This window comes from Streptomyces sp. NBC_01474, from assembly GCF_035918215.1.
GTDB classification, from domain to species: domain Bacteria; phylum Actinomycetota; class Actinomycetes; order Streptomycetales; family Streptomycetaceae; genus Streptomyces; species Streptomyces aureus.
Genome location: NZ_CP109449.1, coordinates 7,205,537 through 7,261,431, shown reverse-complemented (window position 1 = coordinate 7,261,431; position 55,895 = coordinate 7,205,537). Strand labels below are relative to the sequence as shown.

At 72.4% G+C, this 55,895-nt stretch carries 54 protein-coding genes and 1 other RNA gene (1 of these 55 cut by a window edge); 29 read left to right on the top strand and 26 right to left on the bottom strand.

Annotated features, from left to right (window positions below; genetic code table 11):
- Positions 1-583, top strand: the 3' portion of a protein-coding gene (locus OG758_RS33110; RefSeq protein WP_326713277.1) for a hypothetical protein. The gene continues 404 nt to the left of window position 1, outside the view; 583 of the gene's 987 nt are visible here — the last part of the coding sequence; its start codon lies beyond the left edge, outside the window; it ends in the stop codon at positions 581-583.
- Positions 584-620: 37 nt separating this feature from the next.
- Here OG758_RS33110 and OG758_RS33105 read toward each other — a convergent pair whose 3' ends face one another.
- Entirely contained in the window at positions 621-1,346 is a 726-nt protein-coding gene (locus OG758_RS33105; RefSeq protein ID WP_326716116.1) for a bifunctional DNA primase/polymerase, read from the bottom strand.
- 180 nt (positions 1,347-1,526) lie between these two features.
- Here OG758_RS33105 and OG758_RS33100 point away from each other — a divergent pair, with 180 nt between their 5' ends.
- Entirely contained in the window at positions 1,527-2,372 is an 846-nt protein-coding gene (locus OG758_RS33100; protein WP_326713276.1) for a glycerophosphodiester phosphodiesterase, read from the top strand.
- Here OG758_RS33100 and OG758_RS33095 read toward each other — a convergent pair.
- Positions 2,359-2,985, bottom strand: coding sequence for a TetR/AcrR family transcriptional regulator (locus OG758_RS33095; RefSeq protein WP_266564886.1), 627 nt, complete (start codon positions 2,983-2,985; stop codon positions 2,359-2,361). The two genes, OG758_RS33100 and OG758_RS33095, sit on opposite strands and share 14 nt — an antisense overlap.
- Before the next feature lie 351 nt (positions 2,986-3,336).
- On the opposite strand from OG758_RS33095, the gene ddaH reads away from it, so the two are divergent.
- The gene (gene ddaH, locus OG758_RS33090; RefSeq protein WP_442810365.1) at positions 3,337-4,158 is read left to right on the top strand and encodes a dimethylargininase; all 822 of its coding nucleotides are present in this window, start codon (positions 3,337-3,339) and stop codon (positions 4,156-4,158) included.
- A 109-nt stretch (positions 4,159-4,267) separates the two neighbouring features.
- On the opposite strand, the gene OG758_RS33085 is transcribed toward ddaH, so the two are convergent.
- From OG758_RS33085 to OG758_RS33075, 3 genes are read right to left on the bottom strand one after another with little or no spacing between them, the layout of a single operon-like run.
- On the bottom strand, positions 4,268-5,284 hold the full coding sequence (locus tag OG758_RS33085; RefSeq protein ID WP_326713275.1) for a small ribosomal subunit Rsm22 family protein: 1,017 nt from the start codon (positions 5,282-5,284) through the stop codon (positions 4,268-4,270).
- 30 nt (positions 5,285-5,314) lie between these two features.
- Positions 5,315-6,505, bottom strand: a complete 1,191-nt coding sequence (locus OG758_RS33080; RefSeq protein WP_326713274.1) for a serine hydrolase domain-containing protein — start codon at positions 6,503-6,505, stop codon at positions 5,315-5,317.
- Positions 6,439-7,752: a multidrug effflux MFS transporter gene (locus OG758_RS33075; protein WP_326713273.1), complete on the bottom strand. Its 1,314-nt coding sequence runs from the start codon at positions 7,750-7,752 to the stop codon at positions 6,439-6,441. Before OG758_RS33075 ends, OG758_RS33080 begins: the two co-directional genes overlap by 67 nt.
- Before the next feature lie 73 nt (positions 7,753-7,825).
- On the opposite strand from OG758_RS33075, the gene OG758_RS33070 reads away from it, so the two are divergent.
- Positions 7,826-8,875 (top strand): Gfo/Idh/MocA family protein, encoded by a 1,050-nt coding sequence (locus OG758_RS33070; protein ID WP_442810364.1) that lies wholly within the window; start codon positions 7,826-7,828, stop codon positions 8,873-8,875.
- Positions 8,876-8,965: 90 nt separating this feature from the next.
- Here OG758_RS33070 and OG758_RS33065 read toward each other — a convergent pair whose 3' ends face one another.
- Positions 8,966-10,615, bottom strand: a complete 1,650-nt coding sequence (locus tag OG758_RS33065) for an alkaline phosphatase D family protein (RefSeq protein ID WP_326713271.1) — start codon at positions 10,613-10,615, stop codon at positions 8,966-8,968.
- 134 nt (positions 10,616-10,749) lie between these two features.
- Between OG758_RS33065 and OG758_RS33060 the strand changes: the two genes are divergently transcribed.
- From OG758_RS33060 to OG758_RS33050, 3 genes are all read left to right on the top strand, one after another.
- Positions 10,750-11,541 carry an SDR family oxidoreductase gene (locus tag OG758_RS33060; RefSeq protein ID WP_326713270.1) on the top strand — a complete coding sequence of 264 codons (792 nt, stop codon included), beginning with the start codon at positions 10,750-10,752 and terminating at the stop codon, positions 11,539-11,541.
- A gap of 105 nt (positions 11,542-11,646) precedes the next feature.
- Positions 11,647-12,108, top strand: coding sequence for a lamin tail domain-containing protein (locus OG758_RS33055; protein WP_326713269.1), 462 nt, complete (start codon positions 11,647-11,649; stop codon positions 12,106-12,108).
- A 119-nt stretch (positions 12,109-12,227) separates the two neighbouring features.
- Positions 12,228-13,094: a PhzF family phenazine biosynthesis protein gene (locus OG758_RS33050; RefSeq protein WP_326713268.1), complete on the top strand. Its 867-nt coding sequence runs from the start codon at positions 12,228-12,230 to the stop codon at positions 13,092-13,094.
- A gap of 21 nt (positions 13,095-13,115) precedes the next feature.
- Here OG758_RS33050 and OG758_RS33045 read toward each other — a convergent pair whose 3' ends face one another.
- Positions 13,116-13,439: a nuclear transport factor 2 family protein gene (locus OG758_RS33045; RefSeq protein WP_266564867.1), complete on the bottom strand. Its 324-nt coding sequence runs from the start codon at positions 13,437-13,439 to the stop codon at positions 13,116-13,118.
- 187 nt (positions 13,440-13,626) lie between these two features.
- On the opposite strand from OG758_RS33045, the gene OG758_RS33040 reads away from it, so the two are divergent.
- From OG758_RS33040 to OG758_RS33010, 7 genes are all read left to right on the top strand, one after another.
- Positions 13,627-14,199 carry a DoxX family protein gene (locus OG758_RS33040; RefSeq protein ID WP_326713267.1) on the top strand — a complete coding sequence of 191 codons (573 nt, stop codon included), beginning with the start codon at positions 13,627-13,629 and terminating at the stop codon, positions 14,197-14,199.
- A 23-nt stretch (positions 14,200-14,222) separates the two neighbouring features.
- On the top strand, positions 14,223-14,588 hold the full coding sequence (locus tag OG758_RS33035; protein WP_326713266.1) for a MazG-like family protein: 366 nt from the start codon (positions 14,223-14,225) through the stop codon (positions 14,586-14,588).
- Positions 14,585-14,758: a hypothetical protein gene (locus OG758_RS33030; RefSeq protein ID WP_326713265.1), complete on the top strand. Its 174-nt coding sequence runs from the start codon at positions 14,585-14,587 to the stop codon at positions 14,756-14,758. The genes OG758_RS33035 and OG758_RS33030 overlap by 4 nt, the downstream gene beginning before the upstream one ends.
- A 113-nt stretch (positions 14,759-14,871) precedes the next feature.
- The gene (locus tag OG758_RS33025; protein ID WP_326713264.1) at positions 14,872-15,429 is read left to right on the top strand and encodes an MOSC domain-containing protein; all 558 of its coding nucleotides are present in this window, start codon (positions 14,872-14,874) and stop codon (positions 15,427-15,429) included.
- Positions 15,429-16,019 carry a GrpB family protein gene (locus tag OG758_RS33020; protein WP_326713263.1) on the top strand — a complete coding sequence of 197 codons (591 nt, stop codon included), beginning with the start codon at positions 15,429-15,431 and terminating at the stop codon, positions 16,017-16,019. Before OG758_RS33025 ends, OG758_RS33020 begins: the two co-directional genes overlap by 1 nt.
- Before the next feature lie 132 nt (positions 16,020-16,151).
- Positions 16,152-17,006 carry a glycosyltransferase family 2 protein gene (locus OG758_RS33015; protein ID WP_372563511.1) on the top strand — a complete coding sequence of 285 codons (855 nt, stop codon included), beginning with the start codon at positions 16,152-16,154 and terminating at the stop codon, positions 17,004-17,006.
- A gap of 87 nt (positions 17,007-17,093) precedes the next feature.
- The gene (locus OG758_RS33010) at positions 17,094-17,369 is read left to right on the top strand and encodes a DUF1876 domain-containing protein (protein WP_326713261.1); all 276 of its coding nucleotides are present in this window, start codon (positions 17,094-17,096) and stop codon (positions 17,367-17,369) included.
- A gap of 31 nt (positions 17,370-17,400) precedes the next feature.
- Here the strand turns inward: OG758_RS33010 and rnpB are convergent.
- Together rnpB and OG758_RS33000 are read right to left on the bottom strand one after the other, a co-directional pair.
- Positions 17,401-17,820, bottom strand: an RNA gene (rnpB, locus tag OG758_RS33005) — RNase P RNA component class A.
- Positions 17,821-17,849: 29 nt separating this feature from the next.
- Complete coding sequence (locus OG758_RS33000) at positions 17,850-19,298, bottom strand: RNB domain-containing ribonuclease (protein ID WP_326713260.1); 1,449 nt, start codon at positions 19,296-19,298, stop codon at positions 17,850-17,852.
- 172 nt (positions 19,299-19,470) lie between these two features.
- Here OG758_RS33000 and yaaA point away from each other — a divergent pair, with 172 nt between their 5' ends.
- Both yaaA and eda read left to right on the top strand, forming a co-directional pair.
- Positions 19,471-20,277: a peroxide stress protein YaaA gene (yaaA, locus tag OG758_RS32995; protein WP_326713259.1), complete on the top strand. Its 807-nt coding sequence runs from the start codon at positions 19,471-19,473 to the stop codon at positions 20,275-20,277.
- Positions 20,278-20,351: 74 nt separating this feature from the next.
- Positions 20,352-20,972, top strand: a complete 621-nt coding sequence (gene eda, locus OG758_RS32990; protein ID WP_326713258.1) for a bifunctional 4-hydroxy-2-oxoglutarate aldolase/2-dehydro-3-deoxy-phosphogluconate aldolase — start codon at positions 20,352-20,354, stop codon at positions 20,970-20,972.
- Positions 20,973-21,021: 49 nt separating this feature from the next.
- Here the strand turns inward: eda and OG758_RS32985 are convergent, their stop codons facing one another.
- From OG758_RS32985 to OG758_RS32970, 4 genes are all read right to left on the bottom strand, one after another.
- Positions 21,022-22,263, bottom strand: a complete 1,242-nt coding sequence (locus tag OG758_RS32985; RefSeq protein WP_326713257.1) for a bifunctional RNase H/acid phosphatase — start codon at positions 22,261-22,263, stop codon at positions 21,022-21,024.
- An 8-nt stretch (positions 22,264-22,271) separates the two neighbouring features.
- Positions 22,272-23,015: a zinc ribbon domain-containing protein gene (locus OG758_RS32980; protein ID WP_326716114.1), complete on the bottom strand. Its 744-nt coding sequence runs from the start codon at positions 23,013-23,015 to the stop codon at positions 22,272-22,274.
- A complete protein-coding gene (locus tag OG758_RS32975) occupies positions 23,012-23,869 on the bottom strand; it encodes a Nif3-like dinuclear metal center hexameric protein (RefSeq protein WP_326713256.1) in 858 nt (285 codons plus the stop codon). The genes OG758_RS32980 and OG758_RS32975 overlap by 4 nt, the downstream gene beginning before the upstream one ends.
- 105 nt (positions 23,870-23,974) lie before the next feature.
- Positions 23,975-25,024 (bottom strand): ABC transporter substrate-binding protein, encoded by a 1,050-nt coding sequence (locus OG758_RS32970; RefSeq protein ID WP_326713255.1) that lies wholly within the window; start codon positions 25,022-25,024, stop codon positions 23,975-23,977.
- A gap of 632 nt (positions 25,025-25,656) precedes the next feature.
- Here OG758_RS32970 and OG758_RS32965 point away from each other — a divergent pair.
- On the top strand, positions 25,657-26,883 hold the full coding sequence (locus OG758_RS32965; RefSeq protein ID WP_382060583.1) for a hypothetical protein: 1,227 nt from the start codon (positions 25,657-25,659) through the stop codon (positions 26,881-26,883).
- Between the two features lie 44 nt (positions 26,884-26,927).
- A complete protein-coding gene (locus tag OG758_RS32960; protein WP_266564819.1) occupies positions 26,928-27,086 on the top strand; it encodes a hypothetical protein in 159 nt (52 codons plus the stop codon).
- A gap of 55 nt (positions 27,087-27,141) precedes the next feature.
- On the opposite strand, the gene OG758_RS32955 is transcribed toward OG758_RS32960, so the two are convergent.
- Genes OG758_RS32955 through OG758_RS32945 form a run of 3 tightly spaced genes read right to left on the bottom strand, consistent with a single transcriptional unit; the run spans position 27,142 to position 30,098 of the window.
- Complete coding sequence (locus tag OG758_RS32955) at positions 27,142-28,110, bottom strand: 3-oxoacyl-ACP reductase (protein ID WP_326713254.1); 969 nt, start codon at positions 28,108-28,110, stop codon at positions 27,142-27,144.
- Between the two features lie 19 nt (positions 28,111-28,129).
- Complete coding sequence (locus OG758_RS32950; RefSeq protein WP_326713253.1) at positions 28,130-29,206, bottom strand: Zn-dependent alcohol dehydrogenase; 1,077 nt, start codon at positions 29,204-29,206, stop codon at positions 28,130-28,132.
- 37 nt (positions 29,207-29,243) lie between these two features.
- Entirely contained in the window at positions 29,244-30,098 is an 855-nt protein-coding gene (locus OG758_RS32945) for a MaoC/PaaZ C-terminal domain-containing protein (RefSeq protein ID WP_326713252.1), read from the bottom strand.
- Positions 30,099-30,394: 296 nt separating this feature from the next.
- Here OG758_RS32945 and OG758_RS32940 point away from each other — a divergent pair, with 296 nt between their 5' ends.
- Genes OG758_RS32940 through OG758_RS32925 form a run of 4 tightly spaced genes read left to right on the top strand, consistent with a single transcriptional unit; the run spans position 30,395 to position 34,052 of the window.
- Complete coding sequence (locus OG758_RS32940) at positions 30,395-31,366, top strand: ABC transporter ATP-binding protein (RefSeq protein WP_326713251.1); 972 nt, start codon at positions 30,395-30,397, stop codon at positions 31,364-31,366.
- Complete coding sequence (locus OG758_RS32935) at positions 31,363-32,079, top strand: ABC transporter permease (protein ID WP_326713250.1); 717 nt, start codon at positions 31,363-31,365, stop codon at positions 32,077-32,079. Before OG758_RS32940 ends, OG758_RS32935 begins: the two co-directional genes overlap by 4 nt.
- An 18-nt stretch (positions 32,080-32,097) precedes the next feature.
- Positions 32,098-33,381 carry a sensor histidine kinase gene (locus OG758_RS32930; RefSeq protein ID WP_326713249.1) on the top strand — a complete coding sequence of 428 codons (1,284 nt, stop codon included), beginning with the start codon at positions 32,098-32,100 and terminating at the stop codon, positions 33,379-33,381.
- A 38-nt stretch (positions 33,382-33,419) separates the two neighbouring features.
- Complete coding sequence (locus tag OG758_RS32925) at positions 33,420-34,052, top strand: response regulator transcription factor (RefSeq protein ID WP_326716112.1); 633 nt, start codon at positions 33,420-33,422, stop codon at positions 34,050-34,052.
- 15 nt (positions 34,053-34,067) lie between these two features.
- On the opposite strand, the gene OG758_RS32920 is transcribed toward OG758_RS32925, so the two are convergent.
- From OG758_RS32920 to OG758_RS32885, 8 genes are all read right to left on the bottom strand, one after another.
- A complete protein-coding gene (locus OG758_RS32920) occupies positions 34,068-35,498 on the bottom strand; it encodes a DHA2 family efflux MFS transporter permease subunit (RefSeq protein ID WP_442810363.1) in 1,431 nt (476 codons plus the stop codon).
- 94 nt (positions 35,499-35,592) lie between these two features.
- On the bottom strand, positions 35,593-36,786 hold the full coding sequence (locus OG758_RS32915) for a lipid-transfer protein (protein ID WP_326713247.1): 1,194 nt from the start codon (positions 36,784-36,786) through the stop codon (positions 35,593-35,595).
- Positions 36,787-36,880: 94 nt separating this feature from the next.
- The gene (locus OG758_RS32910; protein WP_326713246.1) at positions 36,881-38,062 is read right to left on the bottom strand and encodes an acyl-CoA dehydrogenase family protein; all 1,182 of its coding nucleotides are present in this window, start codon (positions 38,060-38,062) and stop codon (positions 36,881-36,883) included.
- Positions 38,063-38,064: 2 nt separating this feature from the next.
- Positions 38,065-39,273 carry a CaiB/BaiF CoA transferase family protein gene (locus tag OG758_RS32905; protein ID WP_326713245.1) on the bottom strand — a complete coding sequence of 403 codons (1,209 nt, stop codon included), beginning with the start codon at positions 39,271-39,273 and terminating at the stop codon, positions 38,065-38,067.
- Positions 39,266-40,966, bottom strand: coding sequence for an acyl-CoA dehydrogenase family protein (locus tag OG758_RS32900; RefSeq protein WP_326713244.1), 1,701 nt, complete (start codon positions 40,964-40,966; stop codon positions 39,266-39,268). The genes OG758_RS32905 and OG758_RS32900 overlap by 8 nt, the downstream gene beginning before the upstream one ends.
- 17 nt (positions 40,967-40,983) lie before the next feature.
- A complete protein-coding gene (locus OG758_RS32895; protein WP_326713243.1) occupies positions 40,984-42,324 on the bottom strand; it encodes an MFS transporter in 1,341 nt (446 codons plus the stop codon).
- Between the two features lie 208 nt (positions 42,325-42,532).
- Positions 42,533-43,447, bottom strand: coding sequence for a LysR family transcriptional regulator (locus OG758_RS32890; protein WP_116502345.1), 915 nt, complete (start codon positions 43,445-43,447; stop codon positions 42,533-42,535).
- A 66-nt stretch (positions 43,448-43,513) separates the two neighbouring features.
- Positions 43,514-45,721, bottom strand: a complete 2,208-nt coding sequence (locus tag OG758_RS32885; RefSeq protein ID WP_326713242.1) for an acyl-CoA dehydrogenase — start codon at positions 45,719-45,721, stop codon at positions 43,514-43,516.
- A gap of 211 nt (positions 45,722-45,932) precedes the next feature.
- On the opposite strand from OG758_RS32885, the gene OG758_RS32880 reads away from it, so the two are divergent.
- Positions 45,933-47,690, top strand: coding sequence for an MFS transporter (locus OG758_RS32880; RefSeq protein WP_326713241.1), 1,758 nt, complete (start codon positions 45,933-45,935; stop codon positions 47,688-47,690).
- On the opposite strand, the gene pepE is transcribed toward OG758_RS32880, so the two are convergent.
- Complete coding sequence (gene pepE / locus OG758_RS32875; protein ID WP_326713240.1) at positions 47,653-48,381, bottom strand: dipeptidase PepE; 729 nt, start codon at positions 48,379-48,381, stop codon at positions 47,653-47,655. The genes OG758_RS32880 and pepE overlap by 38 nt on opposite strands.
- Positions 48,382-48,459: 78 nt before the next feature.
- Positions 48,460-49,281: an IclR family transcriptional regulator gene (locus OG758_RS32870; protein WP_326713239.1), complete on the bottom strand. Its 822-nt coding sequence runs from the start codon at positions 49,279-49,281 to the stop codon at positions 48,460-48,462.
- A 153-nt stretch (positions 49,282-49,434) separates the two neighbouring features.
- Here OG758_RS32870 and OG758_RS32865 point away from each other — a divergent pair, with 153 nt between their 5' ends.
- The 6 genes from OG758_RS32865 to OG758_RS32840 all read left to right on the top strand — a co-directional run bounded on the left by OG758_RS32865 (position 49,435) and on the right by OG758_RS32840 (position 55,893).
- Positions 49,435-50,400 (top strand): DUF1177 domain-containing protein, encoded by a 966-nt coding sequence (locus OG758_RS32865; RefSeq protein ID WP_326713238.1) that lies wholly within the window; start codon positions 49,435-49,437, stop codon positions 50,398-50,400.
- A complete protein-coding gene (locus tag OG758_RS32860) occupies positions 50,397-51,770 on the top strand; it encodes a cytosine permease (RefSeq protein WP_326713237.1) in 1,374 nt (457 codons plus the stop codon). Before OG758_RS32865 ends, OG758_RS32860 begins: the two co-directional genes overlap by 4 nt.
- Positions 51,767-53,092 (top strand): M20/M25/M40 family metallo-hydrolase, encoded by a 1,326-nt coding sequence (locus OG758_RS32855; RefSeq protein ID WP_326713236.1) that lies wholly within the window; start codon positions 51,767-51,769, stop codon positions 53,090-53,092. Before OG758_RS32860 ends, OG758_RS32855 begins: the two co-directional genes overlap by 4 nt.
- 122 nt (positions 53,093-53,214) lie before the next feature.
- Positions 53,215-53,865 (top strand): class I SAM-dependent methyltransferase, encoded by a 651-nt coding sequence (locus tag OG758_RS32850; protein ID WP_326713235.1) that lies wholly within the window; start codon positions 53,215-53,217, stop codon positions 53,863-53,865.
- Between the two features lie 24 nt (positions 53,866-53,889).
- Positions 53,890-54,909 (top strand): N-acetylmuramoyl-L-alanine amidase, encoded by a 1,020-nt coding sequence (locus OG758_RS32845; protein ID WP_326713234.1) that lies wholly within the window; start codon positions 53,890-53,892, stop codon positions 54,907-54,909.
- 144 nt (positions 54,910-55,053) lie between these two features.
- Entirely contained in the window at positions 55,054-55,893 is an 840-nt protein-coding gene (locus OG758_RS32840) for a hypothetical protein (RefSeq protein ID WP_326713233.1), read from the top strand.
- Positions 55,894-55,895 lie beyond the last annotated feature (2 nt).

The window sequence follows — 55,895 nt, the reverse complement described above, 5'->3', positions numbered from 1 at the left end:
CTTCCGGTGGATGCTGGTCTTCACCCGCAACGAGGTGAACCGGCCCTGGCAGGTGGCGTATCTGACGCTCATGTCGCCCGGTGACGTCCCCGAGTTCAAGAAGGACAAGGACGGCTGGGCGCAGCCCGCGACGGCGGACGCCGCGGGGCTCGCGGTGGCGCCGCAGGACATGAGCCGCAAGTACGCGACGTATCTGAAGGACGGCGGGGACGGTTTCGCGCCGGGCCGGCACACGTCGCAGTGGCGGACCACGCGGGAGAAGAACGCGAGCCGTCCGGGTCTCGCCCGGCAGTACGTCGACGAGCCGATGACGTCGGGCGACTACGCGCCGTTGGGTCTGCGGACCGCGGACGGCGGGGCCATGGTGTTCTTCGCGACGCACCACTACGAGAAGCAGACGGCGTCCAAGGGCCTGAGCATCACGGTCGACAACGAGAACGTGAAGGCCTTGATGACCGGCGACGTCAAGCAGTCGCTGACGCTGGAGCGCGTCTCGAACCAGGTGGCCGTCGACCCGGCCAAGGGCGGCGACGTCGAGATACTGACGCGGCTCGAGGGTCTGACGGGCGCGAAGGGCAGCTAGCCCTGGGGGCTCTCTGCGAGCTTCCGGCCCTCGCCCGTCAGCCGCGCGAGGGCCAGGCTGCTGTGAAGTCCTTCTCCTCGCCCACATAGCGTGCGCAGGCGTCGGTGAGGGCTTCGAGCAGGGTGAGCGGGTCCGGCAGCGGGTGTTCGAGGCCGCGCAGCCAGTCGACGGTCAGGTCACCGGGGAGCCGGGCCGGCGGCACGGGGACGTACGAGCCGCGGCAGTGCCAGCGCAGGCCGGGGTGCTCGTCCATCGTCTCGGGGTGGCAGTCCAGCTCGCAGGGCCACCACTCGTCCTCGTCCTCGGGGGTGCCGCGGGTGGCGGTGAAGAAAAGCATGCGGTCGCCGCCGGACTCGGCGACGGGGCCGACGTCGATGTCCGCCGCGAGGAGGCGTTCGAGGGCTTCGCGGCCCGCCTCCAAGGGGACGTCCAGGACGTCGTGGACCATGCCGGTCGCGGTGATGAAGTTGGCCTGCGGCTGATGCCTGGCCCAGCGCTCGATCTGGCCACGGTCCGTCGTGGACTGCGTCTGCCAGGCGAACGAGACGGGGTGCCTGCCGGGCGTGGGACAGCCGATGCGGCTGCACGAACACCGGTAGTCGGTGGGGTACGCGGCGGGTGCGAGCGGCAGTCCCGCGTCGGCCGCGGCCAGGAGCAGCGCCTCGCGGCCGTCATCGCCCTCGGTCTCCTTCGGGCGCCTGGCGCGCAGCCACTGGGAGATCCTGCCCTGTCCGCCGGACCGGCGGCCGTACTCCGCGCCCATCAATCCCCTCACCTCGCCGTAGTACCGAGAAGCATGTCCCATGGTCGCACCATCCTGCGCCGCGGGTTGCCACAGTCCACATCCGGGGTACCCGGGACGATGCCGAGCGATACGAGACGCGGAAGATAATCGGGTGTCATTAGCGGGTTTGCGGGGATTTGCCCGCCTACCGTGGTCGGCATGGTCACACGGATTGCGCTGACGGGCCTCGGCGGGCTCCTGGCTCTCGCCCCACTGACGCTCTCCCCCCTCGAGTGGGGCTCCGGCCCTCTGACCGTCGACAGCCTCCACGGCATCGTCTACACGGCGCACCGGGGCGGCGCCCTGGAAGTCCCGGAGAACAGCATGTCGGGCCTGACGGCCGCCTACGCGCGCGGTACCGCGCAGGTCCTCGACTTCGACACCCGGATGCTGCGCGACGGCACGATCGTGGTCATGCACGACCCGACCCTGGACCGCACGACGTACACGTCGGGCCCGGTGGACAGGCTCGACGCGCGGCAGTGGGCGCGCGTGCGGATGCGCCCGAAGGCCTCGCTGCCGGGCCGCTGGCGCGCCGAGCCACTGCCGACGGCCGACGAGGTCCTCGACCGCCTGGGCGGGCGCATCGTGCTGACACTGGAGGCGAAGGACCCGCGGAGCCTGGACGGGCTCGCCGCGATGATCCGGCGCCGGGGCCTGGTCAGGTCGGTGTTCGTGAACTCCAACGACCCCGCCGTCGCCCTGCGCGCCCACGACATGGGCCTCACGTCGCAGCTGTGGCGCTCGAAGAGCCAGATGCGCACGGACCGCCCGGCGCGCTGGGCCCGGTTCGTCGACCTGCTCGACGTGGACTACCAGGCGCGCGACGCCGATCTCGTACGGGCCGCGCGGTCCGGGATCCCCCGGGTGTGGGCGCACACGGTGAACTCGCCGCGGCAGCGGGACCGGGTACTGCGGCTCGGCTGCAACGGCGTGATCTCGGACGCGCCGGGCCTGCTGGCCCGCACCCCGTCGCACGTGCGAGCGCGGGTCAGCGCGGGCTGAGCCCGTAGAGCGCGTACTCGACAAGTGCGTCGGCGTAGGCGTGGTCGAGGGGGCCCGTGCCCTGGAGCCAGCGCTGGGCGAGCGGCGCGGAGAACAGGTCGCGGGCGATGTACGGGTCGACGTCGGCGCGGATCTGGCCGGCGTCCTGCGCGGCGCGCAGCCGTCGTACGTACAGCTCGAGGGCGGGCATGAGGAGGCGGCCGACGAACTCCTCGCCGAAGGCCGGGTTGGCGACTCCCTCGGCTGCGAGGGCGCGTGCCGGGGCGTCGTAGCGGGGGTCGAGCAGCTCGTCGACGGTGGCGCGCAGGACCGCCTTGAGGTCGGCCTCGATGTCGCCGGTGTCCGGGATGCCGTCCGCCTCCGCCCAGTCGCCCGCTCCGGCCGCCTCCGCCGCCTGGACACCGAGGTCGATGAAGGCCTCCATGAGGACCTCCGCCTTGGAGGACCACCAGCGGTAGATCGTCTGCTTGCCCACGCCCGCGCGGGCGGCGATGCCCTCGATGGTCGTCTTGGGGTAGCCGATCTCACCGACGAGGGCGAGGGCGGCGTCGTAGATCGCGCGGCGTGAGCGCTCGCTGCGGCGGTTGGAGTCGGGAGCGGTCTTCTGGGCCATGGCTCGAATGTATCAGCGAGCGAGGCGAGACGTACCGTCTCAACTCCCTTGACGCGGTCTCGACCCGCAGGCGCGGAAGCGGGAGCTGCTGCGCAGGCTCCGGGAGGAACGCACGGCGGGCGAGGGTTCGTGACGCCGTCGTGAGGGCGGGGCCCCGGCGGGTGGCGGGGCGGCGGGTGGCGGGTGGCGGGGCCGGTGGGTTGTGCGCCGGGGGCACGCGGGCCGGTGGGTCGCCGGCCTGCGACATGCGGGCCGGTGACTCAGAGGGACCACCCGTTCGGTGCACAGCGGTGAGGGCTCCTCGCACCGCACCATGGGCGCATCTGCCACTGCGGTCGTGAGGAGCCCTCATTGCCTGGTCGCCGCGCCACACCCCGGCGTTACCTGATGTGCCCACCGGCACACTTCGAAGTCACGTACTCGATCAACCCCTGGATGGACCCCGCCAAGCCGGTCGACGTCCCGCTCGCGCTCGCGCAGTGGGAGGACCTGCGGGACCGCTACCGCTCGCTCGGTCACCGCGTCGACGAACTCGAACCGCTCCCCGGGCTGCCCGACATGGTCTTCGCGGCGAACGGCACGACCGTCCTCGACGGACGGGTGCTCGGGTCCCGCTTCGCCCATCCCCAGCGCACCGCCGAGGCCGCGGCGCACCTGGACTGGTTCAGGGAGCGCGGCTACGCGGCGGTCCACGAGCCCGTCCACATCAACGAGGGCGAGGGTGACTTCGCGGTCACCGCCTCGTACCTCCTGGCAGGCCGGGGCTTCCGTTCCAGTCCGCTCTCCCACGCCGAGGCGCAGGAGTTCTTCGGCCGCCCGGTCATCGGCCTCGACCTCGTCGACCCGCGCTACTACCACCTGGACACCGCACTCGCCGTCCTCGACGACGAGGCGGACGAGGTCATGTACTACCCGGAGGCGTTCTCACCGGGCAGCCGGGCCGTACTCGAACGCCTCTTCCCCGACGCGCTGATCGCCACGGAGCCGGACGCTGCGGCATTCGGCCTGAACGCGGTCTCGGACGGGCTGCACGTACTGCTGCCGCAGGCGGCCGTCGGCCTGTTCGAGCCGCTGCGGGCCTGCGGGTTCGAGCCCGTCGGGATGGATCTCTCGGAGCTGCTCAAGGGGGGCGGCAGCGTGAAGTGCTGCACGTCGGAGCTTCGCGGCGAGTAGCTGCGCGGCCCGGAACTCGGGGCCTGAGCCGGTTCGCCGGGTGCGGGAGGGGGCTGTCGTTGTTCGCGCCCGCGCGGCGAAGACGCGAACGGTCACAGCCCCGCGCCCCCTATGGGGCCGGAGGCCAGGCGTCGCCCCAGTCGGCGTCGCGGGCCGCCCGGTACAGCGGCCCGTGCCGCTTCGTCACCGTCTCGCGGCCCAGCGCGCCCTCCGCCTCGCACAGGTCCAGGAGCACCTGGCCCTTGCGGATCTGGGGGCGGCGGGTGATCCGGGCCGCGGGGCGCTCGGGCGTGAACCGGGTCGCGGCCACGTAGCTGAACTTCTCGTCCTCGTACGCGAGGGAGCCGCCCTTGACCTGGCGGTGCAGCGACGACCTGCTGACCCGGGCCGAGAAGTGGCACCAGTCGGTGCCGGGCTCGATGGGGCAGGCCGCGCTGTGGGGACAGGGGGCGGCGATGTGGAATCCGGCGTCGGTCAGGCGGCGGCGTGCCTCGATGATCCGCTCGTAGCCGTCGGGGGTGCCGGGCTCGACGACGACCACGGCCCCGTCGGGGCTCGCGGCGGCGGCCGCGGCGTCGACCACGGCGCGGCGGTCGTCGGCGGTCAGCTCCTTGAGGACGTACGACACCGTCACGAGATCGGCACTCTCGATGGTGAGCGCCGCTCCGATACGTGAGCGCTGCCACCGCACGGAGGCCAACCGGTCGCAGGAACCGGCCAGTTCACGCCCGAGGGCGAGCGCGGGCTCGGCCCAGTCGAGGACGGTGACATCGCGCTCGCCCGCCCAGGTGTCGGCGACGGCCCAGACCGCGGCGCCCGTCCCGCCGCCCACGTCCACCTGGCTCCCGGGCGCCCAGCCCTCCGGCGCCGCGTCGGCCAGCGCGCCGAGCGCCGAGCGGACCGCCTCGAAGGTGGCCGGCATCCGGTACGCGGCGTAGGCGGCGACGTCGGCACGGTCCCGCAGGATCGGCGCGTCCGTCGGGGTGGTCCCCCGGTAGCTCGCGATCAGCCGTTCGACGGCGCGCGCTGCCTGCGTGGGCGGCAGCCCGTCGAGCAGCCCCGCGAGGGCCGCGCGCAGGGTGTCGGCCGGTGAGGCCGGCGAGTAAGAGGAGAGGGGGGCGTTCACCCCGTGATTCTACGGTCGCCCGGGGGCTGCCTACGCGCCCGCGGCCCGCGCGAGACGCGTCGCCGCCGAGGCGCGCGGCCCGTTCTGCGGGGGCCTGCGGCGCGGGTGGACCGTGTTCGCGAGGAGGATCAGGAACGTGTCCGTGACGCGGTCGAGGACGAGCGACGTGCCGGTGAAGCCGCAGTGTCCGGCCGCGCCGCGGCCAGCGAGCTCGCCCATGAACCAGGGCTGGTCGAGCTGGAAGCCGAGGCCGGGGGCCGTGAGCATCAGCTCGACGTAGTCGGGGCCGAGGATGCGGGCGGTGCCGTACGAGCCGCCGTTCAGCAGGGTGCGGCACAGGACGGCGAGGTCGTACGCCGTGGAGAAGAGGCCCGCGTGACCGGCGACGCCGCCGAGCGCCCAGGCGTTCTCGTCGTGGACGATGCCGCGCAGGAGGCCACGGTCGGCCTTGGCCCAGGGGCGGCGCTGGTCCTCGGTGGCGGCGGCGCCGGGGTGCGGGCCGAAGCCGGTCGCGGTCATGCCGAGGGGCCGGGTGATGCCGTCGCGCACGAGGACGTCGAGGCGGCGGTCGGTGAGGCGCTCCAGGACGTGCTGGAGCAGCAGCATGTTGAGGTCGGAGTAGAGGTATGCGCCAGGTGGGGACGACGGGGCCTCGGTGCGCAGGGCCGTCAGGCGCGCCGCGTCGTCCGGGCAGTCGTACAGCGGGAGTTCGGGGCGCAGGCCCGAGGTGTGGGTGAGGAGCTGGCGGATCGTGATGCCGTGCTCGGCGGCGGCGGTGAACTCGGGGACGTAGGCGCCCACCCGCGCGTCGATGCCGAGGGTGCCGCGCTCCAGCTGCTGCACGGCGGCGACGGTGGTGAAGAGCTTGGTGAGGGAGGCGAGGTCGAAGGCCGTGTCGGGGTGCATGGGGACGCGGGACGCGGGCGGGAGCTCGACGCCCCGGTCGGCCGTCTCGTCGTAGGCGAGGTACCGCATCGCCCAGCCCGCCGCCTCGTGCGCGGCGACGACCGGGCCGCGGCCCGCGAGGACGACGGCGCCCGCGCACCAGGGGCGCGCCCCGCGGGGCAGTTCGCGCACGTCCTGGACGAGGCGGCGCAGCTCGTCGGGGTCGAGCCCGGCGCGTTCGGGGGTGCCGGGGCGCAGTCGTGGGGTACTCAGTGCTCCGCCTCCCGCGTCGGCCCGGTCCCGCGCTGCCAGGGGCGGCACAGTCCCATGAAGCATGCGATGGCCGCCAGGGCGCAGGCCAGCTGGACCACGGCCATCGGGACGGCGGTGTCCTCGCCCGCGATGCCGACGAGCGGTGAGGCGATCGCGCCGACCAGGAAGGAGGAGGTGCCGAGGAGCGCGGACGCGGAGCCCGCGGCGTGCGGGGTGCGCATCAGGGCGAGGGCGTTGGTGTTGGGCATGGCGAGGCCCATCGCGGACATGAGGACGAACAGTCCGGCCGCGATCGGTACGAGTCCCACGTCGCCGAAGACGCCGGTCGCCATGAGCAGGAGCGCGGCGGAGGCGAGCGCGATGACGCACAGGCCGACGGCGAGCGCCTTGTCGAGGCTGACGCGGCCGACGAGGAGCTTGCCGTTGATCTGGCCCACGGCGATCAGGCCGACCGAGTTGATGCCGAACAGGAGGCTGAAGGTCTGGGGCGAGGCGCCGTAGATCTCCTGGACCACGAACGGCGAGGCGCTGATGTAGGCGAACAGCGCGGCGAAGGCGAAGCCGCCCGCGACCATGTAGCCGGTGAAGACGCGGTCGGCGAGGAGGCCGCGCATGGTGCGCAGCGCCTCGGCGGTGCCTCCGCCGTGCCGCCGTTCGGGGGCGAGCGTCTCGGGCAGGCCCTTCCAGACGAGGGCGGTCAGCGCGATGCCGACGACGGTGAGGACGACGAAGATGCCCCGCCAGTCCGTGATCCGCAGGACCTGGCCGCCGATGAGGGGCGCGACGATCGGGGCGACGCCGGAGATCAGCATGAGGGTGGAGAAGAAGCGCGCCATCTCGACACCGTCGTACAGGTCGCGCACGACCGCCCGCGCGATCACGATGCCGGCGGCCCCGGCGAGGCCCTGCATCAGACGGAAGCCGATGAGGAGCGGGGCCGTGGGGGCGAGGGCGCAGACCGCGGTGGCGGCGATGTAGACGAGGAGGCCGATGAGGAGGGGGCGCCTGCGGCCCCACTTGTCGCTCATCGGGCCGACGGCGAGCTGCCCGAGCGCCATGCCGGTGAGGCACGCCGTAAGAGTGAGCTGGGCGGTGGCTGCCGAGGTGTGCAGCGCGCCGGTGACCTCCGGCAGTGCCGGGAGGTACATGTCCATGGACAGCGGGGGTACGGCGGTGAGTCCGCCGAGTACGAGGGTGACCAGGAAGCCGGTGCGGCGGCGGGCGGTGAGCGTGGGGCCCGCGACGGGTGGCGCCTCGGGTATGCGCTCCGCTTCGCGCGCGGACGCGTGCTGGCGGCCGTGATCCGGCATGCGGTTCCCCTCCCGGTCGTTCATTCGATTACCTATGCTCTCAGCTCAGGTGCATTGGTTGAGACCACATTTCATGACGTGCCGGCAAGGGCAGCGGCCGGAACCTGGCAGGGGGCCTTCAGTGGTGGAACGTGAGCGTGTGCGGTGGGGCGTCCTGGCGACCGGGGGCATCGCCGCGTCCTTCACGGCGAACCTTCTCGACATGCCGGACGCGGAGGTCGTCGCCGTGGCGTCCCGCTCCGACGCCTCGGCGAAGGCGTTCGCGGAGCGGTTCGGAATCCCGCGGGCGTACGGGGACTGGTCCTCGCTCGCCGAGGACGAGGACGTCGACGTCGTGTACGTCGCGACCCCGCACTCCGCGCACCGCGCGGCCGCCGGGCTGTGCCTGGAGGCCGGCCGGGCGGTCCTGTGCGAGAAGGCGTTCACGCTGAACTCGCGCGAGGCGGAGGAGCTGGTGACGCTCGCCCGCAGCCGTGGCCTCTTCCTGATGGAGGCCATGTGGATGTACTGCCATCCGCTGATCAGGAGGCTGAAGGCGCTGGTCGACGACGGTGCGGTCGGTGAAGTCCGCACGGTGCAGGCCGACTTCGGGCTCGCGGGGCCCTTCCCTCCGGCGCACCGGCTGCGGGATCCCACGCAGGGCGGGGGCGCGCTGCTCGATCTGGGCGTGTACCCGGTGTCGTTCGCTCACCTGATCCTCGGGGAGCCCTCGGAGGTGACCGCGAGAGCGGCGCTCTCGGACGAGGGCGTCGATCTCCGTACGGGAATGCTGCTCTCGTGGGAGAGCGGTGCTCACGCGCTGCTCAACTGCTCGATCGACGCGGGCACTCCGGTCACCGCTTCGATCACCGGCTCCAAGGGCCGCATCGACATTCCGCACGGCTTCTTCTACCCGGACCGGTTCGTGCTGCACCGCGACGGGCGGGAGCCTCAGGAGTTCACGGCGGAGGCGGAGGACGGGCCGCGCGACAGCCTCCGGCATGAGGCGGGCGAGGTGATGCACCGGGTACGGGCCGGCGATACGGAGTCGCCGCTCGTGCCGCTGGCGGGGTCGCTCGCCGTGATGCGCACGCTGGACTCCGTCCGGGAGCGGATCGGGGTGCGGTATCCGTCGGAGCGGTGACGGTTTCGTCGCCGGGTGACGCCCGGTGGGGGCTTGTCGCGCGGGTCCCCGCGCCCCGAAGGAATCAGGGGCGCGGGGTGGCCGCCCCCGTTATGCCGGGCGCAGGCCCTGGTTGCCCACCGCCGTCACGAACGACGCCGCCGTGGCGATCGGGGCTCCCGGCGTCGTTACCGCCGGGACCGTCTTGAAGTCGGCGCGGGCCTCGTGCTCGCCCAGCGCGACCGTCACGTAGCCGCGGCGTCCGTTGTAGAACTTCAGGTGCGGGTTGGCCTGGGTGTACGTGCCCCAGTTCGCCGGCTTGTCGGCGCCGTCCTTGCCGCTGCTGATGGACGTGGCGACGATCTCCGTGCCGAGGGTCTTCGACGACGGGTCGTCGAAGTTGTCCTTGATGTCGAAGGCGTAGCCGACGTGGACGTCGCCGGTGAGCACCATCAGGTTGTCGACGCCGGCGGCCCTGGCCCCGGCGAGGACCCTCTGGCGCGAGGCGCGGTAGCCGTCCCACGCGTCCATGGACACCTTGGCGGCCGCGTTCAGGTCGAGCTTGCGCTGCGAGAAGGTGACCTGCTGCGGGACGACGTTCCACAGGGCGTGCGAGCGGCGCCAGCCGTCGATCAGCCACCGCTCCTGCGTGGCGCCGGTGATGGTGCGCGCCGGGTCGTCCGACTCGGGCCCGGGGACGTGGGAGCCGTCGCCGTACGCCTGGTTGGAGCGGTACTGGCGGGTGTCGAGGATGTCGAACTGGGCCAGCTTGCCCCAGGTCAGGCGCCGGTACATCTGGGCGTCGGGGCCCTGCGGGAGCTGCGGGCGGCGCAGGGGCTGGTTCTCCCAGTAGGCGCGGTACGCGGAGGCGCGGCGGAGCAGGAACTCGGCGGGCGGGCCGTCCTGTTCGTCGATGTCGTCCGCGTAGTTGTTCTCGGTCTCGTGGTCGTCCCAGGTGACGACGAAGGGGTGCGCGGCGTGCGCGGCCCGCAGGTCCGGGTCGGACTTGTAGAGCGCGTACCGCAGCCGGTAGTCCTCCAGCGTCACGGTCTCGCGGTTGAAGCGGGCGGGCAGTACGTCGCCGCCCGTGTAGCCGCGGACGCCGCCCGCGGCGTTCACGGCGTACTCGTAGAGGTAGTCGCCGAGGTGGAAGACGACGTCCACGGAGGGGTCGGCGGCGAGGTGCTTGTAGGCCGTGAAGTAGCCGTCGTGGTAGGCCTGGCAGGAGACCGCGGCGAGGGTGAGGGCCGAGGTGCGGGCGTGGGCGGAGGGCGCCGTGCGTGTCCGGCCGGTCCCGCTGACCCACTTACCGGCGCGGAAGCGGTAGTAGTAGACGCCGCCCGGCGCGAGGTGGTCGACCTCGACGTGGACGGAGTGGTTGAACTCGGGGTGCGCGGTGGCCGTGCCGCGTCTGACGACGCGCCGGAAGCGCTCGTCGTGCGCGAGCTCCCACTCGACGGAAATGCGCTGGGCGGGCAGTCCGCTGTCCGCCTCGTACGGGGACGGGGCCAGGCGCGTCCACAGCAGGACGGAGCCGGGCAGCGGGTCGCCGGAGGCCACGCCGAGCGTGAACGGGTCGGCGGTGATCTTCCGCGCGTCGAACTCGGCGGCGCTCGCGGTGCCCGCGGCCGGCAGGTTCGTGGCGAAGGCGAGCGCGGCGGCGGCGCCCGTGACGGTGAGGAAGCGGCGGCGGCCCAAGTGGCCCGCCGCGGCGCGCAGTTCGGGCGAGTGCTGGCTCGGATGGCGTCCTTCGGCTGTCATGTGGCCCTCCCCTGACGATTGTTGTCAGAGGAAATTGGAGTGCCGGGGGACGACCGTGGCCTGTCATGCGCACGGCTGCCACATGGCGGATGAGTGATCTCCGCGTAACCCCTTCTGCCGTACGCTCCGGGGCCATGAACGCTCAGAACAACGCCCCGGAACCGCACGAACCGACCGCCGTACCGACCGCCGTGGTGACCGGCGCGGGCTCCGGCATCGGCCGGGCCGTCGCCGTCGAGCTGCTCCGCGCGGGCTGGCAGGTGGCGCTCGCGGGCCGCCGCACCGAGACCCTCGACGCGACGGCGGCCCTCGCCCCCGAGGCCACGGCCAGGTCGCTCTCCGTACGGACCGACGTCTCGAGCCCCGAGGACGTAACCGCACTCTTCTCCGCCGTACGCGACCGGTTCGGCCACCTCGACCTGCTCTTCAACAACGCGGGTACGTTCGGGCCCGCGTCCCCGGTCGAGGACCTGGAGTACGACGCCTGGCGCCATGTCGTCGACACGAACCTCAACGGCGCTTTCCTGTGCGCGCAGGCGGCGTTCCGGCTGATGAAGGAGCAGGACCCGCAGGGCGGACGGATCATCAACAACGGCTCCATCTCGGCCCACACGCCGCGGCCGCGCTCGACCGCGTACACGACGACGAAGCACGCGCTGACCGGGCTGACGAAGTCGCTGTCCCTGGACGGGCGTCCGTACCGGATCGCGTGCGGCCAGATCGACATCGGCAACGCGGCGACCGACATGACGGAGCGCATGCAGACCGGGATCCTCCAGGCGAACGGAACGCTGGCGCCGGAGCCGGTGATGGATGTCGCGGACGTGGCGCGCACGGTGCGGCACATGGCCGAGCTGCCCCTGGAGGCGAACGTGCAGTTCGCGACGGTCCTGGCGACCAACATGCCGTACATCGGCCGCGGTTGAGGAATTAATCTCCACAAGCGGAATGGCACCTACCGGCCTAATTCAGGGCAGCGCGGCCCGTATGCTCGGGATCTCTCCACGAGAACTTCACATTCGGAGCACATCTTGCGCACACGTTCCACGGCCTCGGCCGCCCTGGCGGCCGGCGTCCTGTCGGCCTCCCTGCTCGCCGCGTCCCCGGCGTCCGCGGCCGCTCACCAGGGCGGTCTGCACCTGGGCTACATCCAGTACGACAGCCCCGGCAGCGACAACCGGTCGAACTCGTCGCTGAACGCGGAGTGGGTGAACATCCACAACAACACCCGCTCCGCGATCCAGCTCAAGGGCTACAAGCTCAAGGACAACACCGGCTACACGTACACGTTCGGCAGCTACAACATCGGCGCCGGCAAGACCGTCAAGGTCCGCACCGGCCAGGGCACCAACGCCTCCGGCGTGCGCTACTGGGGCCGCGGCTCGTACGTCTGGAACAACACCGGCGACAAGGCCCGCCTCATCAAGCCGAGCGGCACCCAGCTCGACTCCTGCTCGTGGGGTGACGGGCCCGGCGGGATCAGCTGCCACTGAGCCACTTCCGAGGGGGAAGGCGGGCAGCCGTTCCGCGGCCCGGGGCAGGGGGGACCTGCCGACGGGACCGCAGGAGGACCCGGGCCGCGCTGCGGCTGCCCGCGCTACGCTCCCCCGTCATGAACACCGACTCTCAAGCTGAAGTGCTGCGATACACCGCCTTCACCACGGACCCGGCGGGCGGCAATCCCGCCGGTGTCGTGCTCGACGCGCAAGCGCTCGACGACAAGGAGATGCTCGCCATCGCGGCGCGGCTCGGATACAGCGAGACGGCGTTCCTGACACCGGCGCCCGGCGGTGCGCAGCGTTCGTACACCGTGCGCTACTTCAGCCCCAAGGCCGAGGTCCCTTTCTGCGGACATGCCACCGTGGCGACGGGCGTGGCGCTCGGCGAGATCCACGGCCCCGCCGACTACCTCTTCGCCACGCAGGCCGGCGAGGTGCCGGTGACGGTCGCCCAGGGCGCCGACGGCACCCTGGGCGCGACGCTCACGAGCGTCGAGCCGCACATCACCGACGTGGCGCCCGAGGACCTGGCCGAGGCGCTCGCCGCGCTCGGCTGGCCTGCCGCCGACCTCGACCCGGCATTCCCGCCGCGCATCGCGTACGCGGGCGCCCGCCACCTCGTCCTCGCGGCCGCCACCCGCGCGCGGCTCGCGGACCTCTCCTACGACTTCGCGCGCCTCGAGGCCCTGATGCACCGCCTCGACCTCACCACGGTCCAACTGGTTTGGCGCGCCTCGGAGTTCGTCTTCCACGCCCGTGACCCGTTCCCGGTCGGCGGTGTCGTGGAGGACCCGGCGACGGGCGCCGCCGCGGCCGCGTTCGGCGCGTACGCGCGCGCACTCGGACTCGTCCCCTCCGAGGCGGTCCTCACCCTCCACCAGGGCGAGGACATGGGCCGCCCGGGCGAGCTGACGGTGACACTGCGCGAGGGCGACCCTCGGGTCCGGGTGAGCGGCGCGGCGGTGCGGATTCCCGGCTGACCGGGAGTGCCGACCGGGGAGTTAGGCCTGGCCGGTCTCGAAGCGGGTCACCTTGCCGCCCGCCACGACGAACTGCCACTTCGTCCGCATCTCGCCCCAGGCGTCGTTGCGGTAGAGGGCGGTCAGGGCCAGGCCGTGCGCGTACTCCTTCTCGATCTCCATGTGCCCGTGGGAGTCGAAGATCTCGCGGCCGGTCCACTCCTCGATGTCCCGGTCGGACCCGTCGTCGGACATGGTCGCGCCGGGCGCGAGGGCGGCACGGAAGGCCTCCCGGTCGTGGGCGTTCACCGCGGTGACGAAGGCCCGGACGGCCGGGTCGCTGAGCTTGGTTGTCTGGATGGGCATGACGCCGTCTCCTGCCTCTCCTTCCGGCGCTACGGTGCCGGACCTTCCGGTCGTTCGTCGCCGGGTCGGGACCCCGGCCGCACGGGGCCCGGGCCCCCGGCCCAGACTCACACCGCGGCCCGGGACCCGCCACCCGAACGGGCCCGCGTACCGGGTGCCGCGGCCCCGCCTGCCGGACCGTAGGACCATGACCTGTCACAAGACCTGTGTGGACCGCAAAGACCTGGGACTGCTCGTGCTGCGCGTGGGCACGGGCGGCGTGCTCGCCGCGCACGGAGCGCAGAAACTGCTCGGCTGGTTCGGCGGCGGTGGCCTGAGCGCCACAACCGCCGGGATGGAGGCCATGGGCTTCGCCCCGCCGAAGGCGAGCGCCCTGGCCGCCGGTGTCGGCGAGGCGGGCGGCGGCGTCCTGCTCGCCCTCGGCCTCGCCACCCCCGTCGGCGGGGCCGCCGCGGCGGGCACGATGGCCGGCGCGGTCGCGGTGCACGCGCCCAACGGCTTCTTCGCGCAGGGCGGCGGCTACGAGTACCCGGCCTTCCTCGGCTTCGTCGCGGCCGGACTCGCGGTGACCGGCGCGGGCCGCTACTCCCTCGACCATGCGCTCGGCCACGCCCTGGACCGGCACTGGATGGTCCCGGCCGCGCTCGTGGGCAGCGCCGCGGCGGCGCTCGCGGTCGTGGCGTCGCGCAACAGGCGGGTGGGCGGGCCGGGTCCGCAGCCGGGTCCGGGGGAGTATTCCCCGGACGCCATGGACGAGTAGCCCGTCCGTGGCAGGCTGCGGGTATGTCCGACACCACGCGGCCCAGCGCCCGGCACGATCTCACCCCGCCCACGTACGACAGCGTGTGGGAGACCGTCGACGGGCTGCACGCCTGGCTCGAATCGCACAACCGCCGCGGCGCGGACGAGGCCCTTCTGTTGCGGATGCTGAAGCTGTCGGAGGAGGTCGGCGAGGTCGCCCAGGCGGTCATCGGCGCGACAGGCCAGAACCCGCGTAAGGGCGAGAGCCACTCCTGGCAGGACGTCGAGGCGGAGCTCTGCGACGTCGTGGTGACGGCCCTGGTCGCCCTGCGCACGCTCACCCCTCAGGCCCCCGAAGTGCTGGCGGCGCATCTGCGCCGGGTGGCGGAGAGGTCGCTCACCTCGTGACCGTCCGGCTGAACGGCAGCTTCGGCGCCGGCCGGACCACCACGTCACAGGAGCTCGTCGCGCCGTACGCCGACGCGCTGCCCCGGCTGTCGCGCGCGGCGACCGTCGTCGGCACGACGGAGCGGGCGCCGGGTGACGTGGCGTCGCAGATCGCGGAGCGCACGGGCTGAAGCCCCTCGTGTCCGGCGGGGTTAGGCTCGGCGTGGATCGCGGTCCGGACGGCCGGGATCACGGATCAGGCGGCCGGGGTCAGGGATCACCGGCGCGGAAACGGGGGCCCGGCATGGGCAGGTTCGACGGCGGCGAGGTCATCGCGGTCAGCAGCAACGAGACGTACTCCTTCACGAAGCCGAACCGGGAGAGCATCACGCTGCTCGCCGGGCTCGGTGTCGAGGGCGACGTGCACGCGGGCGTCACGGTCAAGCACCGCTCCCGCGTCGCGAAGGACCCGACGCAGCCGAACCTGCGGCAGGTCCACCTGATGCACGACGAGCTGTTCGCCGAGGTCGCCGAGCAGGGTCACGACGTCGCTCCCGGCGACCTCGGGGAGAACGTCACGACGACCGGCATCGACCTCCTCGCACTCCCCGCGGGCACGCTCCTGCATCTGGGCGAGGGCGGCGCCGTCGTCGAGGTCACGGGCCTGCGCAACCCCTGCCTGCAGATCGATCACTTCCAGGACGGGCTGCTCAAGCGGGTCGTCGGGCGCGACGAGAGCGGGGCGGTCGTCCGCAAGGGCGGGATCATGAGCGTGGTGCGGACCGGCGGCGTGGTGCGCCCCGGCGACGCGATCCGCGTGGTCCTGCCGGCCGGGCCGCACGTCGCGCTGGAAGCCGTCTGATGATGCCCGAGCCGGAGATCCCCGTCGTCGCCCCGTACGACGCGGCCTGGCCGGAGCGGGGCCGCGCGCTGTGTGCCGAACTCGGCGCGGCGCTCGGCCCGATGGCCCTGCGGACGGAACACATCGGCAGCACGTCGATCCCCGGAATGGCGGCCAAGCCCGTCTACGACCTCCAGGTGAGCGTCGCCGACCTCGACGAGGCGGAGGCCGCCTTCGCGGGCCCCCTCGCGGACCTGGGCTTCCGACTCTCCCCCTACCGCCGGGACCACGTCCCGGCGGGCCGGGACGATGTACCGACCCGCTGGGCCAAGCGCTTCTGGTCCCGGCGCGGCACACCCGCCGAGCCGGTCAACCTGCACGTACGCCTCGCCGGCTCCCCCAACGAACGCCTGGCCCTGCTCTTCCGCGACTGGTTCCGCACCCACCCGGAGGCGATCACGGCCTACGCCCACTTCAAGTACGCCCTCGCCTCCCGGGTCGCCGACACCGGCACCTACGCCGACGTGAAGGACCCGGTGGTCGACCTGGTGGTGGCGGTCGCGGAACCCTGGGCGGCCGAGACGGGGTGGACGGCGGATCCCGGCACCTGATCCCAACTCCCCCTGGCTGCCCGGTGACTTCCCGGTGAACGGATACGATCGCGGGCACCGCACCGGGATGTCCGAGGAAATGGGGAGTCGGCCGTGGAGCAACCGCCGCGTCTGGGCGTCGCGATCGTGACGATGGGCAACAGGCCCAGGGAGGTGGACGCCCTCCTGGCGGCGGTGGCGAAACAGGACGTGCCGCCGACGCGGGTCGTCCTCGTCGGCAACGGCTCGCCGCTGCCCGACTTCACCGGCTCCGGCCTGCCCTTCACCGTCACGACCGTCGAACTCGACGACAACCTCGGCTGCCCCGGCGGCCGCAACGTCGCCCTGGCGCGGCTGCGTGACTTCGGCGACGTGGACGTGGCGGTCGAGCTCGACGACGACGGACTCCTCGTCGACGCGGACGTCTTCCGTACCGTCCGCGACCTGTACGCCGGCGACCAGCGCCTCGGCATCGTCGGCTTCCGCATCGCGGACGAGCACGGCGAGACGCAGCGCCGCCACGTGCCGCGGCTGCGCGCGAAGGACCCGATGCGGGGCGGTGAGGTGACGGCGTTCCTCGGCGGCGGCCACGCGTTCTCGATGCGGATGCTTGCCGAGACCGGCGACTGGCCCGCCGACTTCTTCTTCACGCACGAGGAGACCGACCTCGCCTGGCGCGCCCTCGACGCCGGCTGGAAGGTCGTCTACGAGCCGTCGCTCCTGCTCCAGCACCCCAAGACCTCGCCCGCCCGGCACGCCGTCTACCACCGCATGACGGCCCGCAACCGCGTCTGGCTGGCCCGCCGCCGGCTCCCGCTCCCCCTGATCCCGCTCTACCTCGGCACCTGGACCCTCCTCACGCTCGCCCGTACCCGGTCCGCCGGGGGCCTGCGCGCGTGGGCGGGCGGCTTCGTGGAGGGCGTCCGTACGCCGTGCGGAGGCCGGCGGCCGATGCGCTGGCGCACCGCGTGGCGCATGACGCGGCTCGGTCGGCCGCCGGTGATCTGAGCCGGATCGCAAGCGGCGGGGCGGGACGTGGTGCGTCGGGAGCCCGACAGGCGCACCCTGGTAATAGCAGTCCCGGAGGTGATCACGATGTCGGCACAGACCGCTGTCGGATGGCATGTAGAGCTGGAATTCGAGGAAGACACACACCGCACGCGCGCCGCCGCGCTCGTCCGGCTCCCCGACGGGAGCGAGGTACGGGCCCATGGCTACGCGAGCCGCCACCCCTCCGACACGAACCAGCCGCGGGTCGGCGAGGAGGTCGCGGGAGCGAGGGCGCTCAACGAGCTGGCGATGAAGATGCTGACGAAGGCGCACGACGAGATCGACGAGGCGTCGGGCCGGACGTCGCACGCGTTGCGGTGAGTGAGTAAGCACAGGCCAAGGACCTGGCAGGCAGACGAGTCGGGCTGTACGCCGGGTTTTGTCGCCCGGTCGCCTCGCGGCGGCCGGGGAGACGGCCATCCATCTAGGACCGGCGTTGCCGCCGGCCTCGTGCGGTCTACCCGCGGACTCGGGCGGGCAGCCCTCGAACGTCCGCGCAGAGCCACCTCTTCTTGCGAGGAAGCGGCTCCTTTTGACCTTGCTCCAGGTGGGGTTTACCTAGCCGCCTGAGTCACCTCAGGCGCTGGTGGTCTCTTACACCACCGTTTCACCCTTACCGAGGGCCTTGCGGTCCCCGGCGGTCTGTTTTCTGTGGCACTGTCCCGCGGGTCACCCCGGGTGGCCGTTAGCCACCACCTTGCCCTGTGGAGCCCGGACGTTCCTCGGGAAAACCCTGGTGAAAGGGTCCTCACGCGGCCGTCCGCCCGGCTCGTCTGCCGTGCCGACCATGCTACCCGGCGCTCAGGCCGGGGCGAACTGAACCTTCGCCGCCCCGGGGTCGGCCTGCGTCAGCCGTACCCGCAGCCGCTCCCCCAGCGGCAGCGGACCCGTACCGCCCTCGATGCGGGCGACCACCGCGGGGTCGGTCAACTGGACGGTGCCGACGGCCGGTTCGTGGTCCTTCACGTCGACGACGCACGCCTCGAAGATGTCGCCGATCCGGTCCTTGAGGAGCGCCGCCTCGACGATGTCGACGCAGCCGCGCTCGACGGCGTTGGCCCGGCGCGTACCGTCCGCCATCTCCTGCGGCAGGCCGGGCAGCGCGGCGAGTACCCACTCGGGGGGCGGGGTGCCTGCGCAGGCGGCCAGGCACAGTTCGCAGGCGTAGCGGTCGGCGAGGCGGCGCAGCGGGGCCGTGCAGTGGGCGTAGGGCGCGGCGACCGCGGCGTGGACGGTGAGGTCGGGGAGCGTGCCGCCGCTGAACACGGTGTAGCCGGCGCCGCGCAGGAGCGTCGTGCACTCCTGGAGGAAGGCGGCATGGTGCGGCTTCCTCGGGTCGAGGGAACGGATGAGCTGGGCGTACGGGACGTGGTGCGGCCAGTCGATGCGCAGGGCGAGGGCCGTGCGGCGCAGGCGGCCGACGGCGCCGTCGGGGGCGGCGGGCAGGGTGCGCAGGATGCCGGTCCCGGCGGCGAGCATGAGGTCGGCGGCGGCCATGCCGGTGAGCAGGGAGATCTGGGCGTTCCAGCCGTCGGCGGGGAGCGGGGCGCGGTAGCCGAGCTGGTAGCGGCCGTCGCGTTCGGTGATCTCCTGTTCCGGGACGTTGAGGGAGATGCCGCCGCGCTCCGTCTCGAGCTGTTCGCGCAGGCGCCCGATGTCGCGCAGCAGCGCTACGGGTTCCTCGGCGGTGCCGTCGTCGATGGCCCGCTGCACACCTTCGTAGTCGAGCTTGGCGCGGCTGCGGACGGTGGCGCGGGCCACGTCGGTGGCGACGGTGCGCCCCTCGGCGTCGAGGTCGAGGGTCCACAGGACGGCGGGGCAGGTCTGGTCGGGGAGCAGGCTGGCGGCGCCCTCGCTGAGCACGGTGGGGTGCAGCGGGACCTTTTCGTCGGGGAAGTAGAGCGTGGTGACGCGGCGGTGGGCCTCGGTGTCGAGGGGGCCGCCGGGCCTGACGTGGGCGGCGACGTCGGCGATGGCGTAGCGGACCCGGTAGCCGCCGTCGCGGCGCGAGAGGTGCATCGCCTGGTCGAGGTCGAGGGAGGTCGGCGGGTCGATCGTGAAGAAGGGGATGTCGGTGGCGTCCCTGCCGCCCGGTTCCGGCGGGTGCGGGGCCGCCGCGGCCCGTTCCGCCTCCGCGAGGGCGTCGGCCGGAAAGGCCCCGGGGACGTCCAGGGTCGTACGCAGTTCACGCAGTGCGGCACGCAGCGGGGCCTCGGCTGCGCCGGTCACACGGAGATGACGGCGGGGCATGCACCGAGCGTAGGACGGCGCGGGGACGTCGGCACCCCGTGACCGTGGCCCCCAGGACCGTGGCGCCTCGGCATCCGCGGCGCCCCGTGTTCCCCGGCACCCCCTTCTCTTCCGTACGCTTTCGCTGGGGCCGCACCCCCTGTTCCGCATCACTGTCCCGAGGAGTCCGATCGTGCTCGTGCTGCTGCCGCCGTCCGAAGGCAAGGCCCCGTCGGGCCGCGGCGCCCCGCTGAAGCCTGAGTCGCTGTCCCTGGCGGGGCTCGCCGGGGCGCGGCAGGCCGTGCTCGACGAGCTGGTCGAGCTGTGTGCCGCCGACGAGGACAAGGCGCGCGAGGTGCTCGGTCTCAGCGAGGGGCTGCGCGGCGAGATCGCGAAGAACGTGGAGCTGCGCACCGCGGGCGCGCGCCCGGCCGGTGAGATCTACACGGGGGTCCTCTACGACGCGCTCGGTCTCGCCACCCTGGACGCGGCGGCGAAGCGCCGGGCGACGCGTTCGCTGCTGGTGTTCTCGGGCCTGTGGGGCGCGGTGCGGGTGAGCGACCGGATTCCGTCGTACCGCTGCTCGATGGGTGTGAAGCTGCCGGGGCTCGGGGCGCTCGGCGCGCACTGGCGCGGGCCGATGGCCGAGGTCCTTCCTGAGGCGGCCGGGGACGGGCTCGTGCTCGACCTGAGGTCGTCCGCGTACACGAGTGCGTGGAAGCCGAAGGGGGAGGTCGCTGGGCGTACGGCGACGGTGCGGGTGCTGCACGCGCAGACGGATCCGGTGACCGGCGTGGAGAAGCGTTCGGTCGTGTCGCACTTCAACAAGGCGACGAAGGGCCGGATCGTGCGCAAGCTCCTGGAGACCGGCACCACGCCGGCGGACCCCGCCGAGCTGGTCGAGGCGCTGCGGGATCTCGGCCATGTGGTGGAGGCGCAGGCGCCCGCGAAGGCGGGGACGGCGTGGGCGCTCGACGTGGTGGTGACGCAGATCCACTGAGCACCCGCCCGAGTCCGTTGCAGCATGCGCAACGCCCTTTGCGCATGCTGCGCAGCACGGGGCAGGATGGCCCCATGACTGATTCCTCCGTGCTCGATCTCGCCCCTGTCGTACCCGTCGTCGTCGTGGAGGACGTCGCCGACGCCGTGCCGCTCGCGCGGGCACTCGTCGCGGGCGGTCTGCGGGCGATCGAGGTGACGCTGCGGACGCCGGCCGCGCTGGACGCGATCCGCGCCGTCGCGGACGAGGTGCCGGACGCCGTCGTCGGCGCGGGCACGGTCATCTCACCGCAGAACGTCGCCGACTCCGTCGCGGCCGGAGCGCGCTTCCTGGTCAGCCCCGGCTGGACCGACACGCTGCTCGACGCGATGAAGAAGTCCGGCGTGCCGTTCCTGCCGGGCGTCTCCACGACGTCGGAGGTCGTGGCGCTCCTGGAGCGCGGGGTGAGCGAGATGAAGTTCTTCCCCGCGGAGGCCGCGGGCGGTGTGCCGTACCTGAAGTCGCTGGCCGGTCCGCTGCCGCAGGCGCGGTTCTGCCCGACCGGCGGGGTCTCCCTCGGCTCGGCGCCCTCGTACCTGGCGCTCAAGAACGTCGGCTGTGTGGGCGGCAGTTGGATGCTTCCCGCGGACGCGGTCGCGGCGAAGGACTGGGCGCGGATCGAGACGCTGGCCCGCGAAGCGGCCGGCCTCAAGTAGCCCGGACGTCAGCGCGGCAGTCCGGGCCTCAGCGCAAGCAGCCCGGACGTCAGCGCAGGTGCGCCGTCTCGTTGAGAAGGCGCACGCTCGCGTTGCCGTCCCCGTAGTACGCGACCGCCGAGAGCGACGCCGCCGAGAGTTCCATCCGGAACAGTGACTCCGGTGGCGCGCCGAGCGCGAGCCGTACGAGCGTCTTGATCGGCGTGACGTGCGTGACCAGGAGGACCGTGCGTCCCGCGTACTGTCCGACGAGCCGGTCCCGCGTCGCGGCGACCCGGCGGGCGACCGCCGCGAAGCTCTCGCCGCCCCCGGTCGGTTCGGCCTTCGACGAGGCCAGCCAGGCGTTCATGTCGTCCGGGAAGCGCTCGCGGACCTCCCCGAAGGTCATGCCCTCCCACGCACCGAAGTCCGTCTCGCGCAGGCCCTCTTCGATGTGGACGTCGAGCCCGAGGCGCGCGGCGACGGTCCGCGCCGTCTCCTGGCACCGCTTGAGCGGCGACGAGACGATCGCCTGGACGGTGCCGCGCGCGGCGAGCGCTGCGGCGACCCGCTCGGCCTGCGCGCGTCCCGCCGCGGACAGCTCGGGGTCGGCGCCGCCGGAGCCGGAGAACCGCTTCTCGGGCGTGAGCGCGGTCTCGCCGTGCCGCAGGAGCACGAAGGTGGCGGGCGCCCCGAGATCGGGCGCCGCCGACCAGCCCTGGGACGCGGTGCTCGCCACGTTCCCCGCGGCCCGCGCGTCCGCGTTCCCCCGCGCTCCCGCGAGCGCGGCCCGCGCCTTCGCCGCCCCGGCCGCCGCGTCCCCGGGCGGGGCTCCCCGGTCCGGCTGGGGTCGCGACGTGTCCAGCTCGGCGGTCGAGCGCGAGGGCTCCCACTGCTTGCCCCGCTTGCCCGCGTCCATCGCCTCGTTGGCGAGCCGGTCCGCGTGCTTGTTCCGCTCGCGCGGGATCCACTCGTACGTCACCTGCGACGCCGGCAGCACGGTCGCCGCCTCGGCGGCGAGGGGCTTCATGTCGGGGTGCTTGATCTTCCAGCGGCCCGACATCTGCTCGACGACGAGCTTGGAGTCCATCCGGACGTGCACCGAGGCCTGCGGGTCGAGGGCGTGCGCGGCGCGCAGGCCGGCCACGAGTCCCCGGTACTCGGCGACGTTGTTCGTGGCGACGCCGATGTACTCGGCGGCCTCCGCGAGGGTCTCCCCCGTCACCGCGTCGATGACGACCGAGCCGTAGCCCGCGGGCCCCGGGTTGCCCCGGGAACCGCCGTCGGCCTCGACGATGAACTCCCGCACCACGAAGGCTCCTACAGGCCGGACTCGGACGTGCGCACCAGGATCCGGTGGCAGTTCTCGCAGCGCACCACGGAGTCGGGCGCCGCGGCCCGCACCTCGTTCAGCTCGGTGATGTTCAGCTCCAGCTGGCAGCCCTCGCAGCGGCGCTGGTAGAGGCGGGCCGCACCGACGCCGCCCTCCTTGATGCGCAGCTTGTCGTAGAGCTTCAGCAGGTCGTCGGGGACGGAGCCGGCGACGATCCCGCGCTCCTTCGTGGCCGTGGCCGTCTCACCGTCGAGCTCCTCGAAGGAGGCGTCGCGGCGGGCCGTCGCGTCGTCGATCTTGCCCTGGACGGAGGCGACCCGGCCGGTGAGCTCCTCGAAGCGCTCCTGCGCGGACTCGCGGCGCTCCATGACCTCGAGGACGACGTCCTCCAGGTCACCCTGGCGCTTGGCGAGCGAGGCGATCTCCCGCTGGAGGTTCTCCAGGTCCTTGGGGGACGTGACGGCGCCGGAGTCCAGGCGCTGCTGGTCACGGGCGGCACGCTGGCGGACCTGGTCGACGTCCTGCTCGGCCTTGGTCTGCTCGCGGGCGCAGTCACTCTCCTCGGTCTGCGCGGCGACGTGCAGGTCGCGCAGCTGCGTGAGGTCCTTGTTCAGCGACTCGATCTCGGCGTGCTCGGGCAGCGACTTGCGCTTGTGCGCGAGTTGCGACAGTCGTACGTCCAGGGCCTGGACGTCGAGAAGTCGGATCTGGTCGGCGGGCGCGGCGTTCAGTTGGGGGCTCCAGTTGGGATCGGTGTGGCGTTGGACGCCGCGTGGGCGGTCCAGGGGTCGGTGACCGTCTTCGAGACGTGGACGCGAAGTCCCCATCCGTTGCGGTCGGAGATCTCGTCGAGCTGGGCTGCGGCCAGCTCGCACCAGGGCTGCTCGGTGGCCCAGTGGGCGGCGTCGAGCAGCGCCAGCGGGCTCTGTTCGCGCGCCTCGGAGGCGGGGTGGTGGCGCAGGTCCGCGGTCAGGAAGGCGTCGACGCCCGCGGCGCGCACGTCGGCGAAGAGGCTGTCGCCGGAGCCGCCGCTGACGGCGATCGTGCGGATCGTCGCGTCGAGGTCGCCCGAGACGCGAATGCCCTGCGCGGTGGCGGGCAGCCGGTCGGCGGCGAGGCCGACCAGTTCGCGCAGGGTGACGGGGGGTTCGACTTCGCAGATCCGGCCGAGTCCGCGGCGGCCCGCGGGGTCGGTCGGGTCCGGTACGAGGGGTCCGGTGACGCGGAGGTCGAGGGCTCCCGCGAGTGCGTCGGAGACGCCCGGGTCGGCACGGTCGGCGTTGGTGTGCGCGACGTGCAGCGCGACGTCGTTCTTGATCAGGGTGTGGACGACGCGGCCCTTGAAGGTGGTGGCGGCGACGGTCGTCGTGCCGCGCAGATAGAGCGGGTGGTGCGTGACCAGGAGGTCCGCGCCCAGCTTCACCGCCTCGTCGACGGTCTCCTGGACGGGGTCCACGGCGAACAGGACCCGGGAGGCCTCGGCGTCGGGGTCGCCGGCGACCGTGCCGACCGCGTCCCACGACTCGGCCCGCTCGGGGGGCCACAGCTTCTCGAGCGCGGCGATGACTTCAGACAGACGGGGCACGGTGAAAGGCTACCTTCCCTCCATGCCCCGTCGGCCCTGGCTCATGTACGGCCGCGGCCGGGGGCGGTACGGGCTCACGTACCGCTACCGGCCACCGACAGTCGGCTACTTGACGAGGTAGCCGTGCAGGTCGTCGAGGACCAGGTTCGCGGCCGTGACGCCGAGCCCCAGGTACCAGGTCTCGTCCGGAACGTCCTTGGCCTGTCCGCTCTTCACCGCGCCGAGCTTCTTCCACAGCGGGTTGCCCTCGGCGGTGGCGCGGTCCGTCTTCTTCGCGTCGCCGTAGACACCGGTGAAGATCCAGTCGGCGTCGGCCTGGTCGATCTTCTCCGGGCTGACCTCCGTGGCGAGGTCCACGACCTGCTGGTTCTTGGGGCGCGGAATGCCGGCGTCGTCGAGGATCGTGCCGATGAAGGACGCCTTCGCGTAGAGGCGGATCATGCCGGGCATGTAGCGCAGCATCGTGACGGTGGGCTTCTTCTCGCCGATGTCGTCGCCGAGCTTCTTCGCCTTCATCTCGTACGCGGCGAGGTTCGCCTTGGCCTCGGCGGTCTTGTCGAGGGCGGACGCGTTGAGGAGGTAGTTCTCCTTCCACGTGAAGCCGGGGCGGATGGAGAAGACCGTCGGGGCGATCTTGGAGAGCTGCGGGTAGAGCTTGGCGGCGCGCAGCTCGCTGCCGAGGATCAGGTCGGGGTGGAGATTGGCGATCGCCTCGAGGTTGAGGGAGTTGATCGTGCCGACGTCCTTGGGGGTGCCCGCCGTCTTCTTCAGGTAGGACGGGACGCCGTCGTCGCCCTCGGTGGGGGCGTAGCCGACGGGCTTGACGCCGAGGGACGCGACGTTGTCGAGCTCGCCGACGTCGAGGACGACGACCCGCTTGGGCTGCGCCTTTATCTCGGTCTTGCCCATGGCGTGCTCGATGGTGCGCGGGAACTGGCCGGCCTTGGCGGTCGTGCCCATCTTCGCGGTCTGCGAGGCCGCCTTGGCGAAGTCCTCGCCGCCCTGGGCGACGGCCTTGGAGCCGCTGCCGTTGTCGGACTTGCCGGATCCGGAGTCCGAGTCCCCGGAACCGCAGGCCGCGAGCGACAGGGCGGCGGCCACGGCGAGGGCTACGGCGGCGGTGCCGCGGGTGCGAGGACTTGTTCGCAGGGCCATGGGTGTTCCAGCTCCGAACTTCGTGGCGTGAGGCCGCCTCAGATGTGGTTAGGCAAACCTAACATCAGGCACTTCTGGACGTGCCAGCACATCCGACCCACCCCTTTCAGGCAGATACGGACATGGCCACCCTTTGGTGTGAAACCTGAGCGGCGAGTGCCACGGCAGCGCGTGCGAAAACTAGCTTCGGCTCGGACGAACCGGAGGTGAGTGATCCCATGACGGCCTTGGCGATCGAGCCCACGACGGAGCTGGAGAGCGGACCGGGCCCGGCACGCGGACCGGCCCCGGACAGCGGAAACGATCCGGAGAACGGGCAGGACCCGGACCCGGAGCCGGGCGGCGCCCCGGACCGGGAGGACGCGCGGGCCCCGGAGAACGAGCGCGCCACGGAATACGGAGGGGCGCCGGGGAACGAGCGCGCCACCGAGTACGGGCGAGCGCCGGAGAGTCGGCCCGCCACCGAGTACGGGCCGGCCCGGGACGCCGGCCCCCGGCCGGACGGCACCCCGGGACCGGTGAGCCTTCAAGCCCCGGACAGCACCCCAGGACCGGAGTACGCGCAAGCCCCGGACAGCACCCCAGGACCGGAGTACGCGCAAGCCCCGGACACCGGCCCAGCCCCGGCGCAGCTGTCCGGCCCCGGCGAAGCCCCGGTGAGCCCGCAGCCCCCCGGCCCCGGTCCAGCCCCTTCGAGCGCGCAGGACCCTGCCCCCGGCCGAGGCCCGGCGAGCGTCCCCGAGCCCGCTCCCCCCGCCCCTCTCCCCGGCTGTGTCATCACCGCCGACGGGGCGTACGCCGCGCGGCTCGCGTCCGACGGAACGTCCTGGTTTCCGGAGCGGTGGACCCTGGACGGGCCCGAGCCGTACGCGGTGCCGTTGCCGGGGAACCAGCCGGAGGAGCCCGGGACCGAGGTCGTCCCGATGGGCGACGGGCGCGTCCTCATCCGGCGCGTGGTGGACGGCCGCCACTCCTTCTCGCTGCTGTATCCGACGGGCCCGCGAACGGGCGAGGTGCCTCTCGGGGCGGTGAGCGGCGGGGAGTTGACGCTGCTTCCGCCGGCACCGGGCGGCAGATGCGCGTACGCCATCGCCGTGGGCGAGCGGTCGACGGGTGTGTGGATGGTGGCGGGCGGGGCGTTCGGGCCCGAGTTCCTGGCCGAGGTCCCGGGGCGCTGTTCGGGCGGGGTGTGGCTGGACCGCGCGGGCCGGATGCTGGCGCTCGACCGGTCCCTCGACGGGGGGCCCGTCAAGACGGTCGCGGTGGACCTGGGACGGGGCGGCGAGGTCACGCCGCTGCTCCAGATCGCGGAGGCGAGCGCGGACCGGCTGGTGCTCGCCGATCCGGACAGCGGGCTGCTCCTGGTCCGCTCGGACGCGCCGTCGCCCGGCCATGAGCGCCTCGGCTGGGGCGTGTTGGGCTCGACGCTGCCGGTGCGCTTCCCGGAGTGTCTGCGCCTGACCGACTGCGCGGTGACGCCGTTCGCGATCCAGCCGGGTCAGACGCTGATGCCGGAGAGCTGTGCGGTGGCGCTGCGGATCGACGGCGCCGCGGGCACCTGGCTGGGCCTGTGGCGGCCCGCCGAGCGCCAGATGCATCAACTCGCCGCCCCGCAGGGCTGGCTGACGGGCGCGGGCCTGTGGACGCGCGACGGTGAGCTGCAACTCCCCTGCGCCACCGAGTCGGTGCCCTGTGGGATCGCGCGCACGTCGGTGCCGGAACCCGTCGAGGAGCCGGCCCCGCAGACGGTGCCCGAGCCGCCCTCGGCGGCCCGTCCCGTCCCGCTCCAGCAGGCTCCTCTGGCCGGTCTCATGCGACGCGCGGCAACCGCCGGGACACGGACGGCACCCGCCGGTTAGACTCGTCCGGCTGTTTGAAGGATCTTGTTACGGGGTGAGTTTCGATGGCCGAGACGATGAACGCGGAGATGACCACGGCGGAGTCCAGGGAGGCGGCGGACCGGTCCGCCGGTCCCGGTCGGCACCGTGGTGGTGTGTCCTCGCGCGACGAGAACGCGGCGCCGCACGGCCGGCACCGCAGGGATCAGTCCGAACAGGGCTGAACGGCATGACGGAGGGGCCCGGAACCGTATGGTTCCGGGCCCCTTCGCCATGGGGTCAGGCGTGTTTGAGACCGAGCACCTCGGCCGCGGCGAACGTCTCGTTCGGCGGCCGGTCCGCGTAGTGCGGGGTGAGCAGCGCGTCCAGCTCCTCGTAACTGAACGCGTCCTTCGCGGTGTCGAACTTGGCGGAGACCTTGGGGCGTTCGACGACGGCGACCATGCCGCCGTGCACGACGAGCAGCTGACCGTTGACGTTCCCCGCGGCCGGGGACGCGAGGTAGCCGACGAGCGGGGCGACGTGTTCGGGGGCCAGCGGATCGAGTTCGCCGGCTCCGGGCTCCGCGCCCCTCTTGATCGGATAGACGGCCGCGAAGACGTCCTCGGTCATACGGGTGCGGGCGCGGGGGCAGATGACGTTGGCCGTGACGCCGTACTTGCCGAGGGCGAGGGCCGTGGAGGTCGTCAGGCCGACGATGCCGCCCTTCGCCGCCGCGTAGTTGGGCTGCCCGGCCGAGCCGGCGAGGAACGCCTCGGACGAGGTGTTGACGATGCGGCCGTAGACCGGTGCGCCCGCCGCCTTGGAGCGTGCGCGCCAGTGGACGGACGCGAAGTGGGTCGTGTTGAAGTGGCCCTTCAGGTGGACGCGGATCACCGTGTCCCACTCGTCCTCGCTCATCGAGAAGATCATGCGGTCGCGCAGGATGCCCGCGTTGTTGACGAGGATGTCGAGCTTTCCGTACGTGTCGACGGCCAACTGGACGAGTGCGCGGGACTGTTCGTGGTCGGCGACATCGCCGAGGTGGGCGACGGCCTGCCCGCCCGCGGCCCGGATCTCGGCGGCGACCTCCTCGGCCGGGGTGGCGTCGGCGCCGCCGGATCCGTCGCGGCCCGGCTGTCCGAAGTCGTTGACGACGACGCTCGCGCCGAGCCGGGCGAGTTCGAGCGCCTCCGCCCGGCCGAGGCCACGGCCCGCGCCGGTGACGATCGCGGACAGGCCCTGAAGCGGCAGTGACTCTGAAGCCATCGGGGATCGGGGTCCTCTCTCAGATTTCGATGCAGGTGCGCAGCGCGGTGCCCGACCGCATCTGGTCGAGAGCTTCGTTGATCTCGGCGAGCTGCACGCGGTGCGTGATGAGGCTCTCCAGGTCGATGCGGCCGGCCCGCCACAGGGCGATGGCCCGCTCGTAGGACGTCAGGACGTCACCGCCGCCGTACATGGACGGCAGGATCTTCTTCTCGTCGAAGAACAGCTCGAACATGTTGAGCTGGAGGAAGTCGTCGAGGGCGCCCGCGCCGACGATGCACAGGGTGCCGCCGCGCCGCGTCGTCTCGTAGGCGGTGCGGGCCGTGGCGGACTTGCCGACGACCTCGAAGACGTAGTCGAAGCCCTCGCCCGCGGTGATGCGCTGCTTGGCGTCGCCGAGGGCGTCGGGTGCGACGGCCTCGGTGGCGCCGAACCTGAGGGCGGCCTCGCGGCGTGAGGCGACGGGGTCGACGGCCACGATCTGCGCGGCGCCCTTGAGCCGGGCGCCCTGGATCGCGGAGATGCCGACGCCGCCGCAGCCGATGACGGCGACGGACGAACCGGCCGCCACGTCCGCGGTGTTGATGGCGGCGCCGAGCCCGGTGGTGACGCCGCAGCCGATGAGGGCCGCGATGTCGAAGGGCACGTCGTCGGGGATGGGCACGGCGCAGCCCGCGTCGACGACGACCTCCTCGGTGAAGGTGCCGGTGCCGGCGAAGCCGAAGACGTCACCGCCGGGGCGCTTGAAGTTGGGGGTGCCGGCGTTCATGAACCCGGCGAGGCAGAGCTGGGTCTGGCCGCGTCTGCACGCCGGACAGGCGCCGCAGGCCGGGAGCCAGCAGACGAGGACGCGGTCGCCGGGCTTGACGTTCGTGACGCCGTCGCCGACGTCGAGGATCTCGCCGGCGCCCTCGTGGCCGGGGATGAAGGGGGCGGGCTGCGGCAGCACGCCGTTCATCGCGGACACGTCGGAGTGGCACAGTCCGGTGGCCCTGACCCGGATCTTCACCTTGCCGGGGCCGAAGCCCACCGCCTCGACGTCGTCGAGTACCTCGAGTTTGTCCTGGCCTATCTCGTGCAGTACGGCTGCGCGCATGGCGTGCGGCTCCTCTCCCGAAGGGTCCCCGATGGGGTCAGGCGTGTTCGACGATGGTGTCGGCGAGTACGGGCGCCTCGTCCCGCTCGACGGCGGTGACGGTCACCTGGATCCGGCCCTCGGAGCGCCACATCCGGATCCGCAGCGTCTCGCCCGGGAAGACGACTCCGGTGAACCGCGTCGCGTAGGACCGCACGCGGGACACGTCGCCGTCGAGCAGCGTGTCGACGACCGCCTTGAGCGTCATGCCGTACGAGCACAGGCCGTGCAGGATGGGCCTGTCGAAGCCGGCGAGCTTGGCGAACTCCGGGTCGGCGTGCAGGGGGTTCCAGTCGCCGGAGAGCCGGTACAGGAGTGCCTGGTCCTCGCGGACGGGACGGTCGACGGTGCGGTCGGGTTCGCCGGTGGGTGCTTCGAGGCGGGTGCTGGGTCCGCGGTCGCCGCCGAAGCCGCCCTCGCCGCGGACGAAGATCTGCGCGTCGCTGGTCCACAGGGGGCCGTCCGCGTCGGCGACCTCGGTGCGCAGGACGAGGATGGCGGCCTTGCCCTTGTCGTAGACGGCGGCGACGCGTGACGTGGAGGTCGCGCTTCCCTTGACCGGGATGGGCCGGTGCAGCTCGACGGTCTGCCCGCCGTGCAGGACGTGGGCGAGGTTGACGTCGATGCCGGGGGCGGAGAGGCCGCCGACGACACCCATTCCGGCGCCGGCGACGGTGGCGAAGCTGGGCAGGACGTGCAGCCGGGACTCGAGGGTGTAGCGCAGCTCGTCGGGGTCGGTGGCGGGGGTGCCCGCGCCGAGGCCGAGGTGGTAGAGCTGGATGTCCTTGTGGTCCCAGGTGATCTCGGCGGACCGGGGTTCGGCGGCTACGGCCTTGGCGGCGTCGATCGGCATCAGACAGAGACTCCTTGTGCGGGAAAGACCTCGGTGCGGCCGTCCGCACCGTCGGTCGCACCGAGGTCGTTGCTGGGCCGGAGGAACTCTGGTGGAACGCCACGCGCCCGTTCTAGAACGCGTTCCAGTCCGGCGATCCCATGTATAGCCAAGACCACGGCAGTTGTGAAGACTCCTGACGCCATGTCAGATCCGGTGCGCGGGCGGCCGGGGCGGGCGGCCGTGACATTTGTACTGCCCGGCTCCGTACAACCGGCATCTGCCGCGCCCGGCTCCCGGCCCGTAGCGTCCCTGCCATGACGAAGACAGACGGGACACCGGTGGCCGTGTCCTTCACGGGGGCGGTCAAGACATTCGGCGCGGTGCGCGCCGTCGACGGGATCGATCTGGAGATACGGCGCGGCGAGACCGTCGCCCTGCTCGGCCGCAACGGCGCGGGCAAGTCCTCCACGATCGCCCTCCTGCTCGGCCTGGACACCCCGGACGAGGGCACGGTCTCCCTCTTCGGAGGCACGCCGGAGCAGGCCGTGCGTGCCGGTCAGGTCGGCGCGATGCTCCAGGAGGGCCGCGCGGTCCCCCGGGTCACGGTCCGTGAGCTGGTCTCCTTCGTGGCGGGCCGCTATCCGGCGCCGATGCCCGTCGCCGACGCGCTCGCGCTGGCCGGCATCGAGGAGCTCGCGCAGCGGCGCGTCGACAAGCTGTCCGGCGGCCAGACCCAGCGGGTGCGGTTCGCCGTGGCCCTGGCCGGGAACCCGGCCCTGCTCGTGCTCGACGAGCCGACGGCCGCCCTCGACGTGGAGGCACGGCACGCGTTCTGGACGTCGATGCGGGCCTACGCGCGGCGCGGCCACACGGTGCTCTTCTCCACGCACTACCTGGAGGAGGCCGACGCCCACGCCGACCGGATCGTGGTCATCGATCACGGCAGGGTCGTCGCGATGGGCTCCGGCGAGGAGCTGAAGCGGGCCGCGGGCGGCAGCCTCGTCTCCTTCGACCTGGCCGGGCGCGGCACGGAGGGCCTGTCGCTGCTGCCCGGGGTGACGGCCGTGGAGGTCCGCGGGGACCGGGCCAGGCTGCGTACGGACGACTCGGACGCGACGGTGATCGCGCTGGCCGGGCTGGACGCGATCCGGGGCCTCGAGGTCGCGCCGGCCTCGCTCGACGACGCGTTCATGGCGCTGACCAGCGGTTCGGACAGTCGTCCGGGCAGCGGCTCCGACAACCGCACCGGCAGCGGTTCCGACACGGATCTGGAGACGGTTCGATGATCGACTACCTGAGGCTCGAAGTGCGCAGGACCCTGCGCGACACCATGTTCGTGATCTTCGGTGTCGGGATGCCGGTGCTGATGTACCTGCTGTTCACCAACCTCGGCCAGAACGAACCCGAGTGGAAGACGATCTCCATGGTCGGCATGGCCGCGTACGGCGCGGTGGGCTCGGCCCTCAGCACCGGCGGCGGGGTCGCCGAGGACAAGACGATCGGGTGGCTGCGGCAGCTGCGGGTCACCCCGATGACGCCGCGCCAGGTGGTGGCGGGCCGGGCCCTGACGGGGTCCGTGACGGTGTTGCCGTCGATCGCGGCGGTGCTCGTCGCGGGCGGCCTGGTCAACGGAGTGCGGCTGGACGTGTGGCAGTGGGCCGCCGTCGCGCTGCTGCTGTGGCTCGGCTCGATCCCCTTCACCCTGCTCGGTCTCGGCAACGGCTACCGGCTGACCGCGCAGACCACGGGTGTCGCGAACATGGTGTGCAATCTGGGGCTCTCCGTCCTCGGCGGCCTGTGGTTCCCGGTCGCACTTTTCCCCGGGTGGCTGCAGTCCGTGTCGTCGTACACGCCGACGAACCGGTTCGCGCAGCTCGGTACGGCCGTGGCCGACGGGCACGCGCCGTCGGCCGCCGCGGTCACGGTGCTCGCCGCCTGGCTGCTGGCCTTCGGTTCGTACGCTGTGGTGTCGTACCGCAGGGCCGCGCGGACCATCTGAACGGGGAGCCGGGGAACCATGTCCTTCAAGCACCGAGTCACCTGCCGGATGGTCGAGCTGCGGGATGCCCGCCGGGAGTGGAAGGCGGACCGGGACGTGTGGAAGGCGGAGTGGCGGGCCCGGGACAGGGGCGCGAAGGACGGCGGGGCGGCCGTGGAGGGCGGGCCCATGGGTCCGCCGCCGAACGGATTCGCGCTGCTGCCCTGGCTCCTCATGGGTCTCGGCGCCTTCTCGAACCTCCTCCAGGGCAAGACGGCCAACCCCTGGATCGGCGGCATCGGCCTGTTCGTCTTCAACAGCCTCTACATCTCGGTCGTGTTCCAGGCCTTCGACAAGAAGCGGCGCGAGGCCCGCTACACGCTCCTGGCGCTGATCGCGATGGGCCTGCTCACCTGCGGGCTCGCCATCGCCTACGGCGGCAGCTGGCTGATGTTCTTCCCGCTGCTCGGCCTCGCGGCGGGCGCGGTCGTGCGGGGGCGCCGCCTCGGCCAGGTCGCCCTCGGCCTGAGCGCGCTCGCCGGGACCATCGGCGGCCTCAAGGAGGGCTGGGACGCGCTCAACATCGCGTACGGCACGTTCCTGTCCACGATGGTGACCGCCGCGATCCTCTCCCTGGCCGAGGCCGTACGTGAACTGCGCGCCGCCCGCGAGGAGTTGGCGCACCGCGCGGTGGAGCAGGAGCGGCTGCGGTTCTCCCGCGACCTGCACGACCTGCTCGGGCACACGCTGTCCGTGATCGTGGTGAAGTCGGAGGCGGCCCGCCGGCTCGCCCACCGCGACCTCGACGCGGCGCTCACGCAGGTGTCGGACATCGAGTCCGTCGGCCGGCAGGCGCTGACGGAGATCCGCGAGGCGGTCACCGGCTACCGCGAGGGCAGTCTCACCACCGAGCTCGACCGCGCCCGCTCGGCGCTCACGGCGGCGGGGATCGAGCCCGTCGTACGCCAGTCGGGCCCGCCGCTCGCCGCACAGACGGAGGCGCTGCTCGGCTGGGTGGTGCGGGAGGCGGTCACGAACGCGGTGCGCCACAGCGGGGCGGCGCGCTGCGAGATCTCCGTGGACGGCAACCCGGAGCGCGTGCGGCTCAGGGTCCACGACAACGGGCGCGGCGCCGCAGCCGAGCCGCCGGAGCCGGGCGTCGGCGGTACGGGCCTGCGGGGCCTGACCGAGCGGCTCGGCGCGGCGGGCGGCTCCCTGGAGGCGGGCCCGGCCGCGCGCGGCTTCACGGTGACGGCCGAACTCCCGGTCCTGCCGGGCGAAGTGGAGCCGGACGCGATGCTGGAGCCGGAACGCGCGGGGTGACGGCGCACGGGGCGCTCTACCCTGGGCCCGTGAACGAGATGCCCCGGGACCACCGGCCCGCGAAGTCCGTACGAGTGCTCCTCGCCGAGGACCAGGGCATGATGCGGGGCGCTCTCGCGCTGCTGCTCGGCCTGGAGGCGGACATCGAGGTCGTCGCGCAGGTCGCGAGGGGTGACGCGATCGTCGACAGGGCACTGGAGACGCGTCCCGATGTGGCGCTGCTCGACATCGAACTGCCGGGCCGCAGCGGCCTGGACGCGGCGGCCGACCTGCGTGAGCAGTGCCCGGACTGCCGGGTCCTGATCCTGACGACGTTCGGCAGGCCGGGCTATCTGCGCCGGGCGATGGAGGCGGGCGCGGCCGGGTTCCTGGTCAAGGACGGTCCGGTGGAGGATCTCGCGGAGGCGGTCCGGCGGGTCCTGCGCGGTGAGACGGTCATCGACCCGGCGCTCGCGGCGGCCGCGCTGAGCGCGGGCCCGAACCCGCTGACGACCCGCGAGTGCGACGTCCTGAAGGCGTCCGTGGACGGGGCCACGGTCTCCGACATCGCGGGCACGCTGCATCTGTCGGAGTCGACGGTGCGCAACTATCTGTCCTCGGCCATCGGCAAGACAGGGACCCGTAACCGCATGGAGGCGATGCGGGAGGCGCGGCAGCAGGGGTGGCTGTGACGGCCTCCCGGTCCCTCAACCCGCCGCCTGCCGGGCCTCCTTCGCGCGCGGCATCCACGTCACCAGCAGGACCACCGCCACCAGGAGGATCCCAGCACCCCACCGGAACGCGGCCGCGTACCCGTCGGTGAGGTCCTCGGCCCCGGTTCCCCCGCCGGAGCGGCCGGCCGCCACGATCGACAGGATCGCGAGCCCGAGCGAACCGCCCAGCGTCCGCGAGGTGTTGACGAGTCCGGACACCAGCCCGGCGTCCCCCGGCGCGGCCCCGGACGTGGCGAGCGAGGCCAGGGGCGTCATCGCGAGCCCGGCGCCCGCCATCATCACCGTGCCCGGCAGCATGATCGCGGTGATGTAACCGCCGTGCGGGCTCATCGTCGACTGCCAGGTGAACCCGGCGGTCGTGACGAGTACGCCGGACACCGCGACGGTCCGTGCGCCCGCGCGGCGCATCAGACGCGGGGCGATCTTGGATCCGGCGACGACGGCGAGCGAGCTGGGCACGAGGGCGAGGCCGGCCTCGATCGGGGTGTAGCCGAGGACGTTCTGCGCGTACAGGGTCATGAAGAACCACATCGCGAAGCTGCCCATGCCGCACACGAACATCGCCGCGTTGGCCGCCGCGACCGCGCGGACCCGGAACAGGCCGAGCGGCATCAGCGGCAGCCGCGTGCGCGCCTCGACGGCGAGGAACGTCACGATCAGCGCCAGGGCGACGCCGAGCGGCACCAGGGTCGCGGCGGCGCCCCAGCCCTCGGCCTCGGTCTGCACGACGCCGTAGGCGAGGGTCGCGGTGCCCGCCGTGACGAGGACGGCGCCCGGCAGGTCGAGGCGCCGCTCGCCGCCCGCCTTCGACTCCTTGATCCAGCGGGCGGCGGCCGTGAACACCAGGGCGCCCAGGGGGACGTTGATCAGCAGCACCCAGCGCCAGTCGAGGCCCTCGGTGAGCACGCCGCCGACGAGGCCGCCTGCCGCGCCGCCGCCCGCCCCGACGGCGGTCCAGGTCGCGATGGCCCGGGCGCGGGCGGCGCCCTCCGGGACGGCGGACGTCAGGATGGTGAGCGTCGACGGCGCGAGGACCGCGGCGCCGAGCCCCTGGACGGCGCGGGCGGCGAGGAGCTGCCAGCCCTCCTGCGCGAGGCCGCCCGCGAGGGAGGCGAGCGTGAAGAGCCCGAGCCCCACGAGGAACATCCGCTTGCGCCCGAACAGGTCGCCGGCCCGCCCGCCGAGCAGCATGAACCCGGCGAACGCGATCGAGTAGGCGTTGACCACCCATTGCAGCCCGGTGGCGCTGAGCCCCAGGTCCGCTCGCATGGACGGCAGGGCGACATTGACGACGGAGACGTCGAGGACGACGAGGAACTGTCCGGCGCAGGCGGCGGCCACGACGAGCCAGGTGGGCGGCGCGGCCTTGCGGGCGATCGCGGTGTCGACAGGGGCTTCAAGCATGAGTGTCATGGTCTCAGGCCGCTGTCGGTCCGTACATCAGGATTTCGGCGCACCCGGCGCTGGTCCGCGGGGACTAGGACCCCGTCCCCATGGCCTAGGACCTGCGCAGCATCGTCACGACGGCGGCGCCCCCCAGTCCGATGTTGTGGGCGAGTCCGACGCGGGCGCCCGGGACCTGTCGCGCACCGGCCTCGCCCCTCAACTGCCAGGTGAGCTCCGCCGCTTGGGCGATGCCGGTGGCGCCGAGCGGGTGGCCCTTGGAGATGAGGCCGCCCGACGGGTTCACGACCCAGCGCCCGCCGTACGTCGTCGCGCCCTCCTCGACGAGCTTCCCGGAGGCTCCCGGCGCGCACATGCCGAGCGCTTCGTAGGTGAGGAGTTCGTTGACGGAGAAGCAGTCGTGCAGCTCGATCACGTCGACGTCCTCGATGCCGAGCCCGGACGCCTCGTAGACGCGGGTCGCGGCGGCGCGTGACATGGGCTGTCCGACGACGTCGATGCAGGAACCGGAGGCGAAGGACTCCCCCGTGTCGGTCGTCATGGCCTGCGCGGCGATCTCGACGGCCTTGTCACCCAGGTCGTGGAGTTCGACGAACCGCTCCGACACGACGACGGCCGCCGCCGCGCCGTCCGAGGTGGGTGAGCACTGGAGCTTGGTGAGCGGCGCGTGGATGGTCTTCGCGGCGAGGATCTCGTCGACGGTGTACGGGTCCTGGAACTGGGCGTACGGGTTGTTCACGGAGTGCCGGTGGTTCTTGGCCCCCACGGCGGCGAGCTGGGCCTCGGTCGTGCCGTACCTCTCCATGTGCTCGCGGGCCGCGTCACCGAAGATCTGGGCGGTGGGCGGGGACATCTCGAAGCCGTGCTTCGCGGCCATGATGCCGTAGTGCCGGGCGACCGGTGACGTCTTGAAGTCTCCCCCGTCGGCTCCCCCGCCGAGCGCGCCGCGCTGCATCTTCTCGAAGCCGAGCGCCAGCACGCAGTCGTTGATGCCGCCCTCGACGAACTGCCGGGCGAGCATCAGCGCGCTCGATCCCGTGGCGCAGTTGTTGTTGACGTTGTAGACGGGGACGCCGGTCAGGCCGAGTTCGTAAACCGCGCGCTGCCCGGCGGTCGAGGCCTGGAAGCAGTAGCCGACGGGGACCTGCTCCACGTCCTCGTAGGAGACGCCGGCGTCGTCGAGGGCCTTGGTCCCGGCCTCCTTCGCCATGTCCCAGTACTGCCAGTCGCGGCTCTCGGGCTTCTCGAACCTGGTCATCCCGACGCCGACTATGTACGCCTTGCCCATGGAAACGGCCTCCTGCCAGTATCTGACGCGTCGTCAGATACTGGCAGGAGCGGGCCGCCGAGGGAAGGGCTTCCCCGGGCTTCTGCGGCAGGGCCTAGCGGAAGGCCGCGTGCCCCGTGAGCGCCTGACCGAGGGCGAGGGTGTGCATCTCGGTCGTGCCCTCGTACGTGAGCACGGACTCCAGGTTGTTGGCGTGGCGGATCACCGGGTACTCCAGCGAGATGCCGTTGGCGCCGAGGATCGTGCGGGCGGTGCGGCAGATCTGGATGGCCTCACGGACGTTGTTCAGCTTGCCGAAGCTGATCTGCGCCGGGTGGACACCGGCGGGCGAGTCCTTCAGGTCGGCCAGGCGCAGCGCCGTCAGCGTCGCCTTGTGCAGTTCGAGCGCCATGTCGACCAGCTTCTGCTGCGTGAGCTGGAACGCGGCGATCGGCTTGCCGAACTGCTCGCGCTGGCCCGCGTAGTCGGCGGCCGCCTGCCAGGCCGAGCGCGCGGCGCCGGTGACGCCCCACACGATCCCGTAGCGCGCCTCGTTCAGGCAGGTCAGCGGCGCGCCCACGCCCCGCGCCTCGGGCAGCCGGGCGGACGCGGGCAGGCGCACGCCGTCGAGGACCAGCTCGCTGGTCACGCTCGCCCGCAGGGACATCTTGTGCTTGATCAGCGGTGCCGAGAAGCCGGGGGTGTCGGTGGGCACGACGAAGCCGCGCACGCCGTCCTCGGTCTGCGCCCACACGACGGCTACGGCCGCGACCGAGCCGTTCGTGATCCACATCTTGCGGCCGTCGAGGATCCAGTCGTCGCCGTCACGCCGGGCGCGCGTCGTCATGGACGACGGGTCGGAGCCGTGGTCGGGCTCGGTCAGACCGAAGCAGCCGATGGCCTCGCCCGCCGCCATGCGCGGCAGCCACTCCTGCTTCTGCTCCTCGGAGCCGAAGCGGTGGATCGCGAACATGGCCAGCGAACCCTGCACGGACACGAAGGAGCGCAGTCCCGAGTCCGTCGCCTCCAGCTCGCGGCACGCGATGCCGTACGCGCGGGCCGACATGCCGGCGCACCCGTAGCCCTCCAGGTGCATGCCGAGCAGGCCCATCTTGCCGAATTCGCGGGCGAGTTCGGGCAGGGCGGGGAGCTCCCCGCTCTCGAACCACTCCGCGATGTGCGGCTCGACCTTGTCGTCGAGGTACTGGCGGACCGTGTCGCGCACGGCCCGCTCCTCGTCGGTGAGGAGCGCTTCGAGGTTCAGCGGGTCGACGGGGTCGAGGGCGGCGAACGGCATGATCAGGCTCCTTGAGGGTGGTCGAGCAGGCGGTCGATGGCGGACTCGTCGTAGCCGAGTTCGGCGAGTATGTCCCGGCTGTGCAGGCCGAGGGTGGGCGGGGCGGTGCGCACCGCGGGGCGCTCACCGCGGAAGGTGACGGGGAACGCGACCTGCTGGAGCGGGCCCACCTCGGGGTGGTCGACCTTCTGCACCATGCCGAGCGCCTCGGTCTGCGGGCAGTCGTAGACCTCGTCGAGGGTGCGGATCGGCGCGACGGGGACGCCACGCGGCTTCAGCAGGGCGCACCAGTTGGCCACGGTGTCGTCGACGAGGACGGACTCCAGCTTGGCGTTGAGGGCCGTGCGGTGCGTGACGCGGGCGCGGTTGGTGGCGAAGCGCGGGTCGTCGGCCCACTCCGGGTGGCCGAGCGCCTCGCTCAGCTTGCGGAAGAGGCCGTCGCTGCCGACGGCGATCACGAAGTGCCCGTCGGACGCCGGGTAGGCCTGGTACGGGACGAGGCTCGGATGGCCGGAGCCGAGGCGGGTGGGGCGCTCCCCGGTGGCGAAGTAGCCGGTCGCCCAGTTGATGTGCAGGGCGAGCTGGGACTCGTACAGCGAGGTGGTGACGTACTGGCCGTGGCCCGTGCGCTCGCGTTCGACGAGTGCCGCGTTGACGCCGATGAGGCCGAAGAGGGCGGCGCCCAGGTCACCCATCGCGTAGCCGGCCTTCACGGGCGGTCCGTCGGGTTCGCCGGTCAGGGACATCAGGCCGGCCGACGCCTGGGCCACCATGTCGTAGCCGGGCTCGTCGCGCAGCGGGCCCGTGTCGCCGAACGCGGAGATGTGCAGGATGACCAACCGCGGGTAGCGCTCGCTGAGTTCGCGGTAGTCGAAGGCGCGGGCGAGCGAGCTGCCGGGGCGGAAGTTCTCCACCATCACGTCCGCGTCGGCGAGCATCCGGTGGACGGCCTCCTGTCCCCCGGGGGACTTGAGGTCGAGGGTGACGGAGCGCTTGTTGCGGTTGGCGGCCAGGTAGTAGGTCGCGTCGGGGCCGTTGAAGGGCGGGCCCCACGCGCGCGTCGGGTCGCCGCCGTCGGGGTGCTCGACCTTGATGACGTCGGCGCCGAGGTCGGCGAGCGACATGGTGACGTAGGGCCCGGCGAGGATCTTGGACAGGTCCACGACCTTCATACCGGCCAGCGGTGCGGCGGGACGGGGCTGCTCAGGCATGTGCGGCGGGCTCCTTCACAGTGTTCTCCTTCGCCGGGGTCTCCTGCGCCGGGGCGGGCGCGACCCGTCCACCCTCGGCCAGTTCGGCCAGGTGGTCCAGTGCGGCGCGGGGCGGGGTGTCCGGGTCGTCGAGGAGCGCGGTGCAGGTGCGGGCGACGAGGAGGGCGCGGCCGTTGCCGGTGGTCTCCCTCTCGTGGGCGGCCTGGTCGTACAGGAGGGTCTCCATGACGGCGCGCGTGAGTTCGTCGGCGTATCGGCCGATCCTCATCTCCTGCTCGTCGGCGGGGAGTTCGAGGAGGGCGTCACCCTTCTTGCGCAGCAGCTCCCAGCGGCCCCGCGTCTCGGCGCGGTCGCCGTACGTGTCGGCGAGGGTGCGGTGGGCCCCCTGGCGGCGCATGCAGCGCAGCACGTCGAGCGCGATGACGTTCGAGGAGCCTTCCCAGATGGAGCCGAGGTGCGCGTCGCGCACGAGCCGGGGGTTGACCCAGTCCTCGATGTAGCCGTTGCCGCCGCGGATCTCCATGGCTTCGCCGGTGACGGAGCGGGCGCGCTTGCACAGGGTGTGCTTGGCGAGCGGGGTGAGGACGCGGACGAGCTCGCGGGCCGCCCCTCCTTCACCGTCGGCGGCTCCTTCGTCGGCGGCTGTCAGGCGGGCGGCCGCCTCCAGCACGAGCGCGAGCGCCCCCTCCGTGTCGATGATCATCGGCAGGAGCGTGGCCCGCATCAGGGGCTGCTCGAAGAGCGGCTTGCCGAAGACGTGGCGTACGCGGGTGTGGTCGACGGACTCACGGACGGCCCGGCGCATCAGGGCCGTGGCGCGCATGGCGTTGGACAGCCGGGAGACGTTGAGCATCTCGGCCATCTGCCGGAATCCGTTGGTGAGTTGACCGACCGGGGTCGCGTACGCCCCTTCGAGAGTGACCTCGCCGCTCGCGATGGACTTCGAGCCGAGCTTGTCCTTGAGCCGGTCGATGCGGATCGCGTTGCGGGTGCCGTCGGGGCGCAGGCGCGGGACGAGGAACATGCCGAGACCGCGGGTGCCCTCGCCCTGGCCGGGGACGCGGGCGAGGGTGAGGATCACGTCGGCGCCCGGGTTGGACGCGAACCACTTCTTGCCGGTCAGCGTCCAGTGCGTGCCCTGGTCACAGGCGACGGTCTCCGTCAGGCCGACGTCGGTGCCGCCCTGCTTCTCCGTCATGAACATCGCGCCGGTGGCCCGCAGTCCGGGGTCGGTGGAGGAGAGCGCGGCGATCTCGGACGCGTACCGCTCGCGGTCGAACAGGCGCAGGATGCGGGCGGCCGAGTCCGTCATCGACAGGGGGCAGGCCATGCCGAACTCGGACTGCACGTAGAGGTAGGACAGGGCGTACTTGACGGTGTGCGGAACCTTGGACGGCCAGCCGTGGACGCCGGGACGGTGCGACATCGCGGCGAGCCCGAACTCCTCGTAGGCGATGGCGGCGGCGCGGTCGTGGGCCGGGTGGTACTCGATCTCGTCGACGCGTTCGCCGCCGGGGGCGTACTGGACGAGGCGGGGCGGGTTGGCGTCGGCGAGTGCGGCCTGCCGGTCGAGGTCGCCGGCCGCGAGCGCGCCGAGTTCGGTCAGGAGCGGCTCGACACGGGCGCGGTCGTCGGCGGACAGGACACGGTCGAGGAAGGGGCGCAGCGCGGGGTCGCGGTCGGCGTAGTTCATCGGGGGATCACTCCGGGTCAGGCGTGGGAGGCGGTGCGGGTGGTGACGGCGGCCGGCTCCGGCGCGGCGGCGGTACGGGCGAGCAGCGGCAGGACACCGACGAGGGTCACGAGGGTGTAGCAAAGGCCGAGCGCGACGACGGGCCAGATCGAGCCGGTGGCGTCGAGCAGGTACTGGGAGACGATCGGCGCGGTCCCGGCGAACAGCGTCGTGCAGAGCTGGTACGAGAGGGACATGCCCGTGTAGCGGACCTCGACGGGGAAGACCCGCGCGAGGATGCCGGCGAGCGCCGCGTAGTACATGGCGTGCGGGAAGGTGGCGAGGGCCATGCCGAGGACGGCCAGCCAGAAGTTGCCGGTCCCGACGAGGACGAACATCAGCGGCAGCACCACGAATTCGGGCAGCAGCATCCACAGCACGGCTTTGCGTACGGGCCACTTGCTCGCGAGGACGGCACCGAAGGGCTGCACGACGACCTGCACGACCAGCGCGAGCGAGATGACGGTCAGGAACGACGTGCGGTCGAAGCCGAGGTCGGAGGTGGCCCAGGACAGGGCGAACGTCGTCTTGACGTAGGTGATCGCGACCCCGGCCGTACCGGCGAGCACACCGAGCAGGACCAGCATCGGCGAGCGGGTCAGGACGTCCTTGATCGGCAGCTTGGACGTCTGCTTGCGCTCCAGGGCCGCGGCCATCTCGGGGGTCTCGGCGAGCCGCAGGCGGATGAACAGGCCGACGGCGACGAGCACGGCGGAGAAGAGGAACGGGACGCGCCAGCCCCAGGACTCGAAGGCGGCGTCCGGGAGCTGGGCGATGCCGAGGAAGGCGAGCGTGGCGAGGAGGTTGCCGACGGGCGAGCCCTGCTGGGCGAACGCCCCGTACAGGAACTTGCGCTTGGGCGGGGCGTACTCGGTGGCGATGAGGACGGCGCCGCCCCACTCGCCGCCCATCGCGACACCCTGGATCATGCGCAGCAGCACGAGGAGGACGGGCGCGGCGACGCCGATCCGGGCGTAGCCCGGGAGCAGCCCGACGCAGAAGGTGGCGGCGCCCATCATGGTGAGCGTGGTGACGAGGGCCTTCTTGCGGCCGTAGCGGTCGCCGAAGTGGCCGAAGATCAGGCCGCCGAGGGGGCGGGCCAGGAAGCCGACCCAGAAGGTGGCGAAGGCGGCGAGGGTACCCACGGCCGGCGAGGCCTCGGCGAAGAAGATCTTGCCGAGGACCAGAGCGGATGCGGAGCCGTAGATGTAGAAGTCGAACCACTCGATGGTGGTCCCGACGAAGGCGGTGACACCGGCGCGGCGGGCGTCACGGGCCTGGGTTGCGCTGACCCCGGGGACTGGGGCGTCGTGCTGCATGACGAGCGTCCTCTCGTAGCGGCATCCCGCTGAGGGAGGGGACGGGCCGGAGGGGGCGGGGCCACCGAGCGGCCGGGGCCCGTCCACGCTCCACACCCGGCGCTCATCGCTCCGTCGCGAGACGTGGATCACTCTGCACCCGCTCATTAGGATGTGTCCAAGACCAATACCGGGCTCCGGTCAGACGTAATCCGTCAAGATACGAGCGTCATGCGGCGGCATCGGGTGCGTCCGGGGGCGTCGGCAGGACTTCCTCCGCCACGCGCAGGACCGCCTGGAGCGGTGCCGAGCGGTTTCCGGTGCGCCAGCCGAGGGCGATGGGGAGCACCGGCACGTCGTCCCCGACCAGCGGGCGGAACACGACGTGTTCCAGATGGATGGCGCGCGCGGACGCCACGACGACCGCGAGCCCGACGCCCGCGCCGACGAGGGCGAGCATGTTGTACGAGTCCGGCGCCTCCTGCGCGATCCGCGGCGCGAACCCGGCGTCGTGGCAGGCCTGCACCATGGCCTCGCGCACGGCCGAGCCACGGGCGACGGGGAACGTCACGAACGGCTCGTGCGCCAGCTCGGCGAAGTGGACCTCGTCCTGCCGGGCGAGCGGATGACTGTCGGGCAGCGCGAGGACGAGGCGTTCCATCCGCACGACGCGCGCGGTGATCCCGCGCCGCACCGGGAGCGCCACGAACCCGACGTCGAGGGACCCGTCCGCGATCCTCCCGAGCGCCTCGCCGGTGTAGGTCTGCCCCTCCAACACCAGCTCGATACCGGGTAGTTCGGAGTTGACGGCGCGGGTGAGCAGCGGCAGCGCGGAGTAGCTGCTGGCCCCGGCGAACCCGACGGTGACCCGCCCCACCTCCCCGAGGTGCGCGGCCTGCACGGTCCTGCGCACCGCCGAGGCCTCGGCGAGCAGATGCCGGGCGGGCCCGAGCAGCGCGTGCCCGGCGGCGGTGAGCCGCACGGTCCGGGTGGTCCGGTCGAACAGCTTGACGCCCAGATCCCGCTCGAGCAGCTTGATCTGCTGGCTGAGCGGCGACTGCGCGATGTGCAGCCGCTCGGCGGCCCGCCCGAAGTGCAGTTCCTCGGCGACGGCGACGAATCCTGAGAGGTGTCTGAGCTCCACGCGGCGACGATACGGCCCATGGGCGGACCGGACGCCGGCGAGACCGGACCCGCGCGAGCCCGCTCCTCAGTCGCGAGGCAGCCCCAGGATCCGTTCCGCCACCACGTTCAGCTGCACCTGCGTCGTGCCGCCGGCGATCGTCAGGCAGCGCGACATCAGGAACCCGTGCAGGGCCCGCTCCCCCGCCCCCTCCCTCAGGGCGCCTTCGGGGCCGAGCAGCTCCAGCGCGAGTTCGGCGACCTTCTGCTGGTGCGGCGTCTGCACCAGTTTTCGTACGGACGCCCCGGGGCCGGGCTCCGCGCCGGCCACCTGTCGCATCGTCGTGCGCAGCCCGATGCAGGCCAGGGCGTGCGCCTCCGTGGCGAGCGCGCCGATCCGCGCCCGGTACGCGCCGTCGAGTGTTCCGGCGCGGGCGATCAGTGCCTCCAGGCCCGTGTCGAAGGTCAACTGGTCGGCCATGTGGACCCGTTCGTTGCCCAGCGTGTTCCGGGCGACGCGCCAGCCGTCGTCCACCTGCCCCACCACGGCGTCCTCGGGGAGGAGCACGTCGTCGAAGTACACCTCGTTGAAGAGCGAGTCCCCGGTGATCTCCTTCAGGGGCCGTACGTCGATGCCCTCGGTCCGCTTCATGTCGACGACGAAATAGGTGAGCCCCTTGTGCTTGGGAGCGTCCGGGGCGGTGCGGGCGAGCAGGATCCCGTGGTCGGCCCACTGGGCGGCGCTCGTCCACACCTTCTGCCCGTTGACGCGCCAGCGCCCGTCCTCGGTGCGCTCGGCCCTCGTCCGCAGCGAGGCCAGGTCGGAGCCGGCGCCGGGTTCGGAGAACAGCTGGCACCACAGGACGTCGCCGCGCAGGGTGGGCAGGAGGTAGCGGTCCCGCTGCCCCGGGGTGCCGTAGGCGAGGAGCGAGGGGACGACCCAGGTCCCGATGCCGAGGTCGCTGACGCGGACGCCCGCGGCGGCGAGCTCCTGCTGTACGGCGAGCTGCTGGACGGGGCCCGCGCCGAGGCCGTACGGCTCGGGCAGGTGCGGCGCCGCGTACCCGGTGGGTGCGAGGGCGCGGCGGGCGGCGCCCGGGTCGAGGCCGCGCACCCCCTCGACGGCCTCGCGGGCCCGCGCCCGGAACGCCTCCGCCTCCGCCGGCAGCTCCAGGCGCAGTTCGCGCCGCGCCCCGCCCTCCGCGAGCCGCACCGCCCGCAGCCGGTGCGCGTCCCCCGCGCCGAGCAGCTGCCGCGCGACGACGGCCCGCCGCAGATACAGATGCGCGTCGTGCTCCCAGGTGAACCCGATCCCGCCGAGGACCTGCACACAGTCCTTGGCGCAGGAGTACGCGGCATCGAGCGCGGCGCCGGCCGCAAGGGAGACGGCCAGTTCACGCGCCTCGGCGCCGGCCGCCCCTTCCTCCCTCTCCGCGCCGATCCAGCCCTCGCCCGCCGCCCGTGCGGCGTCCCACACCAGCGCGCGCGCCTGCTCGACCCGGACGAGCATGTCCGCGCACAGGTGCTTGATGCCCTGGAACTGTCCGATCGGCCGGCCGAACTGCTCCCGGACCTTCGCATACTCCGCCGCCGTGTACAGCGCCCATGCCGCGACACCGCACGCGTCGGCCGCGAGGACGACGGAGGCCAGGTCACGGACGGTGGCCGTATCGACGGCGAGGATCCGGGCGCCCGGCACCAGGGCGCCGCGGGCGGTGATCTCCGCGGTGGGGCGTGTGGGGTCGGCGCTCTCGTGGACGCGGCTCCCGAGTCCGGCGGTGCCCGTGTCGACGGCGACCCACACGGTCCCGGTCGCGGACTCGGCGGCCAGGAGGAGCAGGTCGGCGTCGCCCCCGGACAGGACGGGCGGCGCCACCCCGTCGAGGACGAGCCCGTCGGACACGGTGACGGCGGTCAGCGTTCCCGTACCGAGGGCGACGGCGCCGATGCGGTCGCCGGACGCGAGGGACGCGGCGAGGCCGGCGGCCCCCGCGTGGCGCAGGACCAGCGAGGCGGCGGCGTTGGCCGCGAAGGGGCCGGGCAGCGCGGCCCGTCCCGCCTCTTCGAGGACGACGGCGAGGTCGACGAGGTCGCCGCCGCCTCCGCCGTACTCCTCAGGGAGATGGAGGCCGAGCAGCCCCTGTCCGGCGAGTCCGTCCCAGTGGGCGGGGCGGCCCGCGGGGGCCGCGGGGGCGTCGAGCAGTTTGCGCACTTCCTCGGGCGGTACGGCGCGTGCGAGCCAGCCGCGCACGGCGTCCGACAGCTCCTCTTGCTCCTGCGTGATCGCGATGCCCATGCGGCGCACGGTAGAACACGTTCCAATCTGACGGAAGGTCAGGTAGCGGGGGAGACGTGTAATCAAAAGGTAAAGACCTTCAAGACTTCCCCTTGTACGACGCCCGTCGGAATAGTCGCCCCAGGTAACGGGTTCAGCTTGCACGTACCCGACGCGCGAAACCCGCCGCCCGCGCGACGCCTGAACTCTCTGCCTCCGGAGGCACTACGTAATGACGCAGACGACCCAACCGCCGACCGCGCAACGCGGAGTACGCGGAGTCGTCCCCGTACTCGCCTTCGCCGGTATCACCGTCGCGGTGATGCAGACGCTTCTCGTACCGGTCATCAAGGACCTCCCGGTCCTGCTCGGCACCGCCCCCTCCAACGCGACCTGGGTCCTGACCTCGACCCTCCTCGCGGGCGCCGTCGCCACCCCGATCATGGGCCGTCTCGGCGACCTCTACGGCAAGCGCCGGATGCTGCTCACCAGCCTCGCGGTCATGGTCGTCGGCTCGCTCGTCGCGGGCTTCACCAGCGATCTCATCCTGATGATCGCGGGCCGCGCCCTCCAGGGCTTCGCCATGGGCGCCATCCCCCTCGGCATCGGCCTGATGCGCGACGAGCTGCCGCGCGAGAAGCTCGGGTCCGCGATGGCCCTGATGAGCTCCTCCATCGGCGTCGGCGGCGGACTCGCGCTCCCGCTGGCGGCCCTCGTGGCCCAGCATGCCGACTGGCACGCCCTCTTCTTCGGCGCGGCGGGCCTCGGCGTCGTCGCCATCCTGCTCACTCTCTTCTTCGTCCCGGAGAGCTCGGTCAAGGCCGAGGGCAGCTTCGACGTCCTCGGTGCGATCGGCCTGTCCGCCGGGCTCGTCCTCTTCCTGCTGCCGATCACCAAGGGCAGTGACTGGGGCTGGACCGACCCGATGACGCTCGGCCTGTTCGGTGCGGCCTTCGTCGTGCTCGTGCTGTGGGGCGTCATGGAGCTGAAGCTCAAGGCCCCGCTCGTGGACCTGCGCACCACGGCCCGGCGCGAGGTGCTCCTCACCAACCTCGCCTCGATCATGGTCGGTGTCGCGTTCTACGCGATCTCGCTCGTCCTGCCGCAGCTCCTCCAGCTGCCGAAGGCGACCGGCTACGGCCTCGGCCAGTCGATGGTCGTCGCGGGCCTGTGCGTGGCGCCGCTCGGCCTCACGATGATGTTCACGGCTCCCGTGTACGCGCGCCTCTCGGCGAAGTACGGCCCGAAGATCACCCTGATCCTCGGCATGCTGATCATCGCGATCGGCTACGGCGCCGGCCTCGGCCTGATGAGCGCCGCCTGGCAGACCATCGTCATCTCGGTGGTCGTGGGCGCCGGCATCGGCCTCGCGTACTCCTCGCTGCCCGCCCTGATCATCGGCGCCGTCGACGCGTCCGAGACGGGTGCGGCCAACGGCCTCAACACCCTGATGCGGTCCATCGGCACCTCGGTGTCGAGCGCCGTGATCGGCATGGTCCTCGCCAACACGGCGAACCACGTCGGCGGCGCGGCCGTGCCCACCATGCACGGCTTCCGCATCTCGTTCCTGATCGCCACCGGCGCGGTCGCCATGGGCGTCCTGCTCGCCGTCTTCCTGCCGAAGCAGCGCCGGGCGACCAAGCCGCAGCTGCGCGCCAGCAGCGAGGAGGACGCGGCACTGGATCGCGCCGAGGAGGTCCTCGGAGGATTCCGCGGCCAGGTGCTCGACGCGGCGGGCCTGCCGGTCCACCGGGCCAAGGTCACGCTGATCGACCGGCGCGGCCGCCAGGCGGGCGCCGCGCTCACCGACCACGAGGGCCGTTACGCCCTGGAGGTCCCGGACGGCGGCTCGTACGTGCTGGCCGCCACCGCCGCCGGGCACGCGCCGCGGGCCTCCGCGGCGACGCACCACGGCGAGGACCGGCCGGTCGACGTCGACCTGGCCCTGGAGCTCATCGCGCAGGAGAGTCGAAGCGCGGCTCGCAGCTGAGCAGTTCGGAGACATCGGAGCCGACCGGCAGCTCCTTCGGGGACGCGTCGCGGGTGAAGAGGCGGGCAGCACGCTCGCCCTGAACCGCGGCGCGTTCGCCGTTCACCCGCAGCCAGGACCCCTCACGCAGGCCGAGCACAGGCACGTCGTTCTCCTCGAGGAACTCGGTGAGGCGCTCCTCGCGGGTCTCGCCCTTGTGCGTGGAGGCCGGGTCCGGGTCCAGGTAGTGCGGGTTGATCTGGAAGGGGACGAGGCCGAGCGCCTCGAACGACGGGGGCTGCACGATCGGCATGTCGTTGCTCGTGCGCAGGCTGGGCGCCGCCATGTTCGTGCCGGCGCTCGCGCCCATGTAGGGCAGGCCACCGCCGACCGCCTTGATCAGGGCGTCGCGCAGGCCGGTGCGGTAGAGCGCGCTCAGCAGCCGGAAGGAGTTGCCGCCCCCGATGAACACGGCGTCGGCGTCGGCGAGTTCGGCCACCGGGTCGCCGCCCTCGTGCACACCGCGCACGCCGATCCCGGCGCCTTCGAGCGCGCCCCGCACCCGGTCCGTGTACGTGTCGTGGTCCGCGAGGGCGTACGGCACGAACGCGAGGCGGGCCTTCGGGGGCAGGAAGCCGGTGACGGTGTCCAGGGCGTGTGCGAGGTAACCGCGGCCGTACTGGGTGGAGTTGGAGAGCAGCAGCAGGTTCAAGGGAGTGACTCCTCAGGGGTGGTTCGGCACTTCAGGCTGGACGACTTCGGGACTGGACGACTTCAGGACTGGAGGGCTTCAGCACTGCGGGGCGCGCGGCTTGCGCGTGCGCTGCGGGGGATGGGTGAGCCGCTTCTCCAGCAGGCTCGCCGCCTTGCGCAGGGCGTCGAGCCGGCCCTCGGGCCCGTCGGCGAAGCGCTCCTTGGCAGCGCCGAGGCTGAGGCTGCCGTAGGGCTCGCGGCCCAGGAAGACCGGCACGGCGACCGTCGCGATCCCGGCGTCGTACTCGCCGACCGTCCAGGCGTAACCCTGGGCGCGCACCTGCACCAGCTCCCGCTCCAGCTCGTCCGGGTCGGTGACCGTGCGGTCGGTGAAGCGGGCCATGGGGCGGCCGCGGAAGAGCCGGTGGCGCTGCTCGTCGGGCAGGAACGCGTAGAACGACTTACTGGTGGCTCCGGCGTGCGCCGGATACAGCTCGCCGACCAGCGGGTAGTAGCGCAGCGGCCCCGACTCGCCCTCGACGGCCGCGACGCAGCGCATGTGGAAGCTGTCCGGCAGACAGAACAGGACGGTGTCGCCGGTCGCCCGGCCCAGCTCCTCTAGGACGGGCGCGGCGAGCAGTTCGAGTGAGCCCGAGCGCTCCCACATCCGGCCGAGCCGCAGCACGGCGGGGCCTATCCGGTAGCGGCGCGTCGCCGGGTCGGAGACCAGGAAGCCGCGTCCGGCGAGCGTGGACAGGAGCCGCTGCGCCACCGAGGTGTCCCAGCCGAACTCCGCGGCGATCTCGGTCACGCCCCAGTCCGGCCGCGTCCGCTCGAAGGCGAGCAGCACGAGCAGGGCCCGGTCGACCGTCTGCAGCGCGCCGGTGGGCGTCCTGCGGTCCAGCGGGATCTCACTCATCGCCACACCCTTCGGGAAAGATCTGCGCATCTCAGCATTCAGACCTGAATTGCAGATAACGGGAAACAGTTGCCGACAACGCTAACCGATCCCGAATCTGCTGTCAGCACCACCCGACCTGGAGTGAGTGTCGGGAGCGAGAGAGGCCGCCCAATGCTGAAGTACGTCCTTGACATCGTCGAACTCCTCGACGACCCGAACGCCGACGGCAAACGCGCCGTGGAGTACCTCGACTCGGTCGCGGGCCCGCAGGGCTCCGGCGCCCAGGTCACCACCGTCACCGGCGAGCGTGGCTCGACCGACTTCGTACTGGTACGGATCCCAGGCAGCACGGGACGTACGAGCGGCGGCCCGTCCCGCACGCTCGGCGTGGTCGGCCGCCTCGGCGGCGTAGGCGCCCGGCCCGAGATGACGGGCCTGGTCTCCGACGCGGACGGCGCCGCCGCCGCGCTCGCCACCGCGGCCAAGCTGCTCGACATGCGCCGCAAGGGGGATGTGCTGCCGGGTGACGTCATCGTCGCCACGCACATCTGCCCGGACGCGCCGACCGCGCCCCACGACCCGGTCCCCTTCATGGACTCCCCGGTCGACATCGCCACGATGAACCGGCACGAGGTCACCGGCGAGATGGAGGCCGTGCTCTCCATCGACACCACCAAGGGCAACCGGATCATCAACCACAAGGGCCTGGCCCTGTCCCCCACCGTCAAGGAGGGATGGGTGCTGCGGGTCAGCGAGGCGCTCGGCGAGCTCCTCGCGGTCGTCACGGGTGAGCCCTTGGTCACATACCCGGTGACCACCCAGGACATCACGCCGTACGGTAACGGTGCACATCACATCAATTCGATCCTCCAGCCGGCCACGGCGACCCCCGCTCCGGTCGTCGGCCTCGCGGTCACCTCGGCCGCCGCGGTCCCCGGCTGCCAGACCGGCGCCAGCCATGAGGCCGACATCGCCAGTGCCGCACGCTTCGCCGTCGAGACGGCCAAGGCGTACGGGGGCGGCCGCCTCGACTTCCACGACGAGGCGGAGTTCGACAACCTCGTGAGCCGCTACGGCTCCCTGTCCCACCTTCAGACGCTCGGCCGTGAGAGCCGTGAGCCCCGGGAGTCCTCATGACCGCCACCACAGCAGAGAAGCCGGGCAAGAACCTGGGCAGCGACGACTACTCGCTCTCCCGCGTCCCGCGCGACCAGCGCCTCGGCTTCTGGACGATGCTGCTCCAGTGGCTCGCCCAGTCGGGATCCATCTCGCAGTTCACGCTGGGCGCCACCATCGGCGTCGGCATGACCTTCGGGAACGCGTTCCTCGCCTTCACGCTCGGCGCGGTCATCCTCGAAGTGGTGATCTTCGCGATCGGCCTGGCCGGCATGCGCGAGGGCCTCGCGACCCCGATGCTGACCCGCTGGATCGGCTTCGGCCGCAACGGCTCCGCGCTGGTCAGCTTCGTCATCGCCGTCAGCCTCGTCGGCTGGTTCGGCGTGCAGAACACGATCTTCGGCAACAGCGTGTCCGCGCTCGTCGGCGGCCCGTCGTGGGTGTGGTGCGTGGCCGCGGGCCTCGCCATCACGGTCCTGGTCATCTTCGGCTTCCGCTACATGGCGCTCTTCGCGAAGATCGTCACGCCGCTGTTCTTCGCCCTGGTCGCCTGGTCGGTCACGAACGCCCTGATGGACCACTCCATCGGCGACCTGATCAGCTCGCCGGCGCCGGGGCAGACGATCCCGCTCGCCGTCGCGGCCACCGCCATCGCGGGCGGGTACATGACCGGCGCGATCGTCTCCCCCGAGATGACCCGCTACAACCGCAAGGGCTCGCACGTCTTCCTGCAGAGCGCCTCGTCGATGATCCTCTCCGAGTACATCGTCGGCCTCACGGGCGTGCTGCTCGGCCGCCTGGTGAAGTCCAGCGAGGTGTCGCACATCGTGCTCTCCACCTCGGGCGCCTTCGGTGTGATCGTGGTCCTGATGTCCACCGCGAAGATCAACGACTGGAACCTGTACGGCTCCTCGCTCGGCGTCGTCAACTTCTTCCAGGTCGTCTTCGGCAAGCGCCTGCACCGCGGCGCCGTCACCGTCGCGCTCGGCCTCGCGGGCACCCTGCTCTCGGCCGTCGGCATCATGACCCACTTCACCGAGTTCCTGTCCGTGCTCGGCGTCGCCATCCCGCCCATCGGCGGCATCATCGTGGCCGAGTACTGGGTCGTACGGCGCATGCGCAAGCCGCTCGACGAGACCCGCGAGTCCGGGACACTGCCCACGTCGTCGCCGACCTGGGTGCCCCTGTCGATCGTGATCTGGATCGCGGCCTTCTGCGTCGGCAAGTACGTGACCGTCGGCATCCCGGCGCTCAACTCGCTCGCCACCGCCTTCCTCCTGTACTCCGTCCTCGGCCTCCTCGGCCTCGTGCGGCCGTACGGCACCTCCACCCTGGACGACGAGGACACCCTCCCCGCCGCCCCCGAAGCGACCCCCGTGGGAGCGGCATGAACACCCCCAGCGCCCTGACCCCCGCATCCGAGGAGGCCCAGGCCGAGGTCGTCGGACTGTGCGCGGAGCTGATCCGCTTCGACACGTCCAACCCGACGAGCGACGAGCGCGCCTGCGCCGACTGGGTCGTGGCCCGCCTCGCCGAGGCCGGCATCGACTCGACCCTCGTCGAGAGCGCGCCGGGCCGGGCGAACGTCATCGCCCGCATCCCCGGCGCGGACAACACCCGCGGCGCCCTCCTCGTGCACGGCCACCTCGACGTCGTGCCCGCCGACGCCGCCGAGTGGCAGGTGCCGCCCTTCTCCGGCGAGATCCGCGACGGCTACCTGTGGGGCCGCGGCGCGATCGACATGAAGGACACGGTGGCCGTGATGCTGGCCACCGCCCGCCACTTCGCCCGCACCGGCACCCGCCCCTCGCGGGAGATCGTCCTCGCGTTCCTCGCCGACGAGGAGGCGGGCGGCAAGTTCGGCGCGCACTGGCTCGTCGAGCACCACCCGGAGCTCTTCGCGGGCGTCACCGAGGCGATCGGCGAGGGCGGCGGATTCTCGTACGCGCTCGACGACACACAGCGCATCTACCCGATCGAGAACGCCCAGCGCGGCATGGCCTGGATGGAGCTCACGGCGACGGGCCGGGCCGGCCACGGCTCGTCCCCCAACGACGAAAACGCGGTCACCGACCTCTCCGAGTCCCTCACCCGCATCGGCCGCCACACGTTCCCGATCCGCCTCATCGAACCCGTACGGGCGCTGCTGGCCGAGGCCGCCGAACTCAAGGGCGTGAAGATCGACTTCGAGGCCGACGACCTCGACGCCGAACTCGCCAAGCTGGGACCGGTCGCCGACTTCATGCAGGTGGTGCTCCGCAACTCCGCGAACCCCACCATGTTCACCGCCGGCTACCAGACGAACGTCATCCCCGGTAAGGCCACCGCCCGCGTCGACGGCCGCTTCCTGCCCGGCCACGAGCAGGAACTCGTCGACACCATCGACGAGTTGCTCCTGCCCTCCGTGCGGCGCGAGTGGGTCAACCACGACATCGCCATGGAGACGACGTTCGACGGCCCGCTCGTCGACGCCATGTGCGAGGCCGTGCGCGCCGAGGACCCCGACGGCCATCCGGTCCCGTACTGCAACCCGGGCGGCACCGACGCCAAGGCCTTCACCAAGCTGGACATCCGCTGCTTCGGCTTCAAGGGCCTCAAGCTGCCGCACGACCTGGACTACGGCCGCCTCTTCCACGGCGTCGACGAGCGCGTCCCGCTGGAGGGCCTGCGGTTCGGCGTCCGCGTCATGACCCGCCTCTGGCAGAGCTGCTGACCCGCGGCTCCCCCGATCGCCCCTGACCCGGGCTCACCCCCCGTACGCCCCCGCCGCACCCAGCGACGGGGGCGTACGGCAGCATGGGCGGCCTCATGCACATGCCTAGGACAGGGGAACCCATGAGCGCGGCGCCCAAGCCGGAGATCCTCGCCGCCTTCGAGGCCGCCAAGGGGTTCATGCCTCTCGGCGAAGGGCTGGCGCTCTACGCGGCCGCCGCCGAGGCCGCCGCGCTCGGGCTTCCGCTCCTGGAGGTCGGCACGTACTGCGGACGCTCCACGATCCTGCTCGCCGACGCGGCCCGCCAGGCCGGCGTGAGCGCGCTCACCGTGGACCACCACCGCGGCAGCGAGGAGCAGCAGCCGGGCTGGGACTACCACGACCCGGAGACCGTCGACCCGGTCGTCGGCCGCATGGACACCCTCCCCACGTTCCGGCGCACGCTGCACGCGGCCGGCCTGGAGGACCACGTCGTCGCCCTGGTGGGCCGCTCCCCGCAGGTCGCCGCCGTCTGGGGCGGCCCGCTCGGCCTCGTCTTCATCGACGGCGGCCACACCGACGAGCACGCCACAGCCGACTACGAAGGCTGGGCCCCGCACGTCGCCGAGGGCGGTCTGCTCCTCATCCACGACGTGTTCCCGGTCAAGATCGACGAGTGGACGGGCCAGGCCCCGTACCGCGTCTACCTCCGGGCACTGGAGTCCGGCGCGTTCACAGAGGTCTCGGCGACGGAATCCCTGCGCGTCCTGCGCCGAACGGGCACCGGGATCTGAAGAAGGACCGTTAGGCTCATCCACGTGTCATACGTAGGTCCGGACAGCGACGGTTACTTCGACGGCGACGGGGACGGCCCCCGGCGGCCGCGCCGGTTCAGCGGCGGTCCGCTGACCGTGGCGCTCGCCGCGCTCGTGCCCACGGCTCTCGCCGGGTGGCTGATCTGGCAGGTGGTGGGCGGCCCGGGCGAGAACGAGCCCGCGAAGACACTGCCCGCCGCGAGCCAGTCGTCGACGGCGGGGGCGGACACGACGTCCCCCTCCCCGTCGAAGTCCGACGACGGCAAGAAGGGCGACGGGTCGCCGAGCGCCACCCCGTCGAAGCCGAAGTCGAAGCCGCCCGCCTCCTCCTCGAAGCCCGCCGGATCCGGCCCCCTCAAGGGCAAGGTCGTCGTCATCGACCCGGGTCACAATCCGGGCAACTTCCGGCACGCCACGGAGATCAACCGGCTCGTCGACATCGGGACGAACCGCAAGGAATGCGATACGACGGGCACGTCGACCAACGCCGGTTACACCGAGGCCCAGTTCACCCTCGACGTCTCGCGCCGGCTGCGCACCCTGCTCCAACAGCAGGGCGCCACCGTCGAGTTGACCCAGAACGGCGACCGCTCCTGGGGCCCGTGCGTGGACGAGCGCGCCCGGATCGGCAACAAGGCGCACGCGGACGCGGTGATCTCCGTGCACGCCGACGGCTCCGCGGCGGGCAACCGCGGCTTCCATGTGATCCTTCCCGCATCCGTGCACTCCGGTTCCGCCAACACCACGGCGATCGCGGGCCCCTCGCGCGACCTCGGCGAACGCGTCGCGGGCAACTTCCTGCGCGCCACGGGCTCGGCCCCCTCGAACTACATCGGCGGCGGCACCGGCCTCGACGTGCGCAAGGACCTGGGAGGCCTCAACCTCTCCGCCGTGCCGAAGGTGTTCATCGAGTGCGGCAACATGCGCGACGCGAAGGACGCGGCCCTGCTGACGAGCGGCGCGTGGCGGCAGAAGGCGGCGCAGGGGATGTCTGACGGAATCGTGAGTTTCCTGCGCGGGTAGTTCTCACCCTGCGGATCGCGGCAGACACCCCCACCGCGCGGACGATAGTGTCTCTCTACGATGGGGCCACCCCCGCGCTTCGCACGGCACAGCAGCGACAGCGACGCCTCCGCCGACGACCGGACGACTGACGAAGGACCTGAAGTGAATATCCGCTCCCTCACTCGAGGCGACGGCGTGGTGATCGGAGCAGCGGTGTTGCTGTTCATCGCCTCGTTCCTCGACATCTATTCGATCGACGGGATCTCCAGCAGCGCAGACCTCCCGAACGCGTGGGGGAGCGCACCGCTCCTGTTCAGCGTCTTCCTCGCGGGCATCTTCGCCGCGGTGCTGATCGTCGTCGCCCGGGGGCTGCCCACCGTGCCGAAGGTCGCCGGTCTCGACCTCGGCCAGTTCGGCATCGCGCTCGCCGTCTTCTCGGCGTGGAGCGCGCTCGGGAACATCTTCGACCCGGCCGGTGGCTTCAACAACAGCGGCCAGGGCTCGGGCGGCTTCGGCGCCGGTACCGGCGTGATCCTCGCCCTGATCGCGACCCTCGCGCTCGCGGGTGCCGCTGTCGCCACGCCGCTCGTCCCCGCGCTGAAGGGTGCCCTCATCGGCGCCCCGCGGCCGCAGGCCCCGCAGCCGTACGGCGCGCAGCCCGCCGGTGGCTACGGCTACCCGGGTGCCCAGCAGCCGGGCCAGCCCTACGGCGCCCAGCCCGGCCAGCCGGGTCAGCCCTACGGTGCCGCCCAGCCGCAGCAGCAGGCGGCGCCCGCGCCGCAGGCCGCGCAGGCCCCGGCCGGCGACTTCTCGCCGTTCTGGTTCGCGGTGCCGGTGCCGCGTCCGCTGTACGCCGAGGACGGCTCCCCGACGCCGATCGCTGAGCTGGCGCCCGGCACGTGGTACCTGGCCGTCGAGCAGCGCGGACCCGGCCTGGTGGCCCAGACGCAGGACGGCCGTCGAGGCGTCCTCCAGGACACGACGGGGATCCAGCGCGGCTGACG

Coding starts and splice junctions, on each gene's coding strand:
- OG758_RS33105 (WP_326716116.1), bottom strand. CDS start 1,346: ATGGGCGCGGAGTACGGCCGCCGGTCCGGCGGACAGGGCAGGATCTCC.
- OG758_RS33100 (WP_326713276.1), top strand. CDS start 1,527: ATGGTCACACGGATTGCGCTGACGGGCCTCGGCGGGCTCCTGGCTCTC.
- OG758_RS33095 (WP_266564886.1), bottom strand. CDS start 2,985: ATGGCCCAGAAGACCGCTCCCGACTCCAACCGCCGCAGCGAGCGCTCA.
- OG758_RS33080 (WP_326713274.1), bottom strand. CDS start 6,505: ATGCTTCATGGGACTGTGCCGCCCCTGGCAGCGCGGGACCGGGCCGAC.
- OG758_RS33075 (WP_326713273.1), bottom strand. CDS start 7,752: ATGCCGGATCACGGCCGCCAGCACGCGTCCGCGCGCGAAGCGGAGCGC.
- OG758_RS33070 (WP_442810364.1), top strand. CDS start 7,826: ATGACGTGCCGGCAAGGGCAGCGGCCGGAACCTGGCAGGGGGCCTTCA.
- OG758_RS33065 (WP_326713271.1), bottom strand. CDS start 10,615: ATGACAGCCGAAGGACGCCATCCGAGCCAGCACTCGCCCGAACTGCGC.
- OG758_RS33060 (WP_326713270.1), top strand. CDS start 10,750: ATGAACGCTCAGAACAACGCCCCGGAACCGCACGAACCGACCGCCGTA.
- OG758_RS33050 (WP_326713268.1), top strand. CDS start 12,228: ATGAACACCGACTCTCAAGCTGAAGTGCTGCGATACACCGCCTTCACC.
- OG758_RS33045 (WP_266564867.1), bottom strand. CDS start 13,439: ATGCCCATCCAGACAACCAAGCTCAGCGACCCGGCCGTCCGGGCCTTC.
- OG758_RS33040 (WP_326713267.1), top strand. CDS start 13,627: ATGACCTGTCACAAGACCTGTGTGGACCGCAAAGACCTGGGACTGCTC.
- OG758_RS33035 (WP_326713266.1), top strand. CDS start 14,223: ATGTCCGACACCACGCGGCCCAGCGCCCGGCACGATCTCACCCCGCCC.
- OG758_RS33025 (WP_326713264.1), top strand. CDS start 14,872: ATGGGCAGGTTCGACGGCGGCGAGGTCATCGCGGTCAGCAGCAACGAG.
- OG758_RS33020 (WP_326713263.1), top strand. CDS start 15,429: ATGATGCCCGAGCCGGAGATCCCCGTCGTCGCCCCGTACGACGCGGCC.
- OG758_RS33015 (WP_372563511.1), top strand. CDS start 16,152: ATGGGCAACAGGCCCAGGGAGGTGGACGCCCTCCTGGCGGCGGTGGCG.
- OG758_RS33010 (WP_326713261.1), top strand. CDS start 17,094: ATGTCGGCACAGACCGCTGTCGGATGGCATGTAGAGCTGGAATTCGAG.
- OG758_RS33000 (WP_326713260.1), bottom strand. CDS start 19,298: ATGCCCCGCCGTCATCTCCGTGTGACCGGCGCAGCCGAGGCCCCGCTG.
- eda (WP_326713258.1), top strand. CDS start 20,352: ATGACTGATTCCTCCGTGCTCGATCTCGCCCCTGTCGTACCCGTCGTC.
- OG758_RS32970 (WP_326713255.1), bottom strand. CDS start 25,024: ATGGCCCTGCGAACAAGTCCTCGCACCCGCGGCACCGCCGCCGTAGCC.
- OG758_RS32960 (WP_266564819.1), top strand. CDS start 26,928: ATGGCCGAGACGATGAACGCGGAGATGACCACGGCGGAGTCCAGGGAG.
- OG758_RS32955 (WP_326713254.1), bottom strand. CDS start 28,110: ATGGCTTCAGAGTCACTGCCGCTTCAGGGCCTGTCCGCGATCGTCACC.
- OG758_RS32950 (WP_326713253.1), bottom strand. CDS start 29,206: ATGCGCGCAGCCGTACTGCACGAGATAGGCCAGGACAAACTCGAGGTA.
- OG758_RS32945 (WP_326713252.1), bottom strand. CDS start 30,098: ATGCCGATCGACGCCGCCAAGGCCGTAGCCGCCGAACCCCGGTCCGCC.
- OG758_RS32940 (WP_326713251.1), top strand. CDS start 30,395: ATGACGAAGACAGACGGGACACCGGTGGCCGTGTCCTTCACGGGGGCG.
- OG758_RS32935 (WP_326713250.1), top strand. CDS start 31,363: ATGATCGACTACCTGAGGCTCGAAGTGCGCAGGACCCTGCGCGACACC.
- OG758_RS32930 (WP_326713249.1), top strand. CDS start 32,098: ATGTCCTTCAAGCACCGAGTCACCTGCCGGATGGTCGAGCTGCGGGAT.
- OG758_RS32925 (WP_326716112.1), top strand. CDS start 33,420: ATGCCCCGGGACCACCGGCCCGCGAAGTCCGTACGAGTGCTCCTCGCC.
- OG758_RS32920 (WP_442810363.1), bottom strand. CDS start 35,498: ATGCTTGAAGCCCCTGTCGACACCGCGATCGCCCGCAAGGCCGCGCCG.
- OG758_RS32915 (WP_326713247.1), bottom strand. CDS start 36,786: ATGGGCAAGGCGTACATAGTCGGCGTCGGGATGACCAGGTTCGAGAAG.
- OG758_RS32910 (WP_326713246.1), bottom strand. CDS start 38,062: ATGCCGTTCGCCGCCCTCGACCCCGTCGACCCGCTGAACCTCGAAGCG.
- OG758_RS32905 (WP_326713245.1), bottom strand. CDS start 39,273: ATGCCTGAGCAGCCCCGTCCCGCCGCACCGCTGGCCGGTATGAAGGTC.
- OG758_RS32900 (WP_326713244.1), bottom strand. CDS start 40,966: ATGAACTACGCCGACCGCGACCCCGCGCTGCGCCCCTTCCTCGACCGT.
- OG758_RS32895 (WP_326713243.1), bottom strand. CDS start 42,324: ATGCAGCACGACGCCCCAGTCCCCGGGGTCAGCGCAACCCAGGCCCGT.
- OG758_RS32885 (WP_326713242.1), bottom strand. CDS start 45,721: ATGGGCATCGCGATCACGCAGGAGCAAGAGGAGCTGTCGGACGCCGTG.
- OG758_RS32880 (WP_326713241.1), top strand. CDS start 45,933: ATGACGCAGACGACCCAACCGCCGACCGCGCAACGCGGAGTACGCGGA.
- OG758_RS32870 (WP_326713239.1), bottom strand. CDS start 49,281: ATGAGTGAGATCCCGCTGGACCGCAGGACGCCCACCGGCGCGCTGCAG.
- OG758_RS32865 (WP_326713238.1), top strand. CDS start 49,435: ATGCTGAAGTACGTCCTTGACATCGTCGAACTCCTCGACGACCCGAAC.
- OG758_RS32860 (WP_326713237.1), top strand. CDS start 50,397: ATGACCGCCACCACAGCAGAGAAGCCGGGCAAGAACCTGGGCAGCGAC.
- OG758_RS32855 (WP_326713236.1), top strand. CDS start 51,767: ATGAACACCCCCAGCGCCCTGACCCCCGCATCCGAGGAGGCCCAGGCC.
- OG758_RS32850 (WP_326713235.1), top strand. CDS start 53,215: ATGAGCGCGGCGCCCAAGCCGGAGATCCTCGCCGCCTTCGAGGCCGCC.